The organism is Marasmitruncus massiliensis, assembly GCF_900186535.1.
GTDB classification, from domain to species: Bacteria; Bacillota; Clostridia; order Oscillospirales; family Ruminococcaceae; genus Anaerotruncus; species Anaerotruncus massiliensis_A.
On record NZ_FYDE01000005.1, the window covers coordinates 1433104 to 1490774 of the forward strand.

Here is a 57671-nt window from a genome sequence, read left to right on the forward strand (position 1 = left end):
TAGTGGTCGTGATGCTTGCGACGAGGACGCCGGTTACCCCGGTCATCCTGCTGTTTCCGCTCCCGCTTGCGTATGTGCTGGTTTTTTCCATGGGCATGGGCCTGATTCTCTCCGTTTTCGCGGTCTACTTCCGGGATATGACACACCTGTACGGCGTCATGACGACCGCATGGATGTACCTGACTCCGATTTTTTATCCGATTGAAAGTATCCCGGAAAGCGTCCAGCCGTTCATCCGGCTGAACCCGCTGTTTTTGTTTATCGACTGCTTCCGGGAAATCGTGCTCTATGGCCGTGTTCCCACTTTGCAGAATACAGCCGCCAGCTGCGCATGGTGTCTTGTTGTGATGGCCGTCGGAATCTGGCTGTTCCGGAAAAGACAGGCCAACTTTATTCTGCATATTTAGACAGTGGCACAGGAAGGAGGTAGTCGGATTTGAACGAACAGCAGGAAGACTATATCGTTGAAGTAAAAGACGTATCGATGCGTTTTAATCTGTCCAAGGAAAAAGTGGACAATTTAAAAGAATATGTGGTCAAATTTCTCAAACGCCAGCTGCTGTTTGACGAGTTTTACGCGCTGCGTAAAGTCAGCTTTTCCGTAAGGCGCGGAGAGCCGTTTGCCATCATCGGCGAAAACGGGTGTGGGAAAAGCACCCTGCTGAAAGTAATCTCCGGGATTTTTTATCCGACACAGGGCAGCGTGGATGTCCGCGGCAGCGTGGCGCCCCTGATTGAACTGGGCGCCGGATTTGATATGGACCTGACTGCAAGGGAGAATATCTTCCTGAACGGTGCGGTGCTGGGCTACGACACCGCTTTTATGGAGCAGAAATTTCAGGAAATCATGGATTTTGCCGAGCTGTGGGATTTTGTGGATGTTCCGGTGAAGAACTTTTCCTCCGGAATGGTTGCGCGGCTGGGATTTTCCATCGCGACGGTTGTTGTGCCGGATATTCTGATTGTGGATGAAATCCTGTCGGTGGGCGACTTTATGTTTCAGCAGAAATGCGAACGCAAGATGCAGGAGATGATCGATCAGGGCGCTACGCTGATTTTCGTGTCGCATTCCTCCGAACAGGTAAAAAGGCTCTGCAAAAAAGCGGTGTGGCTCAAGCACGGGGTCGTGCAGATGATCGGCGACGCCGCCGAGGTGAGCGACGCCTATGTGCATGACATGGAGACCGGCGGTCATGGCCTGGTACAGCAGAGCGAAGCGGATGCAAAACGGGACGAGGAAGAGGCGGCTCCGGCGCCTGAAACAAAAGCTCCCCGCAGGACATTTCCGTTTCTGACACTTCTGCGGGCGGCGGCGATCGCCATGATTGTATGGGACCATCTCGGCCCGTTCCGTAATCCGCAGTGGCTTCCCGGGCGGCTTGTAGAGAACATGATTAACCGTCCGCTTGGGATTATCCAGTCGTTCGGGGCTTTGGGCGTCATTTTATTTTTTCTGAGCAGCGGTTTTCTGCTGGCGCACGGCGGCGGACGCGGCAGCAGATTTACCTATGCCGCCAAACGGGTTCTGAAAATCTATCCGCCCCTGCTGCTGTCATTTGCGAGTTTCTTTGTCGTACAGAGGCTGCTTTCCTTCATTACCGGAGCCCCGAACTACTGGTCGCAGTTTACCCCGAGGCAATGGCTGTTCGGCGGGACCCTGCTCAACTACCTGTTCGGCGAGCCGGATGTCATCAACGGCACAACGTGGTATCTGTTTCCGACATTGCTGTTTTATTTTCTGGGTTTCCTGTTTTATTCGTGGCTGCACGAAAAGCCAAGGACGGCGGTTTTCGCCTTGGAGGCGGTGCTGGCTGCATGCTATGGCGCGTTTACCGCGCTTAATCTCCCTCTCGCGCTCGGCGAGGTTGCCAGGATGTCATGGTATCTGGTTTTCCCTGTTTTCGGGATGCTTCTCTATTATCTCTGGAGCGGACAAATGGGATTCCCGTCCTTTTTGCTGCTGGGCAGCGTGAATTATCTGCTGATGATCAAGGGCATTTCCATGTTTAACCCCGATTATTACGAAAGCCTTCCCTATGCGGTTTCCTTTGCCTATGCATTTTTGCTGTTCAGCATCGCGTTGCTTTTGAATGATAGAATCAAATCTTTTCGGGCAGTGGGTTATCTTGCAAAGATCAGCTATTCCGTCTATGTGACCCATATGACCTACGGAAGCCTCTTGCTGACACTTTTGGCGCCGCGGCTTGGATTTACGGTTTCGTTTATTCTCACAGTCCTGTCTGCATTTGTGATTGCCGCAGTGCATTATCAGGCGGCGGAAAAACCGGTTTCCCGTTTTTTGAGACGCAATTTTGAATCGTGATACGGAGGAAAAGACATGTCCAACATTCAAATCCTGATTTCCTGCCATAAGAAATCAGACCACCCCGACAGCCAGATACTGCGCCCGATACAGGTCGGGGCGGCGGCCGCCGCAAGACGGTTCGAGGGAATGCTCCACGACGACGAAGGGGAGAATATCTCCGCGAAAAACCCCATGTACTGTGAACTGACCGCTCAGTATTGGGCATGGAAGAACCTTGACGCGGATTATTACGGTTTTTGCCATTACCGCCGCTATTTCAATTTTTCTTCCATCCGCTATCCGGAGGACGAGTGGGGCAACGTTCTGGAAAGCTATATAGACCAGCAGGCTGCGCGTCTTTATGGTTTTGATGATGCGACCATTCAGAAGCTGGTGCAGCAGTATGATATTGTAACGACGACCCGCAAAGACTTGCGGAAGATCGGCGGGCGCTACCGTTCGGTCTTTGACCAATACCGCAAGGCTCCCAAACTTCACAGCAAAGATTTGCAGTGCGTGCTGGATATTATCGATGAAAAATATCCGGAATACAGCAGTGCGGCCAAACTGCACTGCGAAGGACATAGAACCAGTTTCTGCAATATGTACATTTTGAAAAAAGAACTCTTTCAGGATTACTGCGCCTGGCTGTTTGATATTCTTGGCGAATTTGAAAAGCGCACCGATATGTCCAAATACAGCCAGGAGGCTCTGCGCACGCCGGGGCATCTGGGAGAACGGCTTTTCGGCATCTATTACCTCTATCTGACCCAGCACAGAAAGGACCTGAAGGTCGGGGAGCTGCAGTGTGTTCTGTTTGATAATACCGACCCGCAGGAGATGCTGGCGCCGGCTTTTGCACAGCGGGAAGTCCCGGTGGTATTCGCCGCGAACAATAATTTTGTACCGATGGCGGCGACCTGTATCCAGTCCTTGATGGAGAATTCTTCGCAGCAGCACAATTATGACCTGGTTTTGCTCGAGTCGGACATTACGACGGAGAATAAGCAGCTGCTGCTTGGTATGCTGGGAGACCGTGAAAACTTTTCCCTCCGGTTTTTTAATGCCGAGCGGATGCTTCGCGGCTATGAACTGAAAGCCAACGCGCATATCAGCGTGGAAACGTATTTCCGCTTTTTAATCCAGGATATGCTGCCGAAATGTGATAAGGTTTTGTATCTCGACTGCGACATGGTGGTAAAGGCCGATGTCGCGGAACTATACGGGACGGATGTTTCGGACGTGCTGCTGGCGGCGGCGCGGGACCCGGATTTTCTGGGGCAGATCAATGGCGCGAATCCGTCCACCATGGAATACTGCATAAAAACACTAAAGATGAAGGACCCCTATCAGTATTTTCAGGCGGGCGTGCTGCTGTTCAATACGGCCGCCATGCGAAAGACGCATACCCTGAACGAATGGCTCACTTTCGCAACGCATGAATACAAATACAATGATCAGGATGTTTTGAACCTCTACTGCGAGGGCCGCGTAAAATTTCTGGACATGACTTGGAATATGCTGACCGACTGTGACCATTACCGTGTCAATCATGTGATTGTTTATGCGCCGGAGGAAGTATTCCATGCTTACAAACGCGCACGCTCCGATCCGAAAATGATTCATTATGCCGGCTTTATGAAACCGTGGCACCGCCCCGACGAGGATTTTGCGCAGGAGTTCTGGTACTACGCCAGAAAAACGCCGTTTTATGAACTTTTGCTTTTCCGCATGGGAGAGGGAAGCGCATGGCATGTCGCCTATGGCCTGGATCAGAACAGGACGATCCTTGGCAGGTTCCGGAACCTGTTCGGCCTGCCCCGCAGGATCGCGGATCAACTTTTCCCGAAAGGGAGCGTGGGGAGACAGCGGCTGAAAAAGGTCTACCGCTTTTTTGTAAAAAGCGGGCAGGAGTCCTGACGCGATTGTGGCGCCGGCTCCGGAATTTCCGGAAAAACAGGAGGTACAATGTGAAATACGATAGTATTGTGGTGGGCGCCGGATTTTCCGGCGCGGTTGCAGCCAGAGAACTGGCGGAAGCCGGAAAAACCGTTTTGGTAATCGACAAACGCGCCCAGATCGGCGGGAACATGTATGACGCGCCGGACAGCAACGGCGTTTTGGTTCATTGGTATGGCCCCCATATCTTTCATACCAGTTCCAAAGAGGTGTTTGACTATCTCAGGCGGTTTTCGAATTGGCAGCCCTATGAACACAGGGTGTTGGGACGGATCGACGGTAAACTGGTGCCGATTCCGTTCAATTTCCGCTCTCTGGATCTGCTGTTTCCCGATGCGCAGGCGAAAGCGGTGAAAGAAAAGCTGACGGCCGCGTTTCCCAACCAGCAGAAGGCTTCTGTTCTGGATTTGATGAATGCCGAGGACGAGACAATCCAGTCGTTCGGCCGGTATGTTTTTGAAAAGGTATTCCTGCATTATACGGCCAAGCAGTGGGGGACTCCTCCCGAGCAGGTGGACCGGTCGGTGATCAACCGCGTGCCGGTCGTCCTGGGCTACGATGACCGGTATTTTCAGGACGATTTCCAGTACATGCCGGAAAATGGATTTACGCCGATTTTTGAGGCAATACTGGGGCATCCGTCGATCACTGTGCGCTTAAACTGCGAGGCCAACGAGGTGCTGAAACTGGACAGGGAACAGGGCAGACTCCTCTTTGAAAATGAGGAGTTCACCGGCCCGGTCATCTTTACCGGCGCAATCGACCAGCTGTTCGGTTATGCGTTCGGACAGCTCCCGTACCGCTCCCTGAATCTGATATTTGAGCAGGAGCCTGTGACGGATTTCCAGCCCGCCGCGGTGGTCAATTACCCGAACGAGGAAGCGTTCACGCGGATTACCGAATTTAAAAAGCTCGGCGGACGGCAGGTGGAGGGGTCTACCACGATCTTGAAAGAATACCCGATGCAGTATGACCCGATGGGGGAAAAGGGGAATATCCCATACTATGTCATTTCCAGCCCGGAAAATTTAGACCGGTACCGGCAATATGCCGGTCTGGCGGGGTCGTTCCCCAATTTGTTTTTGTGCGGGCGGTTGGCAGAGTATAAGTATTATAATATGGATGCCGCGGTGCTACGCGCATTGCAGCTTGCAAAAACAATCCTCGGCAGGTAATGATCAGCGTAAAACATAAAGCCGGATAGAAGCATCTATCCGGCCTTATGTTTTATAGAAGCCAAAAACCCGGCTGCGAAAGCAGCCGGGTTTTTGGCAGACCATACAAATTATTCGTGAATGGAATCACGGTAGAACTCATAGGCTTCTTTGTCCGTGAATTTTTCATGGACAATCTTGCGGATTGCGTTGGCCATTTCAACGGGGTGCTGGCTTTGGAAGATGTTGCGTCCCATGTCAAGCCCGCGCGCGCCTTCGCTGATCGATTTGTAAGCAAGCGTAAGAGCCTCATCTTCCGGCAGCTTTTTGCCGCCCGCCACGACGATCGGAACCGGGCACGCGGCTACGACCTCTTCGAAGTTTTCACAGTAATAGGTCTTGATGATGTTGGCGCCCATTTCCGCGACAATGCGGGTAGCAAGCTTGAAGAAACGGTCGGTGCGTTCCATCTGTTTGCCGACAGCGATGACACCCAGCGTGGGGATGCTGTAACGCATGCCGTCGTTGATGGTTTTGGACAGGTTGTCGATGCTGGAAAGCTGCCCATCCGCGCCAATGAAGGTCTGAACAGCCATGCAGTCCGCATTCATGCGGATCGCGTCCTCAACATTGACCGCGACCACTTCATGACTCAAATCGTCGTTGAGCATGGAGGAACCGGAAGTCGTGCGCAGAGCGATCGCCTTTTTGCATGCGGGGGGAACGCAGTTGCGCAGAGCGCCGCGGGTACCCATCAATACGTCCACGCTGTCCAGAAGCTTCGGAATAATCAAATCCAGACGCTCAAGCCCCGACACGGAGCCCATAAAATAACCGTGGTCAAAGGCAAACATCACCGTATTGCCGGTTTTGGGATCGAAGATATTGGAAAGATGCTTTTTCATGCCCCAATCCAAATCGTTTGCGCCTTTCACATGAAAATTTCCCTGTCTCGCGAAGGGTACATCAACATGATAGTCCTTTGCGACTTTCAGTCCGTCTTTATCTGCCATCGTGAAGTCCTCCTTAATAATAAATTGGTACGAAAGCCGGGAAGCCCATACCTCGCCCCTGTACGGAAAATGGATTCGCTTTTCCGTACAGGGGCGAAGCATGGCCATCGCATCCGCTTTGACCATGCCTGCGTACCGTATGCTCTTCAGAAAGTATAGCTGAGTGATTTAGAAGTTGTAATTGTCCATGTTTTCAGCGGTGAATTCCGCGCGCTCGGGCAGCAGGACCACGCCGGAATCATCAGCGGTGTACGCGTTAGGATCGAGAACGGTGTTCGGCATGACTTCAACAGTACCGATGTCCGGGACATCCACTTTGTCGCCGACTTTCAGCGTATTGCCGGAAGCGAGGTAATAGGCAAGATAGCAGCCCAGAGCGCCCTGAATCTGGCAGTCCCACAGGCCCCAGCGCTCGATTACGCCGGCTTTGCAGTAATCTTTGATGGAGTTGGGGGAAGCGAATCCGGTGATGGTAACGTCATCTTTGGTCATGCCAAGGTTCTGGGCAGCCTGGCACTGGCCCGGAAGAGCGGTGGAGTCGTTGCAGATTACCAGATCGAGGTCTTTGTGAGCGGACAGAATGGATTCGCCGACGCTGATTGCTTTTTCAGCGTCCTGCTCGCTGTAGTAGTTGTCGGGAGCAACGTTGACCCAGTTGGGATAGGTCGCCTTGATATAAGCTTCACCTGCAACCTGCCAGGAGTTCTGGTCGGCCACAGTTGCCTGAGAATAGTGCCAGCAATAATTGATTGCGTCTTTGGCGGGGTCTTTGCCGCGGCTGGTCAGGGATTTCACACCCATCTCAACGAGCATTTTTCCGAGGATGTCCGGAGTGCCCTGAGAAACCATGACAGTACGGGCGTCGCCGGAAACGTCGGAGTCCCAGGTGACAACCTGAAGGCCGGCGTCTTTTGCCTGCTTCATGACATCGTCCAGACCGGTTGCGTCAACAGAGGACACACAGACGGCGTCGGCACCCTGCTGGATCGCGTTGTTGATTACGGTAACCTGATTGGCAACGGACGCTTCCGGGCTGCCGTCATATTTTACGGTGAAACCAACCTTTTCCGCATAAGCCTGGGCGCCGTCGTTAGCGGATTCAAAAAATGCATTACCTGTAAGCTTAGGAACAAACACCACGGTGATGTCTTTGCCGCCGGCTGCCGGGGCAGACTCCGCAGCAGAAGACTCCGCAGCAGCGGCGGAAGAAGCCGGGGCTTCACTGGACGCAGATTTACTGCCGCCGCAGCCGGAAAATGCAGAAGCAACCATCATTGCTGCAAGGGCCAATGACATAACTTTTTTCATGAAATATTCCTCCTAATTTTTTATACATACGCAGGCTGTTTTGCCCGTGCATTACCAACACTTATTTGTTTTTCTGTTTGGGAAGGCGATTGCGAAACAGGGAGAAAAATTTGTAGTGGCCGAAAGCGGTACGGCACGCAACTGCCGCAATCAGCAGGATTCCAACGGGGATGTCCAGGTACTGGGTGTTCAGTCCGGCCATCGACAGACCGAACCTCATGATGCCGATTACCAGAGCCGCGAGCGCTGTCCCAATGACGCTGCCCCGTCCGCCGAGGTTGGAGGTGCCGCCCAGAACAACCGCCGTAATGATGGGAAGCGTGAGCTCTTTGCCGAAGTCCGCTTTGGCGGTTCCAAGGTAAGAAGTAAGGATGATGCCGGCGATGGAAGCGCTCATACCGGACAGGACGTAGGTGCTCATGATGATCAGCTTTGTCTTGATACCGGAATATTCCGCCGCGTTTTGATTGACGCCGCACAGGAAAATGCTGCGGCCATATTTGGTCTTATGAAGCAGCAGGTAACTGATCACGATCAGGACCACGAATATGATCACCTGGCTTGGAATTCCGAATAAGCGGTATTTCGAAAAACTTGTGAAATAAGAGGGGAAACCGCTGATTCCCTTATAGGATTCAGTTGCCGACAGATTTGTAACCGCGATAGCCAGGCCTGAATAAAGGAACGAGCCGCCAAGGGTTACCACCATCGGCTGTACGCCGGTGTAGGCCACAAAAAATCCGCTGAGCGCACCGCACAGAGCGCCGATGATAATGGAAAGAACCGCGGCTACCCAAATATTCATGCCCAGATCCTGCCACATTAAACCAATGGAGATCGAGGTGAGCCCCACAATGGAACCTGCCTGGATATCCATACCGCCGGTGATCAGCACGAAGGTGACAAACAGGGCGATGACACAGATTGACATGAAGTCGTTGATGCTGCCCAGAAGTACGCGAGGTTTCAGGAATTTCGGATTGAGCGTTCCGAATACGGTTACCTCCAGCAGGAGCAGAGCGACGAGGAACAGCTCCCAGCGTAAAAACTTTTTCTTAAACCAGTTGTTAGGCATGCTGCCCGCCTCCTTCCGTGTTCACAGACCCCGCGGTTTTTGCGGTCAGACGCTCGCGCCGCGCCTTTTCCACCGCGCGGTGCTGCAACAGCGCATCCACAACCACAATCGTAATCAGAAGGATTCCGGTGATTGTGTTGTCTAAATCGGAAGAAAACTGCAGGAACACAAGGATTCGCCCGATGGATGCCATGATGATCGCGCCAAGGGCCGCGCCGATGACCGAACCGATGCCGCCGGCCAGGCTGACGCCGCCCAGTACGCAGGCGGCAATGGCTTTCATTTCATAACCGTTGCCCGCTGTCGGGGTTACAAAGCCGATACGGCTTACATACATCAGCCCCGCGACTGCGGAGAAAACGGCGCAGAGCACAAAGCCGAGAATCCGCGTTGTGCCGACCGGAATACCGATTAACGTCGCGCCGCCCTCGTTATCGCCGACCGCCGCAAAATAGCGTCCGCGCTTCGTACGGGTCAGGAGAACATAAATGACAATGGTCAGCACCAAAGCACACAGATAAAACCAGGTCATATTGCCGACTGTGGCCTGAGACAGCGCCTTGAATTCAAACGGCAGGTTTTCCACCCATTTGCCGTTGGTATAAACATAGCATAATCCGCGCACAACACCATTAACGCCCAGCGTCATGATGATCGACGGGATTTTCAGTACCACGACGCCCAGCCCGTTGATCAGGCCGATCACAAGGCCGACCGCAAGCGCCGCTGAAATTGCGAGCACCCAGGAAGCGCCGTCGCGGATCAGCGTGGCGGAAACAGCGGCGGAAAGTCCCAATGTCGCGCCTACGGAAACATCAATCTCGCCGGTAATAATGACAAAGGCGATCCCGACCGCAAGCATCGTAAACACAACGCTGCCGTTCAGACAGAGCATGATGTTCTTGACGGACAGAAATTCGGGGTTCACGGCGCCGACGCCGAGGAACAGAAAAACAACAAAAGCAAGCGAAGAGATTTCTCTGGATTTCAGTATTTTTTTCAGATTACTCACTCTGTTTACCTCCTTCGTACACGCCAAAGGAAGCGGCCATCAAATGATCCTGCGTGATTTCTTCCTTTTTGAAGCTGTGGTTGATCCGGCCCTGGAACATGGTCACGGCGCGGTCGCTCAGTTCCATGATCTCCTCCATGTCGGAAGAAATCAGCAGTACGGCCACGCCCTGCTCCTTCAGCTGCTGGATGATGGCGTAAACATCGCCGCGTGCCGCCGCGTCGATACCGCGGGTGGGCTCATCTAGAATGACCAGCTTCGGACCTGTTGAAAGCGCCCTGCCGATGACCACTTTTTGCTGGTTGCCGCCCGACAGGCTTCCGAGCAGCTGATCCTGCCCGGTAACCTTGATGCGGAAATCCCGGACATACTGCGCGGTCAGCTCTTTTTCAGACTTGAAGTTGAAAAAGAATTTTCCCATTTTGTCCAGACATGCGGAAGACATGTTAACCGCTACGCTGCTGATTTTAAAAATACCGTTGAGATGGCGGTCCTCCGGCACATAGTTGATCCCTTTTTCAATGATTTTCCGGGTAGGAAGGCCGGTGACATCCTCATCCAGCAAAAAAGCTTTGCCGTCTTTTACAACATCCCTGCCGAAAATCGTGGTGGCAAGTTCGGTGCGCCCCGCACCGACGACGCCCGCCAGCCCCAGGATCTCGCCGGGATAAACTTCAAGGCTTATATTGGAAAAACCATAGCCGCTGAAGTTTTCCAGACGGAAAACCGGCTTTAAATCGGTATAATCCAGAGCTGGACGATCTTCCGCCATGACTTTTTCCTGCGCATCAGGAGGCAGAAGCCCTTTCACAAGCATTTCCCTTGTAAATTCACTGACCGGCCCGCTCAGCGTGATGACGCCGTCCCGCATGATCGCGACGTGCGTTGCAATTTCAAATACTTCTGTCAGCCGGTGTGTAATATAAATGATGCTGATGTTCTTTTTCTTTAAATCCTCAATGATCTTAAAGAGGGATTCCACTTCATCGAACGTCAGCGCACTGGTAGGTTCGTCAAGGAACAGAATGCGGGAATTGCGCAGAAGCCCGCGCAGAATTTCCACAAGCTGCTGCTCCGCGATGGACAGGCTGCTTGCCTTCCGATTTAAATCCAGCTTCCATTCCAGCTGATCGAGCAAATCACACAGACGTTTGTGAAGTTCGCTCTTTTTCTCATCAAAACCGATGATGATATTTTCTTCCACCGTCATGTTCGGGAACAGCATCGGCTCCTGCGGGACAAGATAAATCCCTTTCGCCAAAGCCACAGACGGCTTGCTCAGGTTTACCTTCTCGCCGGCTATGTATATTTCACCCTTGTCCTGTTGGTGGATACCCATAATGATTTTTACCAAGGTGCTTTTTCCGGCGCCGTTGCCGCCGATGAGCGCAACGACCTCCCCGGGGCGAATATCCAGATTAATCCCTTTCAGGACAGCATTCAGGCTGAAAGATTTGTAGATTCCCCGCACGGAAAGCATTGCTCCCTGCAAAGGGGTGCTTTGCTCTTCTCCCATTTCAGACCCTCCATCCAGTCAAATTGCAACAAATGTTATCGAGTTGAATTTTTATCGCTGCCCATATCATAAATTATTTTTAATACTTTGTCAACAGCCGGTTTTTTTGTATCTGCTGAAACAAAACATTTTTTAGGCTTGTTACATCTCAATATTTATAATTTTAGACATATTTTGAAGAATATATGTGCAATATGCATTAAATTTGAGGAGAAATGTTTTGCAGTTCAAACAAATCAAAAGCTGGATCATAAATTTGTTGACACATTGAACGGAGACTGCTATACTATGAAATATAAAACACATGATTGACATCAAAACATTTGTATCGATCTTTCAATTGATTATGCAATGAACTTTTGTGTCATCCGGAAAGAAAAGAGTATCATTATCGGGTGGTTTTGGAGGAAAAAGCATGGATTATGAAGAAACATTAATGATAAAAACAGCATGGTATTATTATTTGGAGAACATGACACAGCAGAGGATTTCCGAACTGCTGGGAATCTCGCGCATGCGCGTCATTAAATTGCTGGAAAAAGCCAGGCAGACCGGAATCATTCAATTCAAGATCCGTGAAGAAAGCGCGAACAGGATGCAGCTGGAGAGAAAGCTGATGGAGCATTACGGATTAAAAGATGTATTTGTGGTTCCGACCAACCCCAATGAGGAAGAAAAGAACGAAACAATCGCCAAAGCAGCCGCGATGTATATTAGTGACCGTTTGACAGAAAACAGTTTTATCAATCTTGGCTATGGTGATACGCTCAGCCGCGTGCTCAATAACCTTGCAACCATGATGGAACATCCGATTTCGTGCGTTTCTCTCACAGGAGGCGTGAATTATTATCTGCCGAATACGCGTTCCAATGTATTCAATGCAAAGCTGTACCTGATTCCCGCGCCTCTGCTCGCCTCCTCAAAAGAAATGGTGGCGGCAATGAGGGAGGAAACCTCCGTCAAGGAAATTTCCCGGATGGTAATGCTTTCTTCCCTGACGGTCGTCGGGATCGGCGCCATGAATGATAATGCAACAATTCTCAAATCAGGCATTCTGAATCAGAATGATTTTCTGTATCTGAAAATGCAGGGAGCTGTCGGTGACGTCCTGAGCCACTTTATCAATAAGGACGGCGAGCTGGTTATGACCGGCGTGGAAGACAGGCTGATCAGTACCCCGCTTTCCACATTGAAAGAACTGGATAACGTCATCGGTGTTTCAGCGGGGACGGAGAAGGTGGAGGCGATCCGTGCGGCGCTTTGCGGAAACTATCTGGATATCCTGATTACCGATGAGGATACCGCTTTCAGATTGACTGGGGAAGATAATCTGAACTGACAATAAGAACACACATTGGAGGTATGGATATGGCGGATAACTATTTAATGGCTGTGGATGCGGGAACAGGCAGTGTGCGTGCGGTTTTGTTTAATACCTCAGGAAAACAGCTCGGCTGTGTGCAGCAGGAATGGGAGCACAAGGAAGACCCGCGCTATCCGGGCAGCATGGATTTTGACTGGGTGCATAACTGGGAACTCGCATCGGGCTGTATCCGCGGTGTTCTTGCGCAGACTGGTGTCAGTCCTCGGGAGATCGCGGCTGTCTCAACCACCTGTATGCGGGAAGGGATTGTGCTTTACGATGCATCCGGCAGAGAGATTTGGGCATGCGCCAATGTGGACGCGCGCAGCAACGACGAGGTTGGCCAGCTGATCAGGATGAATCCGGAACTGGAAAAAGAGGTGTACCTTGAATCCGGCCAGACCTACGCGCTCGGCGCCCTGCCCCGCCTTTTGTGGGTGAAAAACAAGATGCCCGAGCTTTATGAAAAGACCGCGACGGTGGGAATGTTTAACGACTGGCTGATTTATAAGATGTCCGGGTTCCTCGCCGTCGAGCCGAGCAACGGGTCGACTACCGGTATTTTCGATCTGCAGAAACGCGCGTGGGATCCCTCCATCGCGGAAAAATGCGGTCTGCGGCCGGATATTTTCCCGGCTGTTCTGGAGTGCGGAAGCGTCGCGGCCAGGGTCAACGCTTCCGGGGCGGCTGAAACGGGGCTTGCGGAAGGAACACCGCTCGTCGTGGGCGGTGGCGATGCCCAGTTGGGATGCATCGGCGTAGGCGTAGTGGAGCCGGGTCAGGCGGCGGTATTCGGCGGAAGCTTCTGGCAGTACGAGTTCAATACCGCGAGCGGGAAAACGGATCCCGGCTGCCGCGTGCGTGTCAACTGCCATGCGGTTCCCGGCGTCTGGCAGTATGAAGCGCTTGCCTTTAAGCCGGGGCTTGTCATGCGCTGGTTCCGTGACGGCTTCTGCCAGCTTGAAAAACAGCAGGCAGAAGCGACCGGAAAGGACCCGTATTACCTGATGGATCAGGAGGCAAAGAAGATTCCGGCCGGCAGCTACGGCATGATGTGCGCATTTTCAGATGTGATGAATTTCATCTCCTGGAAGCATGCCGCCCCGACTTTCACCAATTTCGAGTTGGACTCGGAAAAATTCAACCGGTATACGTTTTACCGCGCAATTATGGAGAATACCGCGCTGGTCACCAGAGGGCATCTGGATTTGGTAAAGGAAGCAACCGGAAATCTGCCGGATGAGATCGTCTTTGCCGGGGGTGCGGCGAAAAGCCCCGTCTGGTGCCAGATTGTCTCGGATGTGCTTGGCCTGCCGGTGAAAGTCCCTGTGGTAAAAGAAGCAACCGCACTTGGCGCCGCCATTTTGGCCGGTTATGGGGCGGGAATTTATACAGACATCCCCGAAACCGCCAAAAAGCTGGTTGCATGGGATAAAACCTACCAGCCTGATCTGGAAAACCATGCCGTCTATACGGCGCTGTATACGCCGTGGCGCAAGGTCTATGCGGCGCAGCTGGAGCTTTGCGATCAGAAGCTGACAAAAAATATGTGGATCGCTCCGGGGCTGTAAAAACTGTTCCGTCAGATAAATTGATAGATTATGGAGGAAGCAACAATGTTTATACTGAATGAAAAGGAAAGGGAATACCGCTTTGGGGACAGCGGCCCGAAATATTTGATGAAAGGCCCCCGCATGAATTTTGCGGTTGTGCAGTTTCATACCGGACAGGATTTTAAAGCCCATTACCACAATGTCATGGAGGAAAACTTTTTCATTCTGGAGGGCGAAGTGGATATCGTAGTGGACGGTGTCGTACACCACCTGACACAAGGCGATTTGATTCATATTGAACCCGGTGAAACGCATTATGTGGTCAATCAATCCGGCGGAACAGTGAAGATGGTTTCCACGCTCGCCCCCTATCAGGAAGTCGACAAAGTGGAAATTGAAGATTACAAGTATTAAAAAAATCCCTCATTCCAAAGACGGAATGAGGGATTTTTCTATCGTTCCTTATTCAACGGTAACAGATTTTGCAAGATTGCGGGGTTTATCGACATCGCAGCCGCGCAGCACCGCCGTATGATAGGCCAGGAGCTGGAGCACCAGCACGCCGATGACCGGCATGAACAGGTCGTCAAGGGCGGGCAGCCGGATGCATTTGCTGTAAACGTCGGGATCTACTTCGAACCCATCTTTGCAGATCAGCAGGATATCCGCGCCGCGGCTGTGTACTTCCTTCACATTGCTGATCATTTTTGGCAGCAGGGCGGATTGTGTTGCGACGGCCACAACCGGGACCCCTTCGGTAATCAGGGAGATCGTGCCGTGCTTGAGTTCCCCCGCGGCATAGGCCTCGCAGTGGATGTAGCTGATCTCCTTCAGTTTCAGGGACCCTTCCATGGAAAGCGCATAATCCAGTCCGCGCCCGAGGAAGAACAGATCCTTCAGGGTCTGATAGCGTTTGATATATTCCTGAATATCAGCGCCCAAAGTCAGAACCTGTTCCGTGGCGTCAATCGCGTGCAGCAGGCCCGCCGTCAGATTCTGTGCCTCTTCGCCGCTGATCCGGCGGTTTGCCAGCGCCAGTTTAAACGCGATCAGATACATGACGGATAGCTGCACCGAATAGGCCTTTGTGGAAGCTACCGCGATTTCGGGTCCCGCATAGGTGTGAATGACGTAGTCCGCTTCCCGCGCAATCGACGAGCCGGTCACATTAACCACCGCAAGGGTGGTGATGCCGCGCTCTTTTGCCAGCCGGAGGGCTGCCAGCGTATCCGCGGTCTCGCCCGACTGCGAGATCAGCAGCACCAGCGTGCGCGGGGTCAGAATCGGGTCGCGGTAACGGAATTCGGAAGCAATGTCGCATTCCACGGGAATCCGCGCCAGCTTTTCAATCAGCGCTTTGCCGAGCATGCCCGCGTGCATGGCGGTGCCGCAGGCAACAATGGTCACAGCTTCGAACTGTTTCCAGAAGCCTTCGGGGATATCGTCCTGCAGTTCAAAGGAGGGGAGCCCATCCGAAATCCGCGGGTGAACCGTATCGCGGAGCGCTTTCGGCTGCTCATAGATCTCCTTGAGCATAAAATGCGGGTATCCGCCTTTCTGCGCCTGCTCCACCGTCCACGACGCGGTGCGGTATTCCAAAACCGGCTGCGAGCCGTCGGGGTTGAACAGGCTGATCCCGTCCGCCGAAACCGCGGCGATCTGCAGCTCTTCCAGCAGGACGTAGGTGCGGGTATACTGCAGGATGGCAGGCACGTCGGACGCGATAAACCCTTCGGTTTCTGTTTTTGCCGCAATCAGCGGGCTGCCTTTGCGTGTGGCGTAGATGGTCCCGGGATGGTCCGCGAACAGAATCGCGAACGCATAAGAGCCTTCCAGTTGCTCCTGCGCTCGCCGGATGGTGTCGACAGGGTCGCCGCTGTAAAGCGAATCGATCAGTTTTGCCGCCACCTCCGTGTCGGTACGGGATACAAATTCGTAACCGCTGGTCACGAGTTTATTTTTGATCTGCTGATAGTTTTCAATGATGCCGTTATGTACCAACGACAGCTTTTCCGTCACATGCGGGTGCGCGTTCAAATCGCTTGGCTCCCCGTGGGTTGCCCAGCGGGTATGCCCGATGCCGCAGTGGCCTGACAGGGGATGGGTTTTAAGGCGGTCAGCCAGGGCCTGAAGCCTGCCTTTTGATTTCACCGTATCGATTCCGTTTTCGGTAAGAACAGAGATACCGGCAGAATCATAGCCGCGGTATTCCAGCCCGGAGAGTGCACCTAATAAAACGTCAGAAGCTTCACGGCTTCCGGCGTATCCAACAATTCCGCACATAGAGATTCCTTTTCTCCGCACGGCGCTTATCAAATTTTGTTCTATATATGGTTTCAGAAGCATTCCTTCCCGGCCGTGCGGAGCTGGACGAATGCTGTACGATTCATTTCACTTCCTGCCGAACTGTCTGTCGATCCGGTTGCCCGGAAGTTTTCAGATCGGCTGCGCTTGGAAGCCAAGCGGAGAGGCATCCGCCGAACGTTTCGATGAACCTCCCACCTCGTCAGCCGCCTTTGGCGGCTCTGGCGCTTGTTGTACCGTCACTTTTGCCCTATCACCTCCAGCTGAAAAGATGTAATTTCCGGCCCTCCTTTCCTGATGTCCTGCAAAGCCGCTCTGAAAATGCGTAAACGGCTTTGATTGCGTCCATTATAGCAAAATTACCATAGAAACGCAAGCAATCCATCTTATGCTAAAACAGGTAAAAATGACCCTGCGGCAGTAGATTTTCTAACCAATTCATGTTAAAATAAAAAAGAAACGCCGGAAAAGATCAAGTCTAAAGGAGAAAAGTCATGTCGCTTTTTCATCGGATGTTCGTTATATTTTTTGCGGTTCTGCTGCTGGGCGGCTGCACTGCGCGGCAGCTGCAAACAGAATCTGCGGATAAAAAACCTGCTGTATCCTCGTCCGACGTTGCAGATTCCAGTGAGCGGGAAGAGGAGGAATCCTCCTCGGAAGCGGGGGAATCATCATCAGAAGAAGCCGAAACGGACTTCGCGTCGCTGGCCGGAAAATATGTATTCCGTACCGAGGGTGTTGAGGATATCTATTGCCCGAATCTCGTTCTGCGGGAGGACGGCACCTGCCGCTTTAATGTGAATCTTCTGACCAATATGGGCGCAATCAACGGCAGCTACCAGGTGGATAAAGGCCTGCTGATCACCATTGACGTGGATAATCTGAGTTTTGACGGCTTTATCGGCGACGACACAAAGCGGGTCTATTTCGAAGTCGCGGCGGACGATACTCTGATGTATCGGGGAACCGATGCCGGTGAGGACGCGGTCATCGGCATGACCAATCCGATGGATTTGTTCAAAAAGGAATAAATCTCTGCCGTATAGAACTTGTAAAATAGTTAAGGCGGTGATTTCATGCAAGCGTTCGTCGATATTTTATTTCACATATTGATCTTTGCTTTTTTTGCGACGCTCATTATCGGGTACAGCCTGCGCTTTTTCCGGGATTTCTGTTCGAGGGAAATATCGGTGGAAGCCACCGTTGCGGATTTCTATGAAACACACGACACCTCTCTGGGAACCCGTACGGGCGCAAGATTTATCACCCGATACACTGCGGTGTTTCTGACAAAAGACAGAACACTCAGGTTTTCCGTTTCACCATGGGTATATGGATCGCTGTTCCGCCAACAGAAAGGAATCCTATACTATCGCGGAAGCCGGTTTATCAGATTTGAACAGAGGTAGCAGAATCCCCCTTGGAATGATGATTTTTCCAAGGGGGATTCTTATGCCAATTTTTTGCTGATACGAAATTATAAAATCCGGTCGTATATTAGACTAATAAAAGGAAAATACTAACGAAAACAAACTGATACAAAGGAGCTGAACTGAAAAATGAAACCGAATCCTGACGACCGCAGCGATAATGTTGACAGAATTCAGAGAAATATCGATATGACAATTGAAAATATGCACCGGGCCGAGGAAATGATTGCGACAACACCGGATCAGAAGATGAAGCAGGTGCTGAAAGAGAAAAACCAGCGCCGTGAGCAAGCGCTGGAAGGCATGCGGCATGAAATCAGGGATGAAGCCCAGGCAAGGAAAAATCAAACGATGTGAAAAGAAAAGCGCTGTACGGCTAAGCCGCACAGCGCTTTTTCATCAGCAATCAGACGTTTTTCGCGATCAAATCGGCTACATAAAGTCCGTTGGCGGATGCCTGCGAAAGGGAGCGGGTAAATCCGGCGCCGTCTCCGACCGCGTAAATACCGGGACATCCTTCGATTTCGAACTCATTGCAGCGCGGACGCGCGGAATAATATTTGCATTCGATCCCGTAAAGCAGGGTATCGTAATTGGCTGTACCCGGCGCGATCTGGTCGAGCGCATGGAGCGTTTCAATAATGTTGTCCAGCTGGCGCTTCGGGATGCAAAGGCTGAGGTCGCCGGGAACCGCGAAAAGGGTGGGGCGTACCGTACCCTGCCGGAGGCGCTTCTCGTCGGTGCGGCGCCCGACCTCCAGGTCGCCGAGCCGCTGCACCAGAACACTGCCGCCGCTGATCAGGTTTGCAAGGCTTGCCACATGGCGCGCGTATTCAATCGGCTCTTTGAAAGGCTGCGTAAAGTTGGTGGTTGAAAGCAGAGCAAAGTTAGAATTCTTCGTTTTGCGGCTTTCATCACGGTAGCTGTGCCCGTTGACGGTCAGCACGCCGTTCGTGTTTTCCGTGACAACCTGTCCCCGGTCATTGAAGCAGAACATCCGGATGATGTCGCCGTATTCTTTGGAGCGGTAGCGGATTTTCGGTTCGTAGATCTTCTTTGCGAAATCTTCCCAGACCAGAGAGGGAAGTTCTACGCGCACACCGATATCCACCTGGTTATTATGGAGCGGGATATTGTTTTTTTCGCACCAGTCGGAGAAAAAGAGACTTCCGGCTCGGCCGACCGCGAAAATGATTTTATCCGCGGTACAGGTTTGCTCGGACCCCTTGCTCTGCACCGTGAGCGTGTGGGTTTCTTTATCGACATTGGTGACATTGCTGTTCGTGTGGATTTCAACCTTGTCCTCAAGCGCATGAATCAGATTCAGCATGGTGTCAAAGTTGGAATCTGTCCCGAGATGCTTCACCTGCGCCTGGCTCATATGCAGGTCGTATTTGAGGCAGAGCTTTTTCAGCTCGTTGCTCGGCATAAAGCGTTCGGTCGTAGCGCCGAAATTGATCAGGATTTTATCTGCCTGCTCAATATAGTCTATGACGGTCTCATCCGGCAGGAATTCGGTCAGCCAGCCGCCGTATTCCGTACTGATCACATATTTTCCGTCCGAGAATGCCCCCGCGCCGGCAAGCCCTTCCATGATTGCGCAGGATTTGCATTTAATGCATGTCTTTGTCTTTTTGGCAATGATGGGGCAGATTCTCCGGTCGAGCGGATTGCCTTTTTCAAACAGTGCAATGGAAAGGGAGGGGTCAAGTTCCGCAAGGCGGTGAGCAGCCATCAGCCCGCCGATGCCCCCTCCGATAATCGCGATATCGTAATTATTTTTCATCTATATGAAATCCTCCTTTAGTAATGTGCAGCCGGAACTTCGGCTTATGCAGGCGAAGCTTCAGATTGGGCCGGTGCAGATGAATCTTAAATCCGCTGCCGGTATGCATTTTGATATGCAGCGGGAAATGCCTGCGCTGTTTTTCGTCAAGGGCGTTGTTGTAAACATTAAGCACATATTCGGCCAGATTGACGGAGCCGCTGTGTTCTACGGAGCACCTGACGGAACGCTGGAATTCCTCCCGCTGTTCCGCGGGCATGTTTTTGAGTTCGCGGATTTTATCTGCCATATCCTGCGCGTCGTTGAAAATAAACCCGTTGACACCGTCTTTGACCTGCCCCTCGTTCAGCGGGTCTGTGATTTGCAGGACCGGAAGCCCCATCGCCATGCCTTCCAGCATGGAAATGGAATTCGTATCGGAGGTGGAAGCGGTGATATAGAAGTCACAGCAGGCAAAGTAGGGGGGGATATCTTCATGCAGAACTTTTCCCGCAAAGGTGACCATATCGGTAATGCCCAGTTCCCGGGCCTGCTCTTCCAGCTCCTCCCGGCAGGGGCCGTCGCCAATAATCAAAAGCTTGACCTGTTCCTGCGGAAGGATCGTTTCTTTCCAATAGTTTAATAGAACGTCTACGCTCTTTTCTCTGCCCAACCGCCCGACAAATACACCGATCATCATCTGATCGGTGTAACCGAATGTCTGGCGGAAGACGCGCTTTTTCTCTTCGTCGATTTTATGAGGGTCGAATGCTTCAAGATCAACCGGGTTGGGAATCACGCTGACAGGCTTGTAAACACCGACCTTGCGGAAATATTCTTCGCACTTTTTGGACGGCCCCGTGAGCGCCTGGGCTGATTTGGCGAAGAATTTGGTATATTCATGGGAAAGCTTTGTAGTGACGGGGACGAGCGGCTGGGGCGCGACATAGTAAATATATTCATCGTACATGGTGTGCAGGGTATAGACCAACGTAATACGCAGTAATTTCGCAATCATGATGCCGGAAAGGCCGATACCGAATTCGTTGTGTACGTGGATGATGTCCGGATTAAATTGACTGATGTATTTTAATCTGGTTGTCGAAAGCGGCAGAGCGACTCCATAACCGTAAAAACGATTGGATGTGTGGGCGGGACAATGCAGGATGCCGTCCGCAATATAATGGCGGCGTGCCCCGGCGTCCGCTGTGACGATCAGTACCTCATGCCCCAGATGTTCAAGCCCGTCTTTTAAAGATTTCACGTGTGTAACAACACCGTTGATGTGCGGCAGGTATGTCTCGGTAAATAGTGCGATTCGCATAAATACACGCTCCTGTTCCATATCGCTCACAATGTATTAGTATACCATACTTGCGGGAAAAAGCAAACCGCTTGTGAGCTGTTTGTATTACTTTACAGAACGATTCTGATTGCCAAATCTTTTCAAAAGGTGTAAACTATTGAACAATAACTACAAAGTACGCAGCCTATGCGATGGGGTGATGGAATGTCGATTGATTTGATGCAGAGAAATTTGACCATGCTGACAGATTTTTATGAGCTGACGATGTCCAATGGATATTTTAAACACGGTTTTACGGAAAAACGGGCCGTATTTGATATGTTTTTCCGTAAAATTCCTGATAATGCCGGTTTTGCACTGTTTGCCGGACTGGAACAGTTGGTGCAGTACCTGAAAAATCTGAAATTTACAGACGAGGATATCCAGTATTTGCGGGAAAAAGGGCAGTTCAGCGAAGAATTTTTAGATTACCTCACAAATTTCCAGTTTTGCTGCGACATCTGGTCGGTCAGAGAGGGAACGCCGATCTTCCCGTATGAGCCGGTTGTGGTTGTCTGCGGGCCGATTATTCAGGCGCAGCTGATTGAGACAATGGTCTTGCTGACCATAAACCACCAGTCGCTGATGGCAACAAAGGCGAACCGCATCTGCCGGGCGGCGGAAGGCAGGCTGGTATCCGAATTTGGCTCCCGCCGCGCGCAGAGTTATGACGCGGCGATTCTGGGCGCCCGCGCCACTTATATCGGCGGCTGCTACGCAACGGCCTGTACCATTGCGGATCGGGAGTTCAACATTCCTGCGGTCGGCACGATGGCGCACAGTTGGGTGCAGGTGTTTGACAGCGAATACGAAGCATTCAAAAATTATGCGGAAATCTACCCGGATAACTGCGTTTTTCTGGTGGACACCTACAATGTGGTGAAGTCCGGCGTCCCCAACACCATAAAAGTGGCAAACGAGGTGCTCAAACCGATGGGCTTCCGCCCCAAGGCAATCCGCATTGACAGCGGGGACATTGCCTATCTGTCCAAAAAGGCACGTAAAATGCTTGACGAGGCGGGGTACCCCGACGTCAAGATCATGGCGTCCAACTCTCTGGATGAATACATTATCCGCGATCTGATTTTGCAGGGCGCTCAGGTGGATTCCTTCGGGGTCGGGGAGAATATGATCACCAGCAAATCCGACCCGGTCTTCGGGGGGGTCTATAAACTGGCGGCGGTCGAAGAAAACGGGGCCTTTATGCCAAAAATCAAGATCAGTGAGAGCCTCGAAAAGATCACGACCCCCTGCTATAAAGACCTATACCGGTTCTTTAACCGCGAAACGGGGCAGGCTATTGCCGATTATGTGACAGTGCGCGGGGAACAGGTGGACGACAGCAAGCCGATTACGATTTTTGACCCGGTTGCGACATGGAAAAAGAAAACGCTGACAGATTACCGCGCCGAACGCCTGCTTGTCCAGATTTTTGACCGCGGCAGGTGCGTTTATGATCTTCCGGCGCTGGATGATATCCGCCGGTACTGCGCGGATCAGGTTGCGCATCTGTGGGATGAGGTCAAACGGTTTGAACATCCCCACCGTTATTATGTGGATTTGTCCCCGAAACTATGGAATGAACGTAATGATCTGCTTGAAGAAATGAATGGCTGAAAACAGCCGATGCAGCCCCGCCCTTTTTGTTCGGAAGGGCGGGGCTGTTTATGCAATTCTATTCTTTCTTTTTTAGGATTCTACGAATTTTGCGGGCGGTATCTGTCAATATATACAGAGATATCGCTTTTCAGGAAAATTCTAGTTCGTTTGTTACCAAAATGTTAATTCTTACAAAACATAAAAAAAAGTCTTGATTTTTATAAAAATTAGGTTAAAATAAGTTTAGCACTCAAAGATAACGAGTGCTAAGGAACCTTGTTTTTCATTATATTATTATCATATGGGAGGAATTTTTCATGACGATTAAGCCTTTGGCAGACAGAGTTGTCACCAAAATGGTGGAGGCAGAGGAAACAACCAAGAGCGGCATTATCCTCGCAGGCTCCGCGAAAGAGAAGCCTGAGGTCGCTGAAGTCCTTGCTGTTGGACCGGGCGGAATGGTGGACGGCAAAGAAGTCACCATGACTGTCAAGGTGGGAGACAAAGTTTTGATGAGCAAATATTCCGGCAGTCAGGTGAAGGTTGACGGTCAGGAATACACCATTCTTCGTCAGAGCGACATCCTTGCGATTGTGGAAGACTGACAACTGCAAACTATCATCAAACATTAAAAGGAGAATGAACTGTTATGGCTAAGGTTATTTCATATGGCGAAGAAGCCAGAAAATCTCTTCAGGCCGGTATCGACAAACTGACTGACACCGTGAAAATCACTTTGGGACCCAAGGGCCGCAATGTGGTGCTTGATAAGAAATTCGGAGCTCCGCTGATCACCAACGACGGCGTTACCATTGCGAAAGAAATTGAACTGCCCGACGCGTTTGAAAACATGGGCGCGCAGCTTGTAAAAGAGGTCGCTACCAAGACCAACGATGCCGCCGGAGACGGTACTACTACCGCAACCCTGCTTGCACAGGCCCTTGTTCGTGAAGGCATGAAGAACGTTGCTTCCGGAGCCAATCCGATGATCCTGAAAAAAGGTATGGCAAAGGCTGTAGATGCCGCTGTGGATGCCGTAAAAGAAAATTCCAAGAAGGTAAAGGGCAGTGAGGACATCGCCCGCGTTGCTTCTGTTTCTTCTGGCGACGAGTTTATCGGCAAGCTGATTTCCGAGGCTATGGAGAAAGTTTCCGCGGATGGCGTAATCACCATCGAGGAGTCCAAAACCGCTGAAACCTATACCGAAGTTGTGGAAGGTATGCAGTTTGATCGCGGCTATGTCACCCCCTATATGGTAACCGATACCGAAAAGATGGAAGCTGTTCTGGATGACGCGTACATCCTGATTACCGATAAAAAGATTGCATCTATTCAGGAAATCCTGCCGCTGCTCGAGCAGATTGTTCAGTCCGGCAAAAAGCTGTTGATCATTGCGGAAGACATTGAAGGCGAAGCGCTGTCCACCCTGATTGTCAACCGTCTGCGCGGCACCTTTACCTGCGTCGGCGTAAAAGCTCCGGGATTCGGTGACAGACGTAAGGAAATGCTTCAGGATATCGCAACCCTGACCGGCGGCGAAGTCATTACTGCTGATCTTGGCCTTGAGCTGAAAGATACCCAGATAAGCCAGCTCGGACGCGCGCGTCAGGTGAAGGTTCAGAAGGAGAACACCATCATTGTGGATGGCGCCGGCGAGTCCTCCGCGATTAAAGCCCGCGTTGCCCAGATCCGCTCCCAGATTGAAACCACTACCAGCGAATATGACAAAGAAAAACTGCAGGAGCGCCTTGCCAAACTCTCCGGCGGCGTTGCGGTCATCAAAGTCGGCGCTGCTACCGAAGTGGAGATGAAAGAGAAAAAACTGCGCATTGAGGACGCACTTTCCGCAACCAAGGCGGCTGTGGAAGAAGGCGTGGTCGCCGGCGGCGGCGTTGCCCCGCTGAATGCGACTGCGGCAGTTGAAAAACTGATTCCTTCTCTGGACGGCGACGAAAAGACCGGCGCGAGAATTGTCCTGAAAGCGCTCGAAGAGCCGATCCGCCAGATTGCCATCAACGCAGGTCTGGAAGGTTCTGTAATTATTGATAAAGTCAAACGCTCCCGCAAGGTGGGCTACGGCTTTGACTTCTACAAAGAAGTTTACGGCGACATGATTGAGATGGGTATTGTTGACCCGACCAAGGTGACCAGAAGCGCTATTCAGAACGCTGCTTCCGTTGCTTCGATGGTGCTCACGACCGAGTCCCTTGTCGCAGACGAAAAAGAAGAAACCCCGGCTGCTCCGGCTATGCCCGCAGGCGGCGGCATGTATTAATCCGGCTCGTTCCATTCAAAAACAGGGCGCCCGTTTTGCGGGCGTCCTGTTTTTTGGGAAATCGCTGAATGGATTTTCTTAAATAGGGTTTGCTTTTTCTTTCGTGCGCTTTGCTTTGCCCTGAAGCTCCGGAACGGGCGGCACGTCATTTTTGGGGATGTGGAGCTTATGGTTGCTCTCCGTGCCGTGGGGTTCCTTCGGATCGGGTCTGCGCATTCCTGCTTTTGCCATATTCATTTCCTTTCATAGCTTTGCACTTCTTAATAAACAGTTCCATTTGGGCTTCTTCCCTTTGCCGGTCGGAGCCGCCTCTGCCCAGACGGTCGCATAAACCAAACAATGCAAGTTCATCAAGATCCACCGTTTGCAGCATACCTTTGATGTCACCGTAGGGCAGATTGTTTAACACGTAAAGAAGATGCATGTGGTAACGGATCAATGCGGAAACATTCTGAATAAATAGGCTGTCATCTGTAAAACATGCTAAAAAGTCTTTCGCAAGTTTTGCTCCGACGATATCATGATCATAGGAAGTGATTCTTTCTTTGCGGATTTCTGTGGTGGATGGTTTACCGATGTCGTGAAGCATTGCCGCCCACAGAAAAACGCGGGGATTTTTGCTTTTTTGCCGGTATTGAGAGGCCATGTCCACCACCAGCAGGGTATGGCTCCAGACGCTGCCTTCCGGGTGGTGCCTGGGCGACTGCGGCGTGGTTTTCAGCTGGTAGAGCATGCTGAACGGATACGACTGGAATTCCTGTCCTGATGAAATACGTTCGCAGTATTCGGAAGGACGCGCATCCTGCTGCAAGTGCTCATCCAGTTCGGAGAACAGCTGCTTAACGGAACTCATGCTTTTCTTCGCCGGAAACGGGGTTCAGGCCGAATACCGCCCGTGCGCTTTCCGCAGAGGGGTCATGCTTAATATTTTTGGAATGAAATTTGCCGTCTTCCTTTTTATGATTTTTGGTGCTGCGTTTTTTGTTTTGTTCGCTCATATTTAACAGCTCCTAACGCCTTGTATTGGGACCCAACGATTCTTTTTTTACGTTGTGCTCCTGATTGATGTCTTTGTTGTTTACCTGAGCGGAATTTTGCAGGTTCGCAAGCTTTTGCTGTTCGCCAATGGGATTATCGAAAGTTCTGTGATTTTTTACTTTTGCTTTGGCCATATCATCACCTCAAACCTAGTATCAGCGATTTCGGATGCAATATTCGGCCTATGCACGTTTCATAAAAGTTGTAAGCGGCAATTTTATGAACCGAGAAATGCAGCCAGTTCCCGGTTGAATTTTTCACGTTCATCCCAAAACAGACCATGCCCGCTGTTTTCAAACGGCACCAGCTTGGCGTTTTTGATCCCCTGCTTTAAGGCGAGAGCCAGCTGGAATTTGCAGACCTGATCGTGAACGCCGTGCAGGATCAGGGTGGGGACTGAAATTCTGGACAAATCTGTAAAGAGTGTTTCATCCCGGAAAGTGACTGCGCATTGGACGGTGGCCCAGCTTGCGGCAGATATCCCCAACAGGAAAAACCAGGTGTTAAAGGCCTCTGTCGTAGGCTGATGAAAAAAGATCTTTCGAAAGTCGTCCAGCATCTGCGGCCGGTTCTGATGGGTCTCGTCAATCAGTTTGCTGACCTCTGAAGCCGGTAAACCGTACGGGAAATTTGGCTGCTGGGTCAGGCTCGGAGCGGCCGCGCCAAACAGGGCAAGCTTGGAAACATGCTCCTGCATATGGCGCGCCATATACCGGATTGCGATGGCGCCGCCCATCGAGTGGCCGGTCAGCGTGATGTTGTCCAGCTTGAGCGCGTTGATGACACCGAAAACGTCATCCGCCAGCCTGTCGTAATGATAGCCGCTTAACGGTTTGTCGGATTGGCCGAATCCTCTCGTATCCATACCGATGCAGCGGTATCCCAGATTTGCCAGCGGCTCATACTGGTATTCAAACATCTTGTGGTTCGCGGGCCAGCCATGCAGAAATAAGATCACCTTGTCGCTTTTCGGGTTGATATCTTCTATGTAGATATTGACGTCCTGTTCCACTTGAACCAGGTATTCCATAGAAAGCCTCCTTGTTCTTATAATTTTACATCCTATCTTACTCCTCACCGCGCAGTAATATGCGCATAGAAAAACCGGCGCTGTTTTACAGCGCCGGTTTTTTTAATATCCATCATCTTAAAGCACGGCAATTGCATTCGCCATGATCTGAAAGTTCTTCCGAATCGAATCCAGACTCCAGAACTCGTTGGGTTTATGGTAGGAAACTTCCTCATCCTCGAACAGCGCGCCAAATGCCACCGCATTGTCAAAAGCGCGCGCGTAGGTGCCCCCGCCGATGGCCGCGGGCGGGGTATCACGGCCGGTACACTCGCGGTAGACCTTTTGCAGGGTGGTGACAAGCGCGGACCTTGGGTCCACAAAAAGCGGGGGCAGGTAGTGCAGGACAGACACTTCAAATCCGAGCGGACGTACCGCGGCTTCAATTGCATTCAGCACCGTATCTTTTTCGATGGTGACCGGAATTCGCAGGTCGCAGGAAAGGGAGGCTTCGGTTTCGCTGACACGCGCAATGGACGGATTGATGGTGAGCTCCCCGGACATCTGATCGGAAAATGCGATAGAGAGCCCTTCGGGGTTTGCCATTTCGGCAAGCTCTAAAAACGGGTGTGTGACTCCTTGCCCGCGCAGCTTTTCGCACAGCTTCAAAACCGCGTTTACGCCTTTTTGGGGTTCCATGGCGTGCGCGGCTTTTCCTGTTTCCGTATATTCTACCCCGTTTACAACCGCTTTTGCCGCGGCAGGGACGACATTGATGGTGTTTCCACCCTCCAGAAAAATCGGCATAACACCGCTTTCCAGTTTTTTCGCTATACGGATATGCAGAATCGCTTTTTCCGCATAGGTGACGGGATATTCGGAATCGGGTGTAAACGCGCATTGGGGCAGTTCTTCCGTCTGCTTGTAGCGCTGCATGCACCGCCAGCCGCCGGCCTCTTCGTCCCCGCCGAGAATCAGGCGGATACGTTTGCCCAGCGGAACTTTGCTGTCTGCCAGGGCTTTCATCGCATAAAGCGCAACGAGACTGGGCCCTTTGTCATCGCTGGCCCCGCGCCCGTAAAGCCTGCCGTCTGATATGGTTCCGTCAAACGGTTCAAAGTTCCAGCCGCTGTCAGCGGCAACGGTGTCCAGATGCCCCACGACGGCGGCCATCCTGTCACCCTCGCCCATCTCGATCCAGCCGCAGTATCCGTCCACATTTTTCGTGCGGAACCCGAATTTCCTTCCCAGGGACAGCATATATTCGATAGCGTCGTAAACACCCCGACCCAGAGGCGCCTGCGCAGTAACTTCCCCACACTCACCGTTCACGCTTTTGATTTTCAGGAGACGGCGCAAATCTTCCAGCATCTGCTCTTCCTGAAGTGTGTATTTGACCATAAGACCATTCCTCCCGCTGTAAAATATTCTGTCGGCTCAAAGGCAAAACGATAGAACAAAAGAATTTTCTTTTCAGATTCCATAAATAACATTATACCAACCGGGATTATTTATACAACATCAAATCGATTGTGCAGACTGAATCATACTTTGCCTTGCCCGCTATTCAGGCGTTCTTGTTTTTTGCTGTTTGAAAAGACTTTCCTTATTATAAGAGGGCTTTCTGCACATTTTATGCGCCGTTTGAATAAAAATAGAGAAAAGGGGGCGGGCAGATGAAACCTGTTACGATCCGGATTAAAAAGAAAAAACTGAAGGCTTTTAAACTGATGGCGCTTGTCATGGCAGTCGTGGTAGGTGTTTTTTGGATAGACAGCCGCATCCGCCCCGTCATACAAATGATTACGACTTATCAGGCAAAGTTAGCCGCCACCCGTTCCATAAACAATGCGGTGATCCACGTCATATCGGAAGAAGATGTCGTTTATAACAGTATTGTCAGTATCCAAAAGGATAGCGAGGGTGAGGTCTCATCGCTGGAAACCGATATGATCACGATGAACCGCTTGAAATCACTGGTGACCAACCGGGTTTCGGAGCAGCTGATTCAGGACGCCGCCAGCACCGTCCGGGTCCCGCTTGGAACCCTGCTGGGCGGGCAGATCCTTTCCGGACGCGGCCCTGTCGTGGAATTCAAAGTGCTTCCTGTCGGTTACGTGCAGACGGAAATCTATAATAACTTCCAGTCCGCCGGGATCAACCAGACGCTCCACCAGATCATGCTGAAGGTGACCGCGTCGGTCAGCGCGGTCATCCCTGTTTATACGGTTACCACAGATGTCACAACCAACCTGTGTATCGCACAGACAATTATTGTGGGGAAGGTACCCGAAGCCTATACGGATATCAACGGGGAGAAATCCGATCTCTTAGGGCAGTTCAATGATTACGGTGCGCAGCTTCCCGAATAACAAAAGCATGGTTTACAGCGGAAAAATGTGGTACAATACCTGCAGAGCAGATTGCTTTGCTGATTGCGCCCACACATCGCGTGGGCAGTTCGTATGATATTTCAGGAGGACGTTCATTCATGGATATGAAACAGGCAGAAAAACGCGCGGGGGAACTGCGTCGGCTGATAGAAAAGCATAATTACAGTTATTATGTCCTCGATAATCCTTCTATCTCCGACTATGAATATGATCAATTGCTGCACGAGCTGATCGACCTTGAAGCGCAGTACCCGCAGCTTGCCCTGGAAAACTCGCCGACCCGCAGGGTCGGCGGCGCGGCGCTCAACAGCTTTGCGCCTGTGCGGCACGAGGTGCAGATGGGGTCACTGCAGGATGTGTTTGACTTTTCGGAGCTGGAGGCGTTTGACAGCCGCGTGCGGGAACACGTCGACAAACCGGTTTATATTGTGGAGCCCAAAATTGACGGGCTTTCCGTTTCGCTCGAATATCAGAACGGCGCTTTTGTGCGCGGTTCGACACGCGGCGACGGCATCACCGGGGAGGATGTCTCTGAAAATCTCAAGACGGTGCGTTCGATTCCCATGACGCTTCTGAGCAGCAATCCCCCGGCATTTCTCGAGGTGCGGGGCGAAGTGTATATGCCGCGTTCGAGCTTTGAAAAGGTTGTTGCGCGGCAGCTGGAAAACGAGGAGGAACCCTTCAAAAACCCGCGCAATGCCGCGGCAGGTTCCCTGCGGCAGAAAGACAGCCGCGTTACCGCCTCCCGCGGGCTGGATATTTTCGTTTTCAATATCCAGCGGATCGATGGGGAGACGCTTTCCGGCCACCGCCAGTCGCTGGAATATCTGAAAAGTCTGGGGTTCAAAGTGATTCCCTCCTTTAAGCCGTTTGAAAAAATCGACGATGCCATCGCAGAAATCAAAGCAATTGGAGAAAAGCGGTATGATTATCCGTTTGACATCGACGGCGCGGTAGTCAAGGTGGATCGTTTTGCGGACAGGCGCCTGCTTGGCGCGACCGCAAAGTTTCCCCGCTGGGCGGTCGCTTTCAAATATCCGCCGGAAGAAAAGAAAACAAAGCTCTTGGAGATTGCGGTCCAGGTCGGCCGGACGGGCGCGCTGACGCCCACGGCGGTCTTTGAACCGATTACGCTCGCGGGCACGACGGTCAGCCGCGCGGTCCTGCACAATCAGGATTTTATCGATGAGAAAGGAATCTCGATCGGCGATATCATCGTCGTTCGCAAGGCCGGGGATATCATCCCGGAGGTTGTCGCAGTGGCCGAACATCAGCAGGGCGCGCCCATCTACCGGATTCCGGAGACCTGTCCTTCCTGCGGCAGCCGAGCCGAGCGGGAGGAAGGCGAAGCCGCACTCCGCTGCGTGAATCTGGCGTGTCCGGCACAGATCGCGAGAAATCTGGTGCACTTCGCCAGCCGTGACGCAATGGATATCGACGGGCTTGGCCCTGCTGTTGTGCATCAGCTTCTGGATGCCGGGCTGATCCATTCGCCGGCGGACCTGTATACGCTGACGCTTGAGCAGCTGAGCGGTCTGGAGCGCATGGGGGAAAAAAGTGCGCAGAATTTGCTGGACGCGCTGGAAAAATCGAAAAGCCGGGGCCTTTCAAGGCTGGTATACGCGCTTGGTATCCGCGGCATCGGGCAAAAGGCTTCGCAGCTTTTGGCGCGCAGATTTCAAACTGTGCATGGGATTCTCGCGGCTTCTGCGGAAGAGATCGCGCAGATTGACGGCTATGGAAGCATCATGGCGCAGAGCGCCGCGGATTTTTTCCAGCTGGAGCAGAACCGCCGGCTGATCGATCGGCTGCGCGCACTGGGACTTTCCATGCAATGCGAGGACGCGCCCGTAGGGGACAGCCTTGCCGGCAAGACCTTTGTGCTGACGGGCACACTGCCGACCCTCTCCCGCAGCGAAGCAAAGGAAAAAATTGAAGCGGCGGGCGGTAAGGTGAGCGGGAGTGTCTCGAAAAAAACGGACTATGTGGTGGCCGGTGAGGAAGCCGGCAGCAAGCTGGCCAGGGCGGAAGCCCTTGGCGTAACCGTCATCGGGGAAAGCGGACTTTTGGAACTTTTGAAATAGAAAATGTGCTTGACCCGCCGGGTATGGAAAACCTGGCGGGCAATTTTCTGTTTTCGGAGTAAACGTGTCTGTTTGGTCAAAAATAGCAGCATGGCATGCGGTACATTTTTGTTTATGAACGATTTGCGAATACTGTAAAAAAAGGTGCACGCGGGGATTATTTTGTGCTATACTGTTTTTTGTAAAAAATAATGGGCATGTTTGCTAAAGAAGATTATTTTTAGTTTCAGGGATACGGAATCGATCTTCCGAAGAAATCAATAGAAGGAGATTATTGAATGAGTGATCAGTTCCAAAGGATTCAGCTTTGCGGCGGCGTGCATTTCAGCAGCGTCACCGATCCGAAATTTAAACATAACCGAATCACCGCCAATATGGTGTTGCCTCTGAACCGTGATACGGTCACAAATCAGGCTGTGGTACCGTTTGTGCTGCGCAAAGGCAGCCGGGTCTGCCCGGATTTTACCCAGTTAAACCGCAGGCTCTGCGAATTATACGGGGCAAATCTGTCCTGCGACGTCTCGAAATTTGGGGGATATCAGGTACTGGAGCTGTCTATCTATGGGATAGACGACCGGTTTGCGATGGACGGGCAAAGCATGATCGCGTCGTGCGCCCAGCTTCTGACAGAGGTTCTGCTTGACCCCAATATGAACGGCGGGCTGTTTTCGGAGCAGGATGTGGAGCTGGAAAAACAGCAGATTATCGACACCATCGAAAGCCTGATCAACGATAAGCGCGCTTATGCGATGAGCCGCTGCAAATCGATCATGTGTGAGGGGGAAACCCTCGCCATTGAGAAATACGGCTATATTGAGGATGCAAAACGGATAACGGCACAGTCTGCTTCCGAGGCTTATCAGAATATCATGAAAACCGCACAGGTGGAGCTGATTTTTGTCGGCTGCGGAAACCCGGAGATTGCCGCGGATATTTTTGCAAAGGCTTTCGGCGGCCTGCGGCGCAGCCCCGTTGCGGTGGAACGCACCGTAACAAAGCTCAGCGCCGATCACGTAAAGGAAACAACCGACGAGATGGATGTCGCGCAGTCCAAACTGGTCATGGGCTTCCGTACCGGAAACATTACCAGCCGCAGGGAGTTCGGCGCGACGCGCATGATGGTGGCCCTGTTTGGCGGAACGCCGAATTCCCGTTTGTTTACGTATGTGCGTGAAAAACTGAGCCTTTGCTACTACTGCGCCGCGCGGTTCGACCGGCTGACCGGCCTGATGTTTGTGGACAGCGGCGTGGAGAAGCGCAACAAGCAGAAAGCTTACGACGAGATTTTAAAGCAGCTGGATGTCCTGCGAGAGGGCGGCTTCAGCGACCAGGAAATCGTGGCCTCGCGCCTGATCATGCAGAATTCGCTGAAATCGGTCGGGGATTCGCTGGGCGCCATCGAGGAGTGGTACCTGACGCAGATTATGGGAGGCGAATGTTACTCGCCGTCCGATGAGACGGAACTGCTTGAGGAGATCACCCGCGAAGATATCATCGCCGCCGCGCGGCGGGTAACGCTCGATACCGTTTATTTTCTGACTGGAAAGGAGGCGGAGTAACGATGAAAAAACAAGTGATCAAATCTGCCCGGCTCGGGGAAGAAATGGTAAAAATCAAGCACGATTCCGGCCTTACAATGCTGTTGTGCCCGATGAAAGGCTACTCCACCGCCTACGCCACCTTTACGGCGAATGTGGGCTCTGTGGATACCGGCTTCCGTACGCAGGACGACAGCGATTTTATCGACGTGCCGGAAGGAATCGCCCATTTTCTGGAACACAAAATGTTTGAAAATCCGGACGGCGACGCCTTTGCGCTTTACGCAAAGACAGGCGCTTCCGCCAACGCGTTTACCTCTTTTGACAAAACCTCCTATCTGTTTGCCTGCACCGACAAGTTTGAGGAGTCTCTGTCCATTCTGCTTGATTTTGTGCGCCGCCCGTATTTCACAAAGGAGTCCGTCCAGAAAGAACAGGGGATCATCGGACAGGAAATCCGCATGTATGACGACAATGGCGATTGGAGGGTTCTGTTTAACCTTTTAGGCGCGCTGTATGAGAACCATCCGGTGAAAATCGATATTGCGGGAACGGTCGAATCGATCGCGAAAATCGACCATGAACTGCTCTACCGCTGCTATCGGACTTTTTATAATCTGAACAATATGGTGCTTTGCGTATCGGGCAATTTCGATGTGGACACTGTGCTCCGGGTGGCGGATCAGGTGCTCAAGCCGGACGAAAAACCGGTTGTAATTGAACGCAAGGAATTCCCCGATTCGGGAACTGTTGCGAAAAAGCTTGTCGAACAGAAGCTTTCGGTCGCCGCGCCGCTGTTTAACCTCGGGTTTAAGTGCAAATCAGAAGGCGTATCGGAAAACCTGAAAAATCAGGTGCTTGATGAGATCCTCTGCGAGTTGATCGCGGGCGAGATGACGCCGCTGTACCGCAGAATGTATGACGCCGGCATCATCAATGCTACGTTTGATACCGAAATCATGGCGGGGCGCGACTATATGTGCGCCATCTTTGCCGGGGAGAGCCGCGAACCGCAGCGCGTGGCGGATGAAATCCGCAAAGAAATTGTCAGAATGTGCAGCGAGGGGATTGACAGGGAAACCTTTGAGCTGGCGCGCCGTGCAACCTATGGACGGTATGTCGGCATGTACGCGCGCACGGAATCAGTCGCGGGGTTGATGACAGCCACCTATTTTGCGGGAATGGACGATATCTATTCACTGCTCGATATTGTGGCAAACGCAACGAAGGAACAGCTTGCCGAAAGACTCAAACTGGATTTTGATCCGGAAAAATCGGCGCTTTCGGTGATCTATCCGGTTGACGGGGAGGAAACCGAAAAATGAACCAGACAGTCTCCTTCCCCGGGCTGGGAATCGGTGAGTTTACCATTAACCGGGTCGCCTTTTCGGTGCTAGGCCATCCAATTTACTGGTATGGCATTATCATCGCACTGGCGTTTTTGCTTGGGATTCTTTATATTGTAAAACGCGCGCGGCTTTTCGGCCTTGATTCCGACCGTGTTATGGACGTGGTTCTGGGCGCCGTGATCGGTGGAATCATTGGCGCGCGCGCCTATTATGTCATTTTCTCCTGGGAGCAGTACCGGGACAATCTTGCCGATGTAATCAAAATATGGGAAGGCGGCATTGCTATTTACGGCGGTGTCATCGGCGGCTTTCTGGTGGGGGCCTGGGCGAGCAAAATCCGTAAGGTGCGGTTTATCCCGATGGCGGATTTGGCGGTAGGCGGTTTGATTTTGGGACAGTCCATCGGCCGCTGGGGCAACTTCATCAATGTGGAGGCGTTTGGTTCCAACACCAGCCTGCCGTGGGGCATGACAAGCCCCTCCATAGCCGAATACCTGACACGCCATCAGGCGGCACTTGCCGCCCAGGGCGTTGCGGTGGACCCCGCAATGCCGGTGCATCCTACCTTTTTTTACGAGTCAATGTGGTGCCTGATTGGGTTCCTTCTGATTGCGTTTGCAGCCAGACGCCGCCGCTTTGACGGGGAACTGACACTGCTGTACGCGGCATGGTACGGCGCCGGACGCGCCGTTATAGAAGGATTGCGCACCGACAGCCTCATGTGGGGCAATGTGCGGGTTTCCCAGGCGCTTGCCGTAATACTGGTCATTGCTTCGATTGCAATCTGGCTGCTGATTCGCTCAAAAATCAAAAAATCGGGGGATCAGGAATACTTAAAGCTTTATGTGGATACCGCGGAAGGACAGGCTGTCCTGAACGGAACGTTTTACCAGAAGCCCGCGGAGGAAAAGCAGCCCCCAGCGGCCGAAACCCCATCAGTGGAACAGCAGGAAAGCGTTATATCATCAGAGGAAGAACAAACGACAGATAAGGCCGAAGGAGAGAATGATCAAGATGAAAGCAATGCTGATTGATGGGAAAGCGGTTTCCGCATCTTTGCGGGAGGCTATGAAAGCCGAAGTGGAAGAATTGGCGGAGCAGGGAATTACACCCGGACTGGCAGTGGTTTTGGTGGGTGATGACCCGGCTTCACAGGTCTATGTGCGCAACAAGGAAAAAGGCTGTGAAGAGCTCGGCATTTACTCTGAAAAGTATGAACTGCCTGCCGCCACAACGCAGCGCGAACTGATGGATCTGGTGGAAACGCTGAATAAAAAACCGGATATCGACGGAATTCTCGTACAGCTTCCGCTGCCGGACCATCTCGATTCCAATGCGGTCATTGAGGCAATCTCTCCTGATAAGGACGTGGATGCGTTCCACGCTTCCAACGTCGGCAGAATCATGCTCGGGGATTATCGTTTTCTGCCATGCACCCCCGCCGGGATTATGGAACTGATTCATTCCACCGGCATTGAAGTGGAAGGCAAGGAGTGCGTGATAGTTGGCCGCAGCAATATCGTCGGCAAGCCGATGGCGATGCTGCTCCTGCATGAAAACGGAACGGTTACGGTCTGCCATTCCAGAACAAAGAATCTTGCGGAAGTAACCCGACGCGCGGATATTCTGGTTGCCGCTGTCGGCAAACCGAACTTTATCACAGCTGAAATGGTAAAAGAGGGCGCTGTGGTCATCGATGTCGGCATGAACCGCGACGGGAACGGAAAGCTCTGCGGCGATGTGGACTTTGAGGCGGTCGGGGAGGTTGCGGGCGCGATTACCCCGGTACCCGGCGGCGTCGGCCCGATGACGATTACCATGCTGCTGAAAAACACCATTACCGCGGCAAAAAAACAGTAGAATGTCCCTAAACCCGCTTGACATGGCTTATCCGCTGTGCTAAAATAATCTATGCCGCATGTTCCGGGCTATAAGTGCGCGTAGGCGACGCCTTGTAACAGCGAGACTTATGAAATGAGGATACAAAATGTACGCAGTAATTTGTACAGGCGGAAAACAATATCGTGTTTCCGAAGGCGATGTTGTTTATATCGAGAAGCTCGATGCTGAAGTCGACTCCACCGTGGATTTCGATCAGGTTCTTGTTGTCGGCAAGGATGACGGAATCGTGACCGGCGCCCCGACTGTTTCGGGCGCTACCGTGACCGGCAAGGTGCTGAAAAACGGCAAGCAGAAGAAAATCACCGTTTTCACCTACCGTTCCAAGAAGGGCTCTGCCCGCAAACTGGGCCACAGACAGCCTTATACAAAGGTTGAAATCCAGTCGATCAAGGCTTAATATTTTTTCGAAGAAAGCAGAGGTGTTATTTCATGGCACATAAGAAGGGCGTAGGCTCCACCAAGAACGGACGTGATTCCGAATCCAAACGCCTCGGCGTGAAGAGAGCGGATGGCCAGTTTGTACTTGCCGGAAACATTCTCGTTCGCCAGAGGGGAACACATATCCATCCGGGCACCAATGTTGGAATTGGTTCAGACGATACTTTGTTCGCTCTCACAGACGGACGTGTAAAATTTGAGCGTATGGGACGCGACCGCAAAAAGGTTTCGATTTGCCCCGTACAGTGATAATGGTGAAAAATCCCGAGTGAAGCCACTCGGGATTTTTGTTCGTTTTGGGAATCATAACAGAATCATGATATTTGTTTTGGAAAGATTGGAGCAGCTATGTTTGTAGATAAGGTAAAAATAAAAATCAAGGCCGGAGACGGCGGGAACGGAGCTGTCAGTTTCCACCGCGAAAAATTTGTGGCCGCAGGCGGGCCGGACGGCGGGGACGGCGGACGCGGCGGCAATATTTTATTTATTGCCGATACGAATTTGTCTACTCTGGTAGATTTTAAATTTAAAAAACGTTATTTTGCCCAGAACGGAGCGAATGGCTCAACCAAACGCTGTAACGGCAAAAATGCCCCCGATATGATTATCAAAGTGCCAAAGGGAACGGTTGTCAAAGAAGCGGAAAGCGGCAGAGTAATGGCCGACCTTTCCGGAGATGAGCCGGTGGTTGTTGCGCGCGGCGGAAAAGGCGGCTGGGGGAACAGCCATTTTGCAACCCCGACCAGGCAGGTGCCGCGTTTTTCCAAACCGGGACTGCCCGGTGAGGACTATGAGGTGTTTCTTGAACTGAAACTGCTGGCAGATGTGGGGCTGGTGGGCTTCCCAAATGTGGGGAAATCCACCCTGCTGTCCGTAGTCAGTGCGGCGAAACCGGAAATTGCAAACTATCATTTTACCACGCTGACACCCGTTCTGGGGGTGGTGTCCGTGGAAGCTGGCAAATCGTTTGTCATGGCGGATATTCCGGGACTGATTGAAGGCGCGAGCGAGGGAGTCGGCCTTGGGCATGAGTTTCTGCGCCATGTGGAGCGCTGCCGCCTGATTGTTCACGTTGTCGACGTGGCGGGCAGTGAGGGAAGAGATCCGATTGAGGATTTTCAATCCATTAATGCCGAACTGCGCAATTTTAATCTGGAGCTTTCCGAACGTCCGCAGATCGTTGCCGCCAATAAGTGCGATCTGGCAACGGAAGAACAGCTGAAAACGTTCCGCGCTTTTATCGAAGAGCAGGGCTATCAGCTGTTTGAGATCAGCGCACCGATTGCAATGGGAACGAAAGAATTGATATATGCGGTGTCGCGGACGCTGGATACACTGCCCCCCATTAAGCAGTACGAAGTGGATCATGTGCCGGTTGATGTCAATGCGAAAATGGCGCGCGATGTGTTTGATGTCCGCGTGGAGGATGGCGTTTATGTGGTGGAAGCGGATTGGCTGGCTTCTGTTTTCGGGCTTGTTGACCCGGATGATTACGAGAGTCTGCAGTATTTTCAGCGTGTGCTGCGGTCCAGCGGCATCATCGACAAGCTGGAAGAGATGGGAATTCAGGAGGGCGACACCGTGAGTATCCTGAATCTTGAATTCGACTATATTAAATAAGGAGACGGAATATGCTGGAACAAACTGCTGAAATGGCAAATCCGAAGCTGCTGAGCCCGCTGGCGCTTGCCTTTCTGGGAGACGCGGTGTATGAAATCTGTGCGCGCCGGAAAATCGTAGGCGAGGGAAACTGCCCCGTCAATCAGATGCACCGGAAATCGGTTGGCATGGTATGTGCCAAAGCACAGTCCGCCGCCCTGGAAAAGCTTTTCGATTTGTTAACAGAAGAGGAACAGGCTGTATTTAAACGCGGCCGGAACGCTCATTCGGCAAGTTCGCCCAAGCATACGGAACTCGTCGATTATCGCAGGGCCACCGGAATGGAAGCGCTTTTTGGATATCTTTATCTGCAAGGCAGGATGAGCAGAATTGAGGAGCTTTTTGAGCTGGCAGTCACGTCGGAGGAACGGGAGGCATTTTGATGAACCATCGTTCAGCGAGGATGATGAAATTTGCGGTAGATATGGTTTTTACAATCGCAGGTTGTTTCATTTTTGCGATCGGTATTTATGTATTTATCCAGCCAAATCAAATTGCGCCGGGCGGCGTCAGCGGCGCGTCAATTATGCTGCATTTTCTGACGGGGCTTCCGGTGGGCGCCCTGTCGTTATTCATGAATATCCCACTGCTGCTGCTTGCCTGGAAATTCTTGGGATCAAAGTTTACCGGCCAGACATTAATATCGGTAGCCACTCTTTCGTTTATGCTGGACTATATAGCCGTCCTATTTCCGCAGTATGAAGGAGACCCCCTGCTTGCCGCCTTGTTTGGCGGCGCGCTGATCGGTACGGGTCTTGCCATTGTTTTCATGCGGGGGTTTACCACCGGCGGCACGGACATCATCTCGCGCCTGCTTCAGTTAAAATATCCATATTTGCAGCTTGGCAAAATTCTGATGGTGATCGACTTGATTGTCATTTTAACTTCCGCTTATGTATTCGGACGGATTGAAACGGCGCTGTATGGGATGGTGGCTGTTTTCACTTCTTCCCGTATGGTGGACAGTCTGCTTTACGGTATGGATACCGGGAAACTGGTCTACATCATGTCCTGCAGAGCGGCAGAACTGAGCGAACGGATCATTGGAGGACTTGGGAGAGGCTGCACCATCTTAAAATCTACCGGTGCCTATACGAAACAGGATTCCAACGTGCTGATGGTTGCGGTCAGACGCTCGCAGTACTATGTATTGAAAAAAATGGTCCGGGAAGTGGACCCCAGAGCGTTTATCATTGTTACGGATGCAACGGAAGTGCTTGGCGAAGGATTTAAACGAATCGAATAAAAGACGCCGCGGAAAAAGTCCTCTTTCCGCGGCGCTTTTTATATATAATATAAGCCTGCCTAAAAACGGCATAGCTGCTGTTTTTAGGCAGGCTGTGAAAGAATCGGAAATCTGGAATCAGTTATTGTAACTTTCGGTATCTTTATTGTCGGAAATTTTCTGGCTGCGGGAGTCTGCGGTATTGTTGTAGCTGTTCTTATTGCTTGTTTTGTTGCTGGCACGGTTGTTGGCTCTGTTTGTCGCATTGTTACTCGTGCGGCTGGTATTGTTGTTCATATTGTTATTGGCATTGTTACTGGTGCGACTGGTAGAGTTGCTGTTCATATTGTTATTGGCGTTGTTATTTGTACGGTTGTTCATGTTATTATTATCCATTCTCATTCACCTCTTTTCGATTGGCCTTACGGATAGTATGTGATGGAGAATGGCGGTTATTCGCGCAGAATCTGTTTTCAGTCACAAATTCGGAATGAAAAAAGGAAAGATGCCCCATCATCCAAAATGACTTTTTATAAAATAGATATAAAAAGAACATTTTTTATAAAAATTTGGAATTTATACTTGACTTCAAGAAAATGGTATGCTATATTATATTCATAACAATAATCATTATTGATTTTAAATACTAAAGGAGATGTCTGTTATGAAAAAGTTTGTTTGCACAGTCTGCGGTTATGTTTATGAAGGAGAATCCGCTCCCGAATCCTGTCCGCAGTGCAAGGCTCCGGCTTCCAAGTTTGAGGAGCAGAAAACCAATGCAATGACCTGGTCGGATGAACACAGGATCGGGGTTGCCGCAGGTGTAGACGCGGAGATTCTGGAAGGGCTCCGGATGAACTTTACCGGTGAATGCACAGAAGTCGGCATGTATCTTGCAATGGCCCGTCAGGCGCATCGCGAAGGCTATCCTGAAATCGGCCTTTACTATGAGAAGGCTGCCTATGAAGAGGCAGAGCATGCCGCGAAATTTGCGGAACTTCTCGGCGAATGTGTTTACGCCGACACGAAAAAGAACCTCGAACTGCGCGTAGCTGCTGAAAACGGCGCCTGTGCAGGTAAAAAGCAGATTGCCACACGTGCCAAGGAACTGGGTCTCGATGCAATTCATGATACCGTACATGAGATGGCCAAAGACGAAGCCCGCCACGGCTGTGCGTTCCAGGGCCTCCTGAGCAGATACTTTGGGAAATAATTAAAACATATAAGCACCCTCCTGCAAGAGCTTTATGATTACTCTTGCAGGAGGGTGCTTTTTTGCTTCAGACTTCGTATCCGCCAGCTTTTTTGCCAGCTTCCGCAGTTTGGGGAGCCGTACGCCAAGCACATTCCCGCATCCCGGTAATAACCGGGATGCGAACGCCTGATATTCAGGTTCCGCCCATTCCGTAAGAAGCTGCTTGATTTCCTTTTGCCCGGCTGCCGCCGATCGGTCAGGTTTCTTTTTCTGTCTTTGCGTCATCGATCAGCTCCTCGCATACGCGCCTGAAATAGGTAGCTCCGGAAGAAAGTGCGAGCGTCAGCGCCAGCCGGTTTTCTGATTCGGAACTGTCGGGACAGCTCTCGAGCGTTTTTATTAATAGCGCGGGAAGCTCCTGTTTCAGGCGTTCTTTCATTTCCAGCGATTTTTCATAGGCTTTTTCGAAGTTCACGGTTTCCGATTCTTTTGTCAAAAGCGTTTTGAGGTCGGATAACAAAAGTGTCTGCTTTAAATTCAGAATGCACAAGAGCTGGATCAACTGTTCGCGGGAATATTTTTTCCCTTTTATGGGCAAAATAAGATGCTCCTTACTGTAATTGTTGATCATTGTTTTGGTCAGCAGCTTTTCGTCCGGAGAGCGTTTGTTGGCGGAAAGCCCTTCATCAAACAGCGTCAGAATTTGATCCATATAAAGATCCAGCCGCGGAAGTTCAGCCGGAGAGATGTCTGCGTCGGAGAAAGCTGTATCAAGTAGTTCTGAAAATGCTTTCATTTTTTCCACCTGCCTTCATGAATAGGTTTATTTTACATAAAAATAAAAACAATTGCAATATGTAGTTGCAATTTTTCTGTTATATGATATGATACATAACAGAAAGTAGTTTTAAATACCACATGATGAATATGGAGGAGTCAAGGTGCCGAAGATATTTCAAAAAGCAAGGGATCCGATCAGCAGCTATTCTCACTTTATTGGCGCGGGGCTTTCTGTGTTTGGGCTGGCGGCAATGTGCATCCATCTGCTCCTGCAGCCGGATGTGGAGGCAAAATCCGCGCTTTCCAGCATTTTGTTTTGTGTGTCGCTGATTGCGCTGTACTGTACAAGTGGTATCTATCATTTTTCGATGTCCCCGCCCAGGGTGATTCTGATTCTGCGCAAGCTGGACCACGCCATGATCTATATTCTGATTGCGGGTACTTATACGCCGCTGCTTTTGAATCTGCTGCCTTATCCTAATAACGTTGGGTTCACAACGGCCATCTGGTGCGTGGCAGCCGCCGGAATTCTGATGAAACTCTGCTGGATGAATGCCCCGAGATGGCTTGGAACCCTGCTTTATCTGTTGATGGGGTGGGCCATTCTGGTTGACGTTCGCGCTCTGACCATGTTCCCGGCAGCAGGAACGGTTCTGCTCGTGACAGGCGGCGTCCTGTATACCATCGGCGGTATTATCTATATGCTGAAGCGTCCAAACCCGACGCCGGCATTCGGATTTCATGAACTATTCCATCTTTTTGTCATCGCCGGCAGTATCTGCCACTATTTTATGGTCTTTTTGTTTATTGCTTAGTTGTAATAAGCGGCAATCCATGGTATGATCTTCCTGTAAAAGTGCAAAGGAAGGGTTTGGATGGATTGGAAACTGGGGTACGGTTCGCTTGGACTGATCGCGTTGGTGCTGATTGGCGGAATGATTTGGTGCAATCATGTCTATGCGCCTTTGGAGGTGCCTGCCGCTATCCTCATGGAGCCGGCGCCGGTGCTGAACCCGTATCCGGAACTGGAAGGGGTGCGCGTGCACATCAATACCGCCTCGGAGGAGGAATTGCAGCAGCTTCCCAATATTGGCCCTGCCAGAGCGAAAGCAATCCGGGACTATATCAAAACATACGGAAAACTGACGACCCCGAAACAGCTTTTGGAGATCGAGGGGATCGGCGAATCGACAGTGGAACAGATCAAGTCTTTTTTGATATTTGATTGAGTATATGATAAAAAAATGAGCCTTCGAGGCTCATTTTTTTATGTCGAAATTGCAGGAATTACAGCTTTGAGCCGCACTGATTACAGTAGAGACTGCTGCTGCTCTGCTCCGCGCCGCAGACAGGGCAGCGCCGCCCAAAATTGTTCCGCAGAAGGGTCAGGCTTTCTGCTGATGCATGCACAGCCTCACCCTGTTCCGCGGCTTTACCAAGCTCCTGACTCAACTCAAATACACTGGCACACGAAGGACAGGTTGCAATATAAACGCTGTGAAAGCGTACAAGCGGAATAAAAAACGCGTGAAGATAATCATAATGGCGGCAGAGATGAAAGGTGCCGCTTTTGCCGCAAACAGGACAGATTGTCCCGGAAATTTGACCGGCGGGTACTACTTTGGAATTTGAACCGAATATACCTATTAAGAACATGGTTTCCTCCAATCCATCCTATCCACCGGTGTTTTACCGGATCGGATAAGGTCTCTACAGAAGAGTGTATACGATATGTTGAAAAAGTCAACACCAAAGAGAGAATTCCCGAATGCTATTGACCATTTTAGTCGAAACGTGTAAAATTGTAATGAATTGCGGTGCGAAGAAGGGGACAGAATATGAAACGATTTTTTTCCGTTATACTATCGGTAATTTTGGTGCTTGGTGCATCCGGATGCGCGCAGCGTTCCGGCGAAAACACTGTACATACAGACTCTCAGCAATCGGCCCCGGTTCTGGAAAGGCCGTCGTCACAAACGGTATATGGCGGGGAGCAGCCTTTGGCGGACGAAAAGGTAGTGCTGGATGAGGCTGTTGCGGAATCATCTGGGACATCGGAGCCGGCGTCATCCGAAGCGCAGGACGAGTCGTCCTCCGCCCCGGCTTCTTCTTCTGAAACTTCCTCGCAGGAGGTTTCGGAACCCGCGCAGGAACCTGAGCCTCAAAGCTCAGAGGCAAGCCCTCAGACGCAGGAAACCGAAGTGCTTGCGGCAAATCCTGTGTTTCATGAGGTGCGGGCGGTCTGGCTCTCCTATCTGACATTGGAGCCGATGGTGAAAAATAAAACCAAAGCGGAGTTTACCGCGAATATTGATCAGGCGTTTGCCAATGTGGCCGAGACGGGATTCAATACGGTCTTTGTGCATGTCCGCCCGTTTGGTGACGCCCTTTATAACTCTGCCTACTATCCATGGTCTTATCTTCTGAGCGGTACAGAGGGGAAGAATCCCGGGTATGACCCGCTGAAAATTATGTGCGAGCTGGCGGACAGCCACGGGCTGCGCATTGAGGCATGGATTAACCCTTATCGTGTGCGTGCAAGCGGAAGCAGGGAACTGGCCTCGGACAACCAGGCGAAGAAGTGGATTGCCTCGGGGAATGACGGCGCGCTGGAGTGGAACGGCGGTGTCTATTATAATCCGGGCAGCGCCGATGCGCGCAAGCTGATTGTCAACGGCGTGAAGGAAATTGTGAAAAATTATAATGTGGACGGAATCCACTTTGACGATTATTTTTATCCTACCACGGATATGTCTTTTGATAAAGCAACCTATCAGGCGTCCGGCAGTTCCAAATCGCAGGCGGACTGGAGACGGGAAAATGTCAACATTCTGGTGCGTGAGGTGTATGCCGCCATTAAAAAGATTGACAATTCATGCATATTCGGCATCAGCCCGCAGGGCAATATGAAAAACAACTACGACGCGCAGTTTATCGACTGTGCGAAATGGCTTGCCAATAAGGGCTATGTGGATTATATCTGCCCGCAGATCTACTTCGGCTTTGAGAATTCAGGGCTTCCTTACGCGGAAACAGTTGATGCCTGGAACCGCATGATTAAAGTGTCCGGCATCGACCTGTACATCGGTATTGCCGCCTATAAGCTCGGCCAGGCCGACCAGTGGGCCGGAGCGGGCCAAAATGAATGGGTTGGCACAACGGACATTCTTGCCCGCATGGTTAAGACGGCAAGAAACGCCTCCCACTACGGCGGGGCGGCGATTTACAGTTATGATTCCCTTTATCTGACCAATACCGCTCAGGTGAAGGCGGAACATACCAATCTCAAAAAGCTGTTCCGCTGAGCTTTTTCAGCATAAAACCTGTCTTGCGGTCTTCCGGCTCTGCCGTGATCAGGAAGACCGCGGACATTGATTTTACATGAACATCATGAAGACAGCGGACGCTGTCTGTGGGGAGGCAACCAAGTGGCACATCAAACTCCCAATCGCAAAACGATAGCGATCGTCCTGTCAGCAGTATTCATTGCGATTACGATGCTGACGGGCGTTTTGGCTTCTTTGAAAAATAATCCCTATCAGGTGGACAAGCCTGTCGTGGAATCCGAGTCTTCGTCTGTCTCGCTCCCTTCTGATGAGGAGAGCGACCCGGAAGACAGCATTCCTGATTCTTCGGAAGAAAGCCAGCCGGAGGACAGCGCTTCCGAAGAAAGTTCTGAATCAGAGGATGCTCAAGAGCCGGACGAGGACGAAACGGTCTATTATAATGTTCCGGATGAGATGCGGGCGGTCATGCTGGTGGCCGGGCGCGACTATCTGACATCGCCGGAGACCACTGACCGCGCAACAATCGCGGGCCAGATTGATCAGGCTTTGAACGCGGCAAAAGAACTGACGATGAACACCATTATCATCGACACCAAGTATCAGGATCAGGTGCTGTTCAGTTCCAAGACGCTTTCCCAGGCGGAGGTGGACCTCGACTGCACCGATTATATCACGACAAAAGCGCGCGATTTTGGCTTTTATGTTTACGCGACCTATGATGTGACCGACGGTATGGACGGGAACGGCTATGTACGCCTTTCCAATTCGGACGGAGATACGCTTGATGCTGTCGCAGAGAGCGTCGGGTCCTTTGCGGAAAAATATAAATTTGACGGAATTCTGCTGAATAATTACTATAATACCGCCAGCGGCGGCAGCTATGCGCAATATGTGCAGAGCGGCGGCGGCATGGGCTATCAGAATTACCTGCGGCAGGTGCCTGCGGCGCTGGTGGATACTGCCGTAAAATCAATCCGCGGCCATGCCCCGGGTACGCAGGTGGGCCTGCTCGCGGAAGCGGTATGGCAGAATGCCGCCGACGATCCGGAAGGGACGGAAACTTCCGCCGCGTTTACGGCGCTCAGGGACGGTAACGCGGATACGCGTGCGTTCGTGCAAAGCGGGGACTTCGATTTTGTCATGGTGGAAAACTACGGTTCCACAAATGAACAGACCGCCCGTTTCGGAATCGTGGCGGACTGGTGGTCCAAGGTGACCTCGGAAGCCAGCGTGCCGCTTTACATCATGCACGCATCCGACCGGGTGGGAACACAGTCCACCGGCTGGACGGTTTATGAGCAGCTGACCAAACAGGTGATCGATTTGGAAAAGGTCAGCAATATTTACGGACATGCTTTCAATTCCTTCAAAGCGCTGCAGGACAACCCCGGCAACAGCACGACCACGCTGATCCAGTATATGAACGACCAGATTGACGAGCAGTATGTGCTCAGCCAGTTGGCGCTGACCAAGCCGGCCCAGACCACGTTTACCACAAAGGAGCCTAGCGTCACCTTTCAGGGCGCTTCCGACCCGCGTGAGCCTGTGACTGTCAACGGGGAAAAGATCCCTACCAATGACAGCGGTTATTTTACGATCAAGGAAGATCTGAAGGCCGGCGTCAATACGTTTGAAATCTCCCATAAAAACAAAACGTTTACCTACACCATCACCCGGCAGGTGGAGGTGCTCAAGGAAATATGGCCGACGGGAAGCATCAATGTGGACGGCGGTATGCAGGTGTCCGTATCTGCTCTTGCCTATGAAGGGGCAACGGTAACCGCCAGCATCGGAGGGCAGAATATTACGCTTGCGCTTTCTGAAACCGAAGACGACGAGATAGACCGGGATTCCGGATACCAGCGTTATACGGGTGTCTTTACGGCACCGTCCGCTTCCGCGTCCCCGACTTCGCTCGGAACGATTACTGTGACCGCGTCGGCGCAGGGCGCGACCAAAACCCTCACCGGCGCCGCCGTAACGGTAAATAAGATCGCGAAGATGGGCGACGGCGCAATTGTGCAGGTGGTGGCTGATCAGGCGGAAACCTTCCCAATCAGCACCCTGAACGATAACTCTAACCCCGGATATTTCCCGTTGCCGTTAGGTACGACCGATATGACCTATGGCTCCGAAATCATCTATAAGGACGGAAAAAAATCCTACAGCTACTGGAAATTGCAGTCCGGCGTGCGCGTGTATTCCGATGATATCAAGGCCACCGGAAATTCACTGCCCGATCAGAATGAAATCAGTAAGATGAGCATTCAGTCCGGCAGCCAGTATACAACGGTAACCCTCACAACAAAAGAAAAAGTACCCTATAAGGTGACTTACGATGGAACAAAACTGGTGTTTGCGTTTGAATACACTGCGTCGGTGCCCGATTCGGCAACGCTGAAAAACAACGCGCTGTTTTCCGCCGCAAACTGGAGCGGCTCCAGTCTTACGCTTACCTTACGCAAAACAGGAGGATTCCTCGGGTATAAAGCCTATTACGAGGACGGAAACCTGCTGCTCCGCTTCAACAACTCTCCGGGCTCGCTTTCGGGGGCGCGTATTGTGGTTGACCCGGGGCACGGCGGCAGCGATCCGGGCGCGGTCGGCTTCTATCCCGGCAAGGATGAGGCGGATATCAACCTGGCGGTGGCCAATAAACTGGTTTCCGAACTGAAGAGCCGGGGAGCCAGCGTTCTGATGGTGACACCCGGAAGCACGATGGCATCCCGTCTGAGCGCCGCGCGGGCGTTTAATCCGCAGGTTCTGGTAAGTGTGCACTGCAATACGTCGCCCAGTTCGAGCGCCAAAGGTACGGAAGTCTATTACTTCTACCCGTTCCAGAAACAGCTCGCGGCGAATATTGCCGCCAATGTTTCCTCGGCTCTCAATACAACAAACCGCGGGGCAAAAGCCGGGCTCTATTATATGACCCGCGAATCCCAGTTTGCCTGCGTATTGGCGGAGCTTGGCTTTATGAGCAATGAGTCGGAATATACGCGGCTCATCAGTTCAAAATACCAGTCCCGTATTGCCGAGGCAATTGCCAATGGTGTGAACGGTTATCTGAGCGGGACAAATTCCGGCGGCGGCACCGGCGGGACGGATGACAGTTCCTCTTCGTCCTCCTCGTCAGACTCCCTCTCACTGAGCGACGATGTGCTGAATATGGATACAGGCGAAACGGCGGTCCTGTCGGCATCGGGTGATACGGAGGTCACCTGGAAATCTGAAGACACCTCCATTGCCACAGTGAACAGCTCCGGAAAGATAACGGCGAAATCAGAAGGAACAACCTATATTACTGCGACCGCCGGAGACGGCGGCGAATCCGTGGAATGCGAAGTAAATGTCGGCAAAACCGGCGGGAGCAGTGTTACCGGCGTTTCGCTCAATAAAACGACTTTGAACCTGTCGGAAGGAGATACCTATACGCTGACCGCCACTGTCAAACCGTCCACAGCCAGCAACCGGAAGGTTACCTGGGAATCGGACGACGAGGATATTGCAACGGTCAGTTCAACCGGAAAGGTGACTGCGGTTGACGAAGGGGAAACCTGGATTACCGTAACCACCAAAGATGGTGATTATTCGGCCGACTGCAAAGTGGTTGTCGGTAAGGCGGACCGTTCCGGCGGGCTGATCAGATCGATTACGATTTCAGGTGAAAGCCGGGTGGCGGTTGGTACCCGAATTGAGCTGACGGCTTCCGTCAGCCCGTCAAATGCCGCGGACCCCGGCGTGAAATGGAAGTCCAGTGACAGTGAGATCGCGGTTGTTTCCAATACAGATGACGACTCCTGCAAGGTGGAGGGCGTAAAAAACGGTACGGTTACCATTACGGCTACCGCGTATGACGACGGTAAAGAGTCGGCCACGTTTAAACTGAAGGTCGGGACAGGCACCGGCTCGGGAAGCAGCAATTCTTCTTCCGATGTGGACCCTGAACGGGGCGTGATGCCGACCGGGGTGACCATCACGGGAAGTTCTGCGTTAAAACGCGGTACCCGCTCGGAGTATGTCGGGAAAATTTCACCTAACAACTGTGAGGATCCGGGCGTCAAATGGTCGGTCAGCGACAGCGATATTCTGACCATCTATCGAACAGACGACGAGAATGTCATCAAGGTGGAAGGCTCCAAAACCGGAACCGCCTATCTGATCGGCGAGTCTTATCTGGATGGCTCGGTTTATAAGCGGTTTAAAATTACGGTTACGTCGTAAGCGAAACGCATGGCTTCATGAAACATGGAGTCATGCGTTTTTTATATTCCCCTGGATATTGCATCCGATTAAAAAAGTTGTTATAATAAAAAGTGATAAAAAGTTACAATTATCATATCGTTTTTGATAAAAATTTACCAGCGAGAACTGGAAGATAATAATTTTTTGTCTAATTTGCACCGCGCGGATTCGTGCGGTATAAAAATAGGAGTGAAACTATGTACAAAATCGTTACCAAGCGCTGTCTGAACGATTCCGTGACACTCATGGAAATAGAAGCGCCGCATATTGCCAGAAAAGCAAAGGCGGGCCAGTTTATCATTTTCCGTGTCGATGAAAAAGGGGAGCGCATTCCCTTGACGATCGCTGATTACGACCGCGAAAAAGGTACTGTCACCATTATTTTTCAGATTGTCGGCGCTTCCACAAAGTTGCTGAATACGCTGGAAGAGGGCGACAGCATCCTTGACTTTGTCGGCCCCCTTGGTGTTGCGACACACATTGATCCGAATGCCAAGCGCGTCTGCGTAATCGGCGGCGGAGTCGGCAATGCGATTGCTTATCCGCAGGCGAAAGCGCTGCACAACGCGGGCATTCAGGTGGATATGATTGCAGGATTCCGTTCCAAGGATATCGTCATTCTGGAAGATGAAATGGGTGCAGTCAGCGACCATCTCTACATTATGACGGACGATGGCTCCTACGGCGAAAAGGGGCTTGTAACAAACAAGCTCCAGCAGCTGATTGACGCCGGCAACAAATATGACGAAGTCATCGCGATCGGCCCGATTATCATGATGAAGTTTGTGGCCGCGACCACGAAGCCTTACGGCATTAAAACGCTGGTCTCCCTCAATCCGATCATGGTGGACGGTACAGGTATGTGCGGCGGATGCCGCGTCAAGGTAGGCGGACAGACGAAGTTTGCCTGTGTTGACGGGCCTGACTTTGACGGCCATGAGGTTGATTTTGACGAACTGATGAAGCGCAACACCTTCTACAGAGAGCGCGAGACGACAGATAAAGAGCATGTATGCCGCTTAACAGGAGGAAAACGCAATGCCTAATATGTCTTTGAAAAAAGTTTCCATGCCGGAGCAGGAGCCAAATGTCCGCAACAAGAATTTTCTGGAAGTTGCTACCGGCTATACAGAAGAAATGGCGGTCGAGGAAGCAACCCGCTGTCTCCACTGCAAAAATAAACCCTGCGTCGCCGGCTGTCCGGTGAATGTGCATATTCCCGAGTTTATTGCAAAAGTCGCGGCCCGGGATTTCGAGGGGGCCTATGAAGAAATCTCTCTCACAAACTCCCTGCCTGCTGTCTGCGGCCGCGTTTGTCCGCAGGAAAGCCAGTGCGAAGGCAAGTGTGTCCGCGGAATCAAGGGCGAGCCTGTCGGGATCGGCCGTCTCGAGCGTTTTGTTGCCGATTGGCACATGGCTAACGGCACGGAGCATATTGAAAAGCCGAAAACCAACGGCCATAAGGTTGCAATCGTCGGAGCCGGCCCGTCCGGCCTGACCTGCGCCGGAGATCTTGCAAAACTGGGCTATGAAGTGACTGTTTTTGAGGCGTTCCATGCCGCCGGCGGCGTTTTGATCTATGGAATTCCGGAATTCCGTCTGCCAAAGTCAATTGTGGCGCAGGAAGTCGGCAAGCTGGAAAAAATGGGCGTTGAAATTAAACCCAATATGGTGATCGGTAAAGTGGATTCTGTGGACGAGCTGTTCGAACAGGGCTATGAGGCCGTGTTCATCGGTTCCGGCGCCGGACTGCCGAGCTTTATGAATATCGAAGGCGAAGACCTCCTCGGCGTTTATTCCGCCAACGAGTATCTGACCCGTATCAACCTGATGAAAGCATATCGCGAAGGCTATGACACCCCGATTGCCAAGAGCCACTCTGTTGCGGTCGTCGGCGGCGGCAATGTCGCGATGGACGCCGCCCGCTGTGCGAAACGCATGGGCGCGGAAAATGTTTATATTGTTTACCGCCGTTCCATGGAAGAGCTGCCCGCGCGTGCGGAGGAAGTACACCATGCGCAGGAAGAAGGCATCATCTTCAAGCTGCTTAATAACCCGGTGAAAATCCTCGGGGATGAAAAAGGCAGGGTCAGCGGCATGGAGTGTGTGGAGATGAAGCTGGGCGAACCGGACGCATCCGGACGCCGCCGCCCGATTGCCGTGGAAGGAAGCAATTTTGTGCTGCCGGTTGACACGGTGATCATGTCGATCGGAACCAGCCCCAATCCGCTGATTCGTTCCACCACGACGGGGCTGGAAGCAAACAAACACGGCTGCCTGATTGCGAAGGATAACGGCGCGACAACAAAAGACGGTGTTTTCGCGGGCGGCGATGCCGTCACCGGCGCCGCGACGGTCATTCTGGCGATGGGAGCCGGAAAAACCGCCGCGGAAGCGATCGACGAATATATTAAGTCCAAAAATTAATCGGGATAGATGTGGGGCGGCGCCGCTGCCCCACATTTTTTTTGGTTTTTCTGCATAAACTTGTCTTGAAAAGTCTTGTAAAGAAGGCAAGGAGTGTGAAAACCATGCTGAATCGTTCAAAACAGGCCCGCCGAACTGTTGTGCGACCGATCCGCAAGACGCCCGCCGAACGGGACCCGTATCTTGCGGCTCTGCTGTCTCAGCTGGCAGTCAGTACCCTGCTGGTGGTTTTGTGCTATGTGCTTGTGGATGCGAAACCGCCGTTTCTGGAACAGCTCGCGCGGCAGTATCAGGAGCTTCTGGTTGCGGAAAAGATCGATCTGGAATCAATTCCGGAGATGGGAACCTGGAAAGAAGACGCGCTGGACACCTGCGCCGATCTTATAGAAAAGCTGGCCACCCCCAGAGATGCGCAGCCTGAACTGGATGGTCAGGGCGGCTGGTTTGGCATTGGGAACGGTGACGGCAGGGCGGCTCCTTCCGCCTGCGATCTGTCGCCGGTAGTCTCCTCGGTGCCGGTGCTCGCGCCGGTAAGCGGTAAGGTTACCTCCACCTTTGGATACCGCATTCATCCGGTCAATGGGCTGGATGACTTTCATAATGGGGTAGATATCGCCGCGGCGCAGGGCAGCGGGATTTATGCGTCGCTGCCGGGTAAGGTAGTGGAAATTGACAGCTCCGCCATTTACGGCAACTATATTACGCTTGACCACGGAGGCGGATTCCGGACTACCTACTGCCATTGCGATACGATCGTAGTACCGCTCGACGCAAATTTAAGACAGGGGGAGCTGATTGCCACCGTGGGCAACACCGGCATTTCCACCGGTCCACACTGCCATTTTGAAATCAGTAAAGGCGGAACCTATTACAACCCTGCGTGGGTGCTTAACGGAATGAACGGCTATGGAGTTTGAACTTGCATCCACCCGGTTTTCGTTTTCTTTCGGTTTCTTTGTGGTTCTTTGCCTGTATTGCCTGTATGACAGGGAAGGAGCGGGGATTCCGGTTCTCTGCGCGGTTGCGCTGCATGAAGGCGGGCATGTGCTGGCGCTCAAAGCAGTGAAGGGGAAAATACCGTATCTGCGGTTTGAGCCGTTCGGTATCCGGATGGTCAGAAGCGGGCTGCTGACCTACGGGCAGGAATTTCTGGTCTATTCCGGCGGAATTCTGGCAAATGCGGTTACACTGCTGATCGCCCTGCCGATTTTAGGCTGGTGCCAGTTCACGATGGCGAATCTGGCACTGCTGCTGTTCAACGGCCTGCCTGTCGGGCGGCTGGACGGGGGGCAGCTGCTTCGGGTAGCGTTGTGCCGCCGGATGAAAAACCTTGACCATGTGGAAACCGTGCAGCGGCTGGTAGGATTCCTGATCCTTACGCCTTTATTTGCAGGCGGATTTTACCTGCTTCCGCAAAAAAATATCACGCTGCTGCTTACCGCCTGCTATCTGGCGCTCACGCTCTGGAAATCGTGAGCGCCTTTTGCGTTCTTGCAATTTCAGCCTGTTTATTGTAAACTAAACAGATGCAATATGGAGAAACTATGCGAAAGCCCTTGATTATGAGAGGATGTAAAACGATTGAATAACGTAAAAAAGGCGCTGGAACGAGTACTGCTGCAGGTACAAAAGCCGGCGCGCTATACCGGAGGCGAGATGGGCAGCATTGTAAAGGATGCTTCCAAAGTCGATGTCCGGTTTGCGTTCTGCTTTCCTGACCTTTACGAGGTAGGAATGTCGCATCTGGGCATGAAAATCCTTTATTCGCTGACGAACGAGCGGCCGGACTGCTGGTGCGAACGGGTGTTTGCACCGGATGAAGATTTTGAGAAAATGATGCGTGCGAACCGGATTCCCCTGTTCGGGCTGGAGAGCATGGACGCTATCACAGAGTTTGACTTTATCGCGTTTACCCTGCAATATGAGCTGAGTTTTACGGCGATTCTGAATATGCTGGATCTGGCCGGTCTGGAGGTGCGCTCAAAAGACCGCGGGTGGGACAAGCTCAGCCCGGTCGTGGTGGCCGGGGGGCCTTGCGCCTGTAACCCGGAACCGATTGCCGACTTTATCGACCTGTTCATTCTCGGCGAGGGTGAAGAAGTGAATATGGAACTGATCGACCTTTACAAGCAGTGCAAACAGGAAGGCACGGATAAGAAAACCTTCCTTATCCGTGCGGCGCAGATTGAGGGCATCTATGTCCCGTCTCTGTACAAGGTCGACTATCGTGAGGACGGAACAATTGCTTCCGTTACCCCTTCCTGCGGTGCTCCGGCCGTGGTGCATAAACGGATTATAAAAGACTTGGACAAAGTCTTTTATCCGGATAACTTTATTGTGCCGTTTACAGAGACTGTGCATGACCGCGCTATGGTCGAAGTGCTGCGCGGATGCATCCGCGGATGCCGTTTCTGTCAGGCCGGGTTTATTTACCGCCCGTTCCGGGAGAAACACGCGGATACGCTCAACCAAAACGCGCACGACCTTTGCAACCATACCGGCTACGATGAGGTTTCGCTGACCTCCCTTTCCACCAGCGATTATTCCGAGCTGGAGCCTCTGCTGAACCGGATGCTTACATGGACGGAACCGGACGCTGTCAATATTGCGCTTCCGTCCCTGCGCGTCGATAATTTTTCCAAAGATCTGATGGAACGCGTTGCCGCTGTTCGCAAGTCGTCGCTGACGTTTGCGCCGGAAGCGGGAACCCAGCGTCTGCGGGATGTCATCAATAAAAACGTGTCGGAGGAAGATGTGATGCGCACCTGCCGGACGGCTTTTGAAGGCGGTTACACCAATGTGAAGCTGTACTTTATGCTGGGGCTGCCCACCGAAACGGACGAAGACGTTGCGGGGATTATCCAGCTGGCGCAGAAAGTCGTGGACATGTTCTACCATCTTCCGGAAAAGCCGAAGGGCAGGGGTGTCAATGTGACCGTTTCCGTTGCGTGCTTTGTCCCGAAGCCGTTTACCCCGTTTCAGTTTGAACCGCAGGATACCATGGAAGAACTGCGCCGCAAGCAGAAAATTTTGCTGGATACGGTGAAATCCAAAAAAATTTCCGTTAAATACCACGACAGCCCCACCAGCTTTCTGGAGGCGGCGCTTGCCCGCGGTGACCGCAGGCTCTGCCCGGTGGTCGAATATGCGTGGCGGAGCGGTTCCAAGTTGGACGGCTGGAACGATTACTTTTCCATGGAGCGCTGGGAAGACGCCGCGCAGGTCTGTGGCGCAGACTTCCGCTTTTATGCGAACCGTGTCCGCGCTTACGATGAAGTGATGCCCTGGGATCATTTGGACTATGGGGTGAGCAAGCGGTACCTTATCCGCGAAAACCAGCTGGCACACGCGGATACCACGACGCCGCACTGCCGCCTGAAATGCTCGGGCTGCGGGGCAAATCAACTGCTGGGGGGTGCCTGTTTTGGCTGATGCCGGTTATCTGCTCACCGTCCGGGTCTTTTACCGTAAGCTTGGGCGCATGAAATACATCTCGCATCTGGACATGAACCGATGTATCGCCCGTGTGTTCAAACGTTCCGGGCTGCCTGTCTGGCATACGCTGGGCTTTAACCCCCATATCTATACCACATTTGCCCTTCCTCTGCCGCTTGGCTTTGAGAGCACCTGTGAATCGCTGGATTTCCGCCTGACCCGGGAAATGCCCATGCAGGAAGTCTGCGACAGGCTGAACGCGGTTTTGCCGGAGGGACTCGTTGTGTATCGCGCGCAGCCGGCGGTCAATAAACCGGAGGTGATCTGCTGGGCGGATTATGAAATCACGCAGGAATTCGATCAGGGCGATGCCGCACAGATTGCCCGCCGGTTTGCGGAATTCTGTGCGAAAGAGGTCATTGAGATCACGAAAAAGGGCAAAAAAGGTGAGCGGCAGATGGATATTAAACCGCATTTTTCTATCCGCGAAGTCAAAGCGGATGGAAATACGCTTTCCTTTACGCTGCGCGCGGCCGCGGGCAGTACGCTGAATATCAACCCCATGCTGCTGCTGGACGCGTTCGCTGCTGAAAGCGGGCTGAAAGCGGACTGGCTGAGAATTGTAAGGACCGCAATTCTGGATCGGAATTTTCAGGAGTTCTCTTAATAAAATTGTAAATTCCCTATTGCTTTCCGGATTCGGTTGTGCTATAATCATTTAGCATGTAATGAACGTTGTATCCTGCAACGGGACTTTGTGCCCGGTTCGCGAACGGGAACCGACATAAAAGCGGACAGTCCTCTGCCATAATCCTATGGGTATGAATGTCTGAAACAAAAAGGAGGAGCTATCAGATGGATGCTTTAAAGCACATTGCCAGCGACTGCATCAAGACAGAAATGCCCAAAGTGGATATCGGCGATACCGTCAAGGTATACGTTTGGATTAAAGAGGGCGAGAAGAGCAGAGTTCAGATGTTTGAGGGAACGGTGATCGCCAAGAAACACGGCGGTATTTCCGAGACTTTTACAGTCCGCCGCGTTGCACACGGCTGCGGAGTGGAGAGGGTTTTCCCGGTTCATTCCCCCAACATCGACAAAGTCGAGCTTGTCAGAAAAGGCCGCGTCCGCCGCAGCAAGCTTTATTATCTGCGTGACCGCGTGGGTAAGGCTGCCAAGGTTAAGGATGTTATCCGCTGATTATAGCGCACTCGAAAGGGACGTGAAAACGTCCCTTTTTTGCTGTTTTCAGGTTTTTGGTTGAACGGATGGGCAAATTATGTTATACTATAAACCGATTTTGCGGCGATAGACAGCGGTTTGCTGAAAACTTGCGGGTCTTAACCGCAAAATTGAAATGGAAGAAATCAGGTGAATCAATGGACGATCAGGAGATAAAGGAGCCGATCCCTTCAGAGCCGGCAGGCAGCTGTGCGATGGGGGAACTTTACGAGTGGGTTGAGTCCGCTTTGTTTGCGGTTGTAGCTATGCTGACGATCTTTACTTTTTTTGTGCGGCCCGCAACTGTGGATGGGTCCTCCATGGTTCCGACGCTGCATAACGCGGAACGGCTGGTACTGCAGCAGATTGGCTATAATGACCCGCAGTACGGCGACATTGTTGTTGTGGACCGTACCGGCAAAGGCGAGCCGCCGATTGTAAAACGCGTCATCGGCAAGGGCGGAGATACCATTTATATCAATTTTGAGACACATGAAGTCTGGCGGAATGACGAACTGCTCGATGAGCCTTATATCAACGAGCCGACGTCCAGCCAGCTTGACATTCAGTTCCCGGTCGAAGTGCCGCAGGGAACGATCTTTGTAATGGGGGACAACCGAAATCATTCCCTTGACAGCCGCTCAACCGAAATCGGGATGGTGGATTTGCGTTGTGTTATGGGGAAAGCAATTTTCCGGTTTTTCCCGTTTAATAAGATGGGAGGGTTTTCATGAGCAGCCGGGATGAAGAGGAACGTGCTTTAGCTCCAATGGCGCCGGTTCCGTCCATCCAATGGTTTCCCGGGCATATGGCGAAAACCCGCCGTCTGATGGCGGACAGCATGAAGCTGGTGGATATTGTGGTAGAACTGACGGATGCCCGGATACCGGCATCCAGCCGGAATCCGGAAATCGACCGCCTGGTAGGCGCGAAACCCCGCGTAGTGCTTCTCAATAAGTGTGATTCCGCGGATGAAGCGGCAACAAAGGCCTGGGTCGATTATTATGCCGCAAACGAAATACCGGCGATTCCAACCGACTGCCGGAGCGGCCGCGGGCTGAAAGCCTTTCTGCCGCTGGTGCGCAGGGTGCTGGAAGAGCTGCTTGCGCGCCGTGCCGCCAAAGGCATGGCCGGCCAGCCGATCCGCATGATGATTGTCGGAATCCCGAATGTGGGGAAATCTTCCTTTATCAATCGGATGGCGGGTGCAAAACGGGCCAAGGTAGAAGACCGTCCGGGTGTCACAAGGGGGCGCCAGTGGGTCACGCTGGAAGGCAGCGTGGAACTTCTGGACATGCCGGGTGTCCTCTGGCCGAAATTTGAGGACCCCGCGGTTGGGGAGAGGCTTGCGTTTACAGGCGCGGTCAAGGACGATGTTTTGGACATTGAGCTTCTTGCCATGCGCCTGCTTTGGCTTCTGAACAAGGAGTACCCGTCCCTTTTGACGGAACGTTACAAAATTCAGGAACAAGA

Annotated in this window: 53 protein-coding genes and 3 pseudogenes (2 of these 56 only partly in view); 39 read left to right on the forward strand and 17 right to left on the reverse strand. The window is 52.0% G+C overall.

Going from position 1 to position 57671, the window contains the following annotated elements:
- The 5 genes and pseudogenes from C1A10_RS14955 to glf all read left to right on the forward strand — a co-directional run.
- A protein-coding gene (locus tag C1A10_RS14955) for an ABC transporter permease (RefSeq protein ID WP_242968985.1) crosses the window boundary here: on the forward strand, positions 1-407 show its 3' portion. It extends 370 nt beyond the left edge of the window; only the last 407 of its 777 coding nucleotides appear in the window; its start codon lies beyond the left edge, outside the window; the stop codon is at positions 405-407.
- A 77-nt stretch (positions 408-484) separates the two neighbouring features.
- Positions 485-1168: pseudogene (locus C1A10_RS18805) on the forward strand (ABC transporter ATP-binding protein); the annotation flags it as partial.
- Positions 1169-1300: 132 nt separating this feature from the next.
- Positions 1301-2323 (forward strand): annotated as a pseudogene (locus C1A10_RS18810) (acyltransferase family protein); the annotation flags it as partial.
- Between the two features lie 15 nt (positions 2324-2338).
- The gene (locus C1A10_RS14965; RefSeq protein ID WP_101911016.1) at positions 2339-4225 is read left to right on the forward strand and encodes a DUF4422 domain-containing protein; all 1887 of its coding nucleotides are present in this window, start codon (positions 2339-2341) and stop codon (positions 4223-4225) included.
- A 50-nt stretch (positions 4226-4275) separates the two neighbouring features.
- A complete protein-coding gene (gene glf, locus C1A10_RS14970) occupies positions 4276-5439 on the forward strand; it encodes a UDP-galactopyranose mutase (protein ID WP_180951232.1) in 1164 nt (387 codons plus the stop codon).
- A gap of 110 nt (positions 5440-5549) precedes the next feature.
- Here the strand turns inward: glf and lsrF are convergent, their stop codons facing one another.
- From lsrF to C1A10_RS14995, 5 genes are all read right to left on the reverse strand, one after another.
- Positions 5550-6431 (reverse strand): 3-hydroxy-5-phosphonooxypentane-2,4-dione thiolase, encoded by an 882-nt coding sequence (gene lsrF, locus C1A10_RS14975; protein ID WP_101911018.1) that lies wholly within the window; start codon positions 6429-6431, stop codon positions 5550-5552.
- Between the two features lie 168 nt (positions 6432-6599).
- Positions 6600-7739, reverse strand: a complete 1140-nt coding sequence (locus C1A10_RS14980) for a substrate-binding domain-containing protein (protein ID WP_101911019.1) — start codon at positions 7737-7739, stop codon at positions 6600-6602.
- Between the two features lie 61 nt (positions 7740-7800).
- Positions 7801-8814 (reverse strand): ABC transporter permease, encoded by a 1014-nt coding sequence (locus C1A10_RS14985; protein WP_101911020.1) that lies wholly within the window; start codon positions 8812-8814, stop codon positions 7801-7803.
- A complete protein-coding gene (locus C1A10_RS14990; RefSeq protein WP_101911021.1) occupies positions 8807-9826 on the reverse strand; it encodes an ABC transporter permease in 1020 nt (339 codons plus the stop codon). Before C1A10_RS14990 ends, C1A10_RS14985 begins: the two co-directional genes overlap by 8 nt.
- Positions 9819-11342: a sugar ABC transporter ATP-binding protein gene (locus C1A10_RS14995; protein WP_242968948.1), complete on the reverse strand. Its 1524-nt coding sequence runs from the start codon at positions 11340-11342 to the stop codon at positions 9819-9821. Before C1A10_RS14995 ends, C1A10_RS14990 begins: the two co-directional genes overlap by 8 nt.
- A 415-nt stretch (positions 11343-11757) precedes the next feature.
- Between C1A10_RS14995 and C1A10_RS15000 the strand changes: the two genes are divergently transcribed.
- The 3 genes from C1A10_RS15000 to C1A10_RS15010 are packed head-to-tail and all read left to right on the forward strand — an operon-like array spanning position 11758 to position 14672.
- Positions 11758-12681 (forward strand): sugar-binding transcriptional regulator, encoded by a 924-nt coding sequence (locus C1A10_RS15000; protein WP_101911022.1) that lies wholly within the window; start codon positions 11758-11760, stop codon positions 12679-12681.
- 29 nt (positions 12682-12710) lie between these two features.
- Positions 12711-14276, forward strand: coding sequence for an autoinducer-2 kinase (gene lsrK / locus C1A10_RS15005; protein ID WP_101911023.1), 1566 nt, complete (start codon positions 12711-12713; stop codon positions 14274-14276).
- Positions 14277-14321: 45 nt separating this feature from the next.
- Positions 14322-14672 carry a cupin domain-containing protein gene (locus C1A10_RS15010; protein WP_101911024.1) on the forward strand — a complete coding sequence of 117 codons (351 nt, stop codon included), beginning with the start codon at positions 14322-14324 and terminating at the stop codon, positions 14670-14672.
- A 48-nt stretch (positions 14673-14720) separates the two neighbouring features.
- On the opposite strand, the gene glmS is transcribed toward C1A10_RS15010, so the two are convergent.
- On the reverse strand, positions 14721-16541 hold the full coding sequence (gene glmS / locus C1A10_RS15015; protein WP_101911025.1) for a glutamine--fructose-6-phosphate transaminase (isomerizing): 1821 nt from the start codon (positions 16539-16541) through the stop codon (positions 14721-14723).
- Positions 16542-17056: 515 nt separating this feature from the next.
- Here glmS and C1A10_RS15020 point away from each other — a divergent pair.
- The 3 genes from C1A10_RS15020 to tlp all read left to right on the forward strand — a co-directional run bounded on the left by C1A10_RS15020 (position 17057) and on the right by tlp (position 18349).
- Complete coding sequence (locus C1A10_RS15020; RefSeq protein ID WP_101911026.1) at positions 17057-17593, forward strand: hypothetical protein; 537 nt, start codon at positions 17057-17059, stop codon at positions 17591-17593.
- A gap of 45 nt (positions 17594-17638) precedes the next feature.
- Positions 17639-17971, forward strand: coding sequence for a DUF2500 family protein (locus tag C1A10_RS15025; protein ID WP_101911027.1), 333 nt, complete (start codon positions 17639-17641; stop codon positions 17969-17971).
- 150 nt (positions 17972-18121) lie between these two features.
- A complete protein-coding gene (gene tlp, locus C1A10_RS15030) occupies positions 18122-18349 on the forward strand; it encodes a small acid-soluble spore protein Tlp (RefSeq protein ID WP_101911028.1) in 228 nt (75 codons plus the stop codon).
- A 49-nt stretch (positions 18350-18398) separates the two neighbouring features.
- On the opposite strand, the gene C1A10_RS15035 is transcribed toward tlp, so the two are convergent.
- Both C1A10_RS15035 and C1A10_RS15040 read right to left on the reverse strand, forming a co-directional pair.
- Positions 18399-19778 carry an NAD(P)/FAD-dependent oxidoreductase gene (locus tag C1A10_RS15035; RefSeq protein WP_101911029.1) on the reverse strand — a complete coding sequence of 460 codons (1380 nt, stop codon included), beginning with the start codon at positions 19776-19778 and terminating at the stop codon, positions 18399-18401.
- Complete coding sequence (locus C1A10_RS15040; RefSeq protein ID WP_242968949.1) at positions 19768-21081, reverse strand: glycosyltransferase; 1314 nt, start codon at positions 21079-21081, stop codon at positions 19768-19770. The genes C1A10_RS15035 and C1A10_RS15040 overlap by 11 nt, the downstream gene beginning before the upstream one ends.
- A 186-nt stretch (positions 21082-21267) precedes the next feature.
- Between C1A10_RS15040 and C1A10_RS15045 the strand changes: the two genes are divergently transcribed.
- From C1A10_RS15045 to groL, 3 genes are all read left to right on the forward strand, one after another.
- On the forward strand, positions 21268-22719 hold the full coding sequence (locus C1A10_RS15045) for a nicotinate phosphoribosyltransferase (RefSeq protein ID WP_180951168.1): 1452 nt from the start codon (positions 21268-21270) through the stop codon (positions 22717-22719).
- 299 nt (positions 22720-23018) lie between these two features.
- Complete coding sequence (locus C1A10_RS15050; RefSeq protein WP_101911031.1) at positions 23019-23306, forward strand: co-chaperone GroES; 288 nt, start codon at positions 23019-23021, stop codon at positions 23304-23306.
- A gap of 44 nt (positions 23307-23350) precedes the next feature.
- A complete protein-coding gene (gene groL, locus C1A10_RS15055) occupies positions 23351-24976 on the forward strand; it encodes a chaperonin GroEL (RefSeq protein ID WP_101911032.1) in 1626 nt (541 codons plus the stop codon).
- A 166-nt stretch (positions 24977-25142) separates the two neighbouring features.
- Here groL and C1A10_RS15060 read toward each other — a convergent pair whose 3' ends face one another.
- The 5 genes from C1A10_RS15060 to C1A10_RS15070 all read right to left on the reverse strand — a co-directional run bounded on the left by C1A10_RS15060 (position 25143) and on the right by C1A10_RS15070 (position 28424).
- Positions 25143-25829: an HDIG domain-containing metalloprotein gene (locus tag C1A10_RS15060; protein ID WP_101911033.1), complete on the reverse strand. Its 687-nt coding sequence runs from the start codon at positions 25827-25829 to the stop codon at positions 25143-25145.
- Positions 25816-25974, reverse strand: a complete 159-nt coding sequence (locus C1A10_RS18585) for a CPC_1213 family protein (RefSeq protein ID WP_180951169.1) — start codon at positions 25972-25974, stop codon at positions 25816-25818. The genes C1A10_RS15060 and C1A10_RS18585 overlap by 14 nt, the downstream gene beginning before the upstream one ends.
- 12 nt (positions 25975-25986) lie before the next feature.
- On the reverse strand, positions 25987-26148 hold the full coding sequence (locus C1A10_RS18590; protein WP_180951170.1) for a hypothetical protein: 162 nt from the start codon (positions 26146-26148) through the stop codon (positions 25987-25989).
- Positions 26149-26231: 83 nt separating this feature from the next.
- Complete coding sequence (locus C1A10_RS15065) at positions 26232-27044, reverse strand: alpha/beta fold hydrolase (RefSeq protein ID WP_101911034.1); 813 nt, start codon at positions 27042-27044, stop codon at positions 26232-26234.
- A 117-nt stretch (positions 27045-27161) separates the two neighbouring features.
- Positions 27162-28424, reverse strand: a complete 1263-nt coding sequence (locus C1A10_RS15070) for a Sapep family Mn(2+)-dependent dipeptidase (protein ID WP_101911035.1) — start codon at positions 28422-28424, stop codon at positions 27162-27164.
- Positions 28425-28699: 275 nt separating this feature from the next.
- On the opposite strand from C1A10_RS15070, the gene yunB reads away from it, so the two are divergent.
- The 11 genes from yunB to C1A10_RS15125 all read left to right on the forward strand — a co-directional run bounded on the left by yunB (position 28700) and on the right by C1A10_RS15125 (position 39632).
- The gene (gene yunB, locus C1A10_RS15075; RefSeq protein WP_101911036.1) at positions 28700-29395 is read left to right on the forward strand and encodes a sporulation protein YunB; all 696 of its coding nucleotides are present in this window, start codon (positions 28700-28702) and stop codon (positions 29393-29395) included.
- A gap of 119 nt (positions 29396-29514) precedes the next feature.
- Positions 29515-31500 carry an NAD-dependent DNA ligase LigA gene (gene ligA / locus C1A10_RS15080; RefSeq protein WP_101911037.1) on the forward strand — a complete coding sequence of 662 codons (1986 nt, stop codon included), beginning with the start codon at positions 29515-29517 and terminating at the stop codon, positions 31498-31500.
- 278 nt (positions 31501-31778) lie between these two features.
- Positions 31779-33059, forward strand: a complete 1281-nt coding sequence (gene yfmF / locus C1A10_RS15085) for an EF-P 5-aminopentanol modification-associated protein YfmF (protein ID WP_101911038.1) — start codon at positions 31779-31781, stop codon at positions 33057-33059.
- 2 nt (positions 33060-33061) lie between these two features.
- Complete coding sequence (gene yfmH / locus C1A10_RS15090) at positions 33062-34363, forward strand: EF-P 5-aminopentanol modification-associated protein YfmH (protein ID WP_101911039.1); 1302 nt, start codon at positions 33062-33064, stop codon at positions 34361-34363.
- Positions 34360-35421, forward strand: a complete 1062-nt coding sequence (lgt, locus tag C1A10_RS15095; RefSeq protein WP_101911040.1) for a prolipoprotein diacylglyceryl transferase — start codon at positions 34360-34362, stop codon at positions 35419-35421. Before yfmH ends, lgt begins: the two co-directional genes overlap by 4 nt.
- Positions 35402-36247, forward strand: a complete 846-nt coding sequence (gene folD, locus C1A10_RS15100) for a bifunctional methylenetetrahydrofolate dehydrogenase/methenyltetrahydrofolate cyclohydrolase FolD (protein ID WP_101911041.1) — start codon at positions 35402-35404, stop codon at positions 36245-36247. Before lgt ends, folD begins: the two co-directional genes overlap by 20 nt.
- A 127-nt stretch (positions 36248-36374) precedes the next feature.
- Complete coding sequence (rplU, locus tag C1A10_RS15105) at positions 36375-36686, forward strand: 50S ribosomal protein L21 (protein WP_101911042.1); 312 nt, start codon at positions 36375-36377, stop codon at positions 36684-36686.
- Positions 36687-36718: 32 nt separating this feature from the next.
- Positions 36719-36976, forward strand: coding sequence for a 50S ribosomal protein L27 (gene rpmA / locus C1A10_RS15110; protein ID WP_101911043.1), 258 nt, complete (start codon positions 36719-36721; stop codon positions 36974-36976).
- 99 nt (positions 36977-37075) lie between these two features.
- Entirely contained in the window at positions 37076-38347 is a 1272-nt protein-coding gene (gene obgE / locus C1A10_RS15115; protein WP_101911044.1) for a GTPase ObgE, read from the forward strand.
- Between the two features lie 11 nt (positions 38348-38358).
- Positions 38359-38769 (forward strand): Mini-ribonuclease 3, encoded by a 411-nt coding sequence (locus C1A10_RS15120; protein WP_101911045.1) that lies wholly within the window; start codon positions 38359-38361, stop codon positions 38767-38769.
- Complete coding sequence (locus C1A10_RS15125; RefSeq protein WP_101911046.1) at positions 38769-39632, forward strand: YitT family protein; 864 nt, start codon at positions 38769-38771, stop codon at positions 39630-39632. The genes C1A10_RS15120 and C1A10_RS15125 overlap by 1 nt, the downstream gene beginning before the upstream one ends.
- 117 nt (positions 39633-39749) lie before the next feature.
- On the opposite strand, the gene C1A10_RS15130 is transcribed toward C1A10_RS15125, so the two are convergent.
- Positions 39750-40007, reverse strand: coding sequence for a hypothetical protein (locus C1A10_RS15130; RefSeq protein ID WP_101911047.1), 258 nt, complete (start codon positions 40005-40007; stop codon positions 39750-39752).
- Between the two features lie 268 nt (positions 40008-40275).
- Between C1A10_RS15130 and C1A10_RS15135 the strand changes: the two genes are divergently transcribed.
- The gene (locus tag C1A10_RS15135; protein WP_101911048.1) at positions 40276-40824 is read left to right on the forward strand and encodes an NADH peroxidase; all 549 of its coding nucleotides are present in this window, start codon (positions 40276-40278) and stop codon (positions 40822-40824) included.
- Between the two features lie 81 nt (positions 40825-40905).
- On the opposite strand, the pseudogene C1A10_RS15140 reads toward C1A10_RS15135, so the two are convergent.
- Positions 40906-41091 (reverse strand): annotated as a pseudogene (locus tag C1A10_RS15140) (hypothetical protein); the annotation flags it as partial.
- Complete coding sequence (locus C1A10_RS15145) at positions 41063-41602, reverse strand: DUF1836 domain-containing protein (RefSeq protein WP_101911050.1); 540 nt, start codon at positions 41600-41602, stop codon at positions 41063-41065. The pseudogene C1A10_RS15140 and the gene C1A10_RS15145, both read right to left, overlap by 29 nt.
- Before the next feature lie 145 nt (positions 41603-41747).
- Here C1A10_RS15145 and trhA point away from each other — a divergent pair, with 145 nt between their 5' ends.
- Both trhA and C1A10_RS15155 read left to right on the forward strand, forming a co-directional pair.
- The gene (trhA, locus tag C1A10_RS15150; protein ID WP_101911051.1) at positions 41748-42401 is read left to right on the forward strand and encodes a PAQR family membrane homeostasis protein TrhA; all 654 of its coding nucleotides are present in this window, start codon (positions 41748-41750) and stop codon (positions 42399-42401) included.
- Positions 42402-42461: 60 nt separating this feature from the next.
- Positions 42462-42815: a helix-hairpin-helix domain-containing protein gene (locus tag C1A10_RS15155; RefSeq protein ID WP_101911052.1), complete on the forward strand. Its 354-nt coding sequence runs from the start codon at positions 42462-42464 to the stop codon at positions 42813-42815.
- A gap of 58 nt (positions 42816-42873) precedes the next feature.
- Here the strand turns inward: C1A10_RS15155 and C1A10_RS15160 are convergent, their stop codons facing one another.
- Positions 42874-43242: a zinc ribbon domain-containing protein gene (locus tag C1A10_RS15160; protein WP_101911053.1), complete on the reverse strand. Its 369-nt coding sequence runs from the start codon at positions 43240-43242 to the stop codon at positions 42874-42876.
- Between the two features lie 182 nt (positions 43243-43424).
- Between C1A10_RS15160 and C1A10_RS15165 the strand changes: the two genes are divergently transcribed.
- The 11 genes from C1A10_RS15165 to ylqF all read left to right on the forward strand — a co-directional run.
- Positions 43425-44891 carry a glycoside hydrolase family 10-like protein gene (locus tag C1A10_RS15165; RefSeq protein ID WP_101911054.1) on the forward strand — a complete coding sequence of 489 codons (1467 nt, stop codon included), beginning with the start codon at positions 43425-43427 and terminating at the stop codon, positions 44889-44891.
- A 123-nt stretch (positions 44892-45014) separates the two neighbouring features.
- Positions 45015-49094 (forward strand): N-acetylmuramoyl-L-alanine amidase, encoded by a 4080-nt coding sequence (locus C1A10_RS15170; RefSeq protein ID WP_101911055.1) that lies wholly within the window; start codon positions 45015-45017, stop codon positions 49092-49094.
- Positions 49095-49312: 218 nt separating this feature from the next.
- The gene (locus tag C1A10_RS15175; protein ID WP_101911056.1) at positions 49313-50161 is read left to right on the forward strand and encodes a sulfide/dihydroorotate dehydrogenase-like FAD/NAD-binding protein; all 849 of its coding nucleotides are present in this window, start codon (positions 49313-49315) and stop codon (positions 50159-50161) included.
- Entirely contained in the window at positions 50154-51542 is a 1389-nt protein-coding gene (gltA, locus tag C1A10_RS15180) for an NADPH-dependent glutamate synthase (protein ID WP_101911057.1), read from the forward strand. Before C1A10_RS15175 ends, gltA begins: the two co-directional genes overlap by 8 nt.
- A gap of 104 nt (positions 51543-51646) precedes the next feature.
- On the forward strand, positions 51647-52459 hold the full coding sequence (locus C1A10_RS15185) for a M23 family metallopeptidase (RefSeq protein WP_101911058.1): 813 nt from the start codon (positions 51647-51649) through the stop codon (positions 52457-52459).
- Positions 52449-53018 (forward strand): zinc metalloprotease, encoded by a 570-nt coding sequence (locus C1A10_RS15190; protein ID WP_101911059.1) that lies wholly within the window; start codon positions 52449-52451, stop codon positions 53016-53018. The genes C1A10_RS15185 and C1A10_RS15190 overlap by 11 nt, the downstream gene beginning before the upstream one ends.
- A 105-nt stretch (positions 53019-53123) precedes the next feature.
- Positions 53124-54974 (forward strand): TIGR03960 family B12-binding radical SAM protein, encoded by a 1851-nt coding sequence (locus C1A10_RS15195; RefSeq protein WP_101911060.1) that lies wholly within the window; start codon positions 53124-53126, stop codon positions 54972-54974.
- Entirely contained in the window at positions 54967-55644 is a 678-nt protein-coding gene (locus C1A10_RS15200; RefSeq protein WP_145997749.1) for a TIGR03936 family radical SAM-associated protein, read from the forward strand. Before C1A10_RS15195 ends, C1A10_RS15200 begins: the two co-directional genes overlap by 8 nt.
- A 188-nt stretch (positions 55645-55832) precedes the next feature.
- Positions 55833-56177: a 50S ribosomal protein L19 gene (gene rplS, locus C1A10_RS15205; RefSeq protein ID WP_101911061.1), complete on the forward strand. Its 345-nt coding sequence runs from the start codon at positions 55833-55835 to the stop codon at positions 56175-56177.
- A gap of 179 nt (positions 56178-56356) precedes the next feature.
- Positions 56357-56932 (forward strand): signal peptidase I, encoded by a 576-nt coding sequence (gene lepB, locus C1A10_RS15210; protein ID WP_101911062.1) that lies wholly within the window; start codon positions 56357-56359, stop codon positions 56930-56932.
- Positions 56933-56967: 35 nt separating this feature from the next.
- Positions 56968-57671, forward strand: partial view of a ribosome biogenesis GTPase YlqF gene (gene ylqF / locus C1A10_RS15215; RefSeq protein ID WP_101911695.1) — the 5' portion only. It continues 169 nt past the right edge of the window; the window shows 704 of its 873 coding nt (coding positions 1-704); the start codon lies at positions 56968-56970; the stop codon falls past the right edge of the window.

What these genes read in the sequence shown, in the direction of transcription:
- C1A10_RS14965 (WP_101911016.1), top strand. Translation starts at nt 2,339, where the DNA reads ATGTCCAACATTCAAATCCTGATTTCCTGCCATAAGAAATCAGACCAC.
- lsrF (WP_101911018.1), bottom strand. Translation starts at nt 6,431, where the DNA reads ATGGCAGATAAAGACGGACTGAAAGTCGCAAAGGACTATCATGTTGAT.
- C1A10_RS14980 (WP_101911019.1), bottom strand. Translation starts at nt 7,739, where the DNA reads ATGAAAAAAGTTATGTCATTGGCCCTTGCAGCAATGATGGTTGCTTCT.
- C1A10_RS14985 (WP_101911020.1), bottom strand. Translation starts at nt 8,814, where the DNA reads ATGCCTAACAACTGGTTTAAGAAAAAGTTTTTACGCTGGGAGCTGTTC.
- C1A10_RS14995 (WP_242968948.1), bottom strand. Translation starts at nt 11,342, where the DNA reads ATGGGAGAAGAGCAAAGCACCCCTTTGCAGGGAGCAATGCTTTCCGTG.
- C1A10_RS15000 (WP_101911022.1), top strand. Translation starts at nt 11,758, where the DNA reads ATGGATTATGAAGAAACATTAATGATAAAAACAGCATGGTATTATTAT.
- lsrK (WP_101911023.1), top strand. Translation starts at nt 12,711, where the DNA reads ATGGCGGATAACTATTTAATGGCTGTGGATGCGGGAACAGGCAGTGTG.
- C1A10_RS15010 (WP_101911024.1), top strand. Translation starts at nt 14,322, where the DNA reads ATGTTTATACTGAATGAAAAGGAAAGGGAATACCGCTTTGGGGACAGC.
- glmS (WP_101911025.1), bottom strand. Translation starts at nt 16,541, where the DNA reads ATGTGCGGAATTGTTGGATACGCCGGAAGCCGTGAAGCTTCTGACGTT.
- C1A10_RS15020 (WP_101911026.1), top strand. Translation starts at nt 17,057, where the DNA reads ATGTCGCTTTTTCATCGGATGTTCGTTATATTTTTTGCGGTTCTGCTG.
- C1A10_RS15025 (WP_101911027.1), top strand. Translation starts at nt 17,639, where the DNA reads ATGCAAGCGTTCGTCGATATTTTATTTCACATATTGATCTTTGCTTTT.
- tlp (WP_101911028.1), top strand. Translation starts at nt 18,122, where the DNA reads ATGAAACCGAATCCTGACGACCGCAGCGATAATGTTGACAGAATTCAG.
- C1A10_RS15035 (WP_101911029.1), bottom strand. Translation starts at nt 19,778, where the DNA reads ATGAAAAATAATTACGATATCGCGATTATCGGAGGGGGCATCGGCGGG.
- C1A10_RS15040 (WP_242968949.1), bottom strand. Translation starts at nt 21,081, where the DNA reads ATGCGAATCGCACTATTTACCGAGACATACCTGCCGCACATCAACGGT.
- C1A10_RS15045 (WP_180951168.1), top strand. Translation starts at nt 21,268, where the DNA reads ATGTCGATTGATTTGATGCAGAGAAATTTGACCATGCTGACAGATTTT.
- C1A10_RS15050 (WP_101911031.1), top strand. Translation starts at nt 23,019, where the DNA reads ATGACGATTAAGCCTTTGGCAGACAGAGTTGTCACCAAAATGGTGGAG.
- groL (WP_101911032.1), top strand. Translation starts at nt 23,351, where the DNA reads ATGGCTAAGGTTATTTCATATGGCGAAGAAGCCAGAAAATCTCTTCAG.
- C1A10_RS15060 (WP_101911033.1), bottom strand. Translation starts at nt 25,829, where the DNA reads ATGAGTTCCGTTAAGCAGCTGTTCTCCGAACTGGATGAGCACTTGCAG.
- C1A10_RS18585 (WP_180951169.1), bottom strand. Translation starts at nt 25,974, where the DNA reads ATGAGCGAACAAAACAAAAAACGCAGCACCAAAAATCATAAAAAGGAA.
- C1A10_RS18590 (WP_180951170.1), bottom strand. Translation starts at nt 26,148, where the DNA reads ATGGCCAAAGCAAAAGTAAAAAATCACAGAACTTTCGATAATCCCATT.
- C1A10_RS15065 (WP_101911034.1), bottom strand. Translation starts at nt 27,044, where the DNA reads ATGGAATACCTGGTTCAAGTGGAACAGGACGTCAATATCTACATAGAA.
- C1A10_RS15070 (WP_101911035.1), bottom strand. Translation starts at nt 28,424, where the DNA reads ATGGTCAAATACACACTTCAGGAAGAGCAGATGCTGGAAGATTTGCGC.
- yunB (WP_101911036.1), top strand. Translation starts at nt 28,700, where the DNA reads ATGAAACCTGTTACGATCCGGATTAAAAAGAAAAAACTGAAGGCTTTT.
- ligA (WP_101911037.1), top strand. Translation starts at nt 29,515, where the DNA reads ATGGATATGAAACAGGCAGAAAAACGCGCGGGGGAACTGCGTCGGCTG.
- yfmF (WP_101911038.1), top strand. Translation starts at nt 31,779, where the DNA reads ATGAGTGATCAGTTCCAAAGGATTCAGCTTTGCGGCGGCGTGCATTTC.
- yfmH (WP_101911039.1), top strand. Translation starts at nt 33,062, where the DNA reads ATGAAAAAACAAGTGATCAAATCTGCCCGGCTCGGGGAAGAAATGGTA.
- lgt (WP_101911040.1), top strand. Translation starts at nt 34,360, where the DNA reads ATGAACCAGACAGTCTCCTTCCCCGGGCTGGGAATCGGTGAGTTTACC.
- folD (WP_101911041.1), top strand. Translation starts at nt 35,402, where the DNA reads ATGAAAGCAATGCTGATTGATGGGAAAGCGGTTTCCGCATCTTTGCGG.
- rplU (WP_101911042.1), top strand. Translation starts at nt 36,375, where the DNA reads ATGTACGCAGTAATTTGTACAGGCGGAAAACAATATCGTGTTTCCGAA.
- rpmA (WP_101911043.1), top strand. Translation starts at nt 36,719, where the DNA reads ATGGCACATAAGAAGGGCGTAGGCTCCACCAAGAACGGACGTGATTCC.
- obgE (WP_101911044.1), top strand. Translation starts at nt 37,076, where the DNA reads ATGTTTGTAGATAAGGTAAAAATAAAAATCAAGGCCGGAGACGGCGGG.
- C1A10_RS15120 (WP_101911045.1), top strand. Translation starts at nt 38,359, where the DNA reads ATGCTGGAACAAACTGCTGAAATGGCAAATCCGAAGCTGCTGAGCCCG.
- C1A10_RS15125 (WP_101911046.1), top strand. Translation starts at nt 38,769, where the DNA reads ATGAACCATCGTTCAGCGAGGATGATGAAATTTGCGGTAGATATGGTT.
- C1A10_RS15130 (WP_101911047.1), bottom strand. Translation starts at nt 40,007, where the DNA reads ATGGATAATAATAACATGAACAACCGTACAAATAACAACGCCAATAAC.
- C1A10_RS15135 (WP_101911048.1), top strand. Translation starts at nt 40,276, where the DNA reads ATGAAAAAGTTTGTTTGCACAGTCTGCGGTTATGTTTATGAAGGAGAA.
- C1A10_RS15145 (WP_101911050.1), bottom strand. Translation starts at nt 41,602, where the DNA reads ATGAAAGCATTTTCAGAACTACTTGATACAGCTTTCTCCGACGCAGAC.
- C1A10_RS15155 (WP_101911052.1), top strand. Translation starts at nt 42,462, where the DNA reads ATGGATTGGAAACTGGGGTACGGTTCGCTTGGACTGATCGCGTTGGTG.
- C1A10_RS15160 (WP_101911053.1), bottom strand. Translation starts at nt 43,242, where the DNA reads ATGTTCTTAATAGGTATATTCGGTTCAAATTCCAAAGTAGTACCCGCC.
- C1A10_RS15165 (WP_101911054.1), top strand. Translation starts at nt 43,425, where the DNA reads ATGAAACGATTTTTTTCCGTTATACTATCGGTAATTTTGGTGCTTGGT.
- C1A10_RS15175 (WP_101911056.1), top strand. Translation starts at nt 49,313, where the DNA reads ATGTACAAAATCGTTACCAAGCGCTGTCTGAACGATTCCGTGACACTC.
- gltA (WP_101911057.1), top strand. Translation starts at nt 50,154, where the DNA reads ATGCCTAATATGTCTTTGAAAAAAGTTTCCATGCCGGAGCAGGAGCCA.
- C1A10_RS15185 (WP_101911058.1), top strand. Translation starts at nt 51,647, where the DNA reads ATGCTGAATCGTTCAAAACAGGCCCGCCGAACTGTTGTGCGACCGATC.
- C1A10_RS15190 (WP_101911059.1), top strand. Translation starts at nt 52,449, where the DNA reads ATGGAGTTTGAACTTGCATCCACCCGGTTTTCGTTTTCTTTCGGTTTC.
- rplS (WP_101911061.1), top strand. Translation starts at nt 55,833, where the DNA reads ATGGATGCTTTAAAGCACATTGCCAGCGACTGCATCAAGACAGAAATG.
- lepB (WP_101911062.1), top strand. Translation starts at nt 56,357, where the DNA reads ATGGACGATCAGGAGATAAAGGAGCCGATCCCTTCAGAGCCGGCAGGC.